Source organism: Pseudomonas sp. LBUM1653, assembly GCF_059716115.1.
Genome location: NZ_CP166803.1, coordinates 3,148,866 through 3,206,536 on the forward strand (window position 1 = coordinate 3,148,866; position 57,671 = coordinate 3,206,536).

Genomic DNA, 57,671 nt, shown 5'->3' on the forward strand with positions numbered 1-57,671 from the left:
GCCGTCTAAGTTCAGGAGTCTATCGCTAACAGGCTGGGACAGGTAAGGTTTATTTTGCACTGCACAAAATAAGCGTTGCTAAAGACATTTGTGCGCTGCAAAATGAGGTCTAGCGCGATGACTGTCGGATCGCTGTCGTGTCCTCAGGCCCCTTCGGGCCTTTCTGTACCAGGAGTTCAAGCATGTTCTTTTTCAACCCGGAAAAACTGCAAAATGTTCAGAAAGCCAACCTCGATCTTTTGCAGCACATCAGCGGCAAAGTCTTCGCCAGCGTTGAGCAACTGAGCCAGCTGCAGTTCAAGGCACTGCGTGAATCTACCGAAGAGCAATTCGAAGGTGTACGCAAACTGCTGGCCGTCCGCGATCCCCAGGGCTTCGCCGATTTGCAGGCTTCTTTCAGCCAGCCAAGCGCACAGACTGAACGCCTGGCCGAGTACAACCGTCAGGTGCAAGCATTGATCGTGGGCACCCAGTCGGACATCGCCCAACTGACGTCGAGTCAGGTCGAGGCGGGCACTCGGCAGGTCCAGGATTTTGTAGAAGAGATCAGCAAGAACGCACCGGCCGGTTCCGAGCCAGTGGTGGCGGCCTTCAAATCGGGCCTGGCGAATGCCGGTACCGTGTTTGAAAACGCGCAAAAAACCGCCAAACAGGCGACAGAGGCCGCTCAGGGTAGCTTTAATGCCACAACCGCCGCCGCAGCGGACGCTGTCGCAAAAGCTGCCCCGCAAGCAAGCGCCAAGGCAACCAACGGTAACAAGTAAGTCAAATCAGTAAAGTTGCACCGATGGCGATGGGTTTATTCCCCATCGCCATTTTTTTTGCCATCGGTATTCGGCTTGACGCCAAACAGGCCGAACAGGTTCTGCGTATTCAGGTAAAGCGCCTTGGACTGGTCGACGTATTGGCGCATCAGGTCCTGCATCACCGGCGCCTGCTGGTGCATGAAGGTGCTCCAGGCTTCGGACGATTGCGCGCCGGTCTGCGACTGGATGTCGATCACGGTCTGAATGCTTTTGTCGAGGTAGCTGCCGAGTACGCCCTGGAAAGGACCGTAGAACTGGATAATCCCCATCAGCATTTCGCTGCTGAAGATCGGCTCACCGCCGCTTTCGGCTTCCAGAATGACTTGCAGCAGGATGCTGCGGGTCAGGTCTTCGCCACTCTTGGCGTCCACCACCTGAAACTCGACTTTATCGACGACCAGCTGGCGTATGTCCGCGAGGGTCAGGTGACTGCTGGTGTGCGTGTCATAGAGTCGGCGATTGGGGTACTTCTTGATCAGGCGGGGGGTGGTATCAGTCATGCGGGGCGTCTCGCGGCGGCCTGGTTTGCAGGCATCTTAACTTACTATGGCGACCGCCAAGGCAGAATCAAAAGATCGCAGCCTGCGGCAGCTCCTACAGGATGAGCGTGTATCTTCAAATGCTCACGTTACCCTGTAGGAGGCGAAGGCGTCCTGACATCCGACCTATTATTTGTTGACGGAGTACATATCCATTGCTGCGGTAACGGCTGCTTATGGTTCCGCTCTTACAGCGGGTCACTTGGAAGAGCCCCAAGTAACCAAGGGCTCTTGCCCCTGGCGTTCGGTGCCTCGCTGTGGCTCGGCATGCCCTCGCTCCGGTCCTGCTCCGTGGGCCCGCCGCCATCGGCCATCCATGGCCGGCGGCGGCTAACCCGGCATCCATGCCGGGTTGCCCACTGCGCAGAACCTCCACTCGGCCTCTCGATGTGGCAAGAAAATCAAAAGCCACAGCAAAAGCGAGGCGGCCTGACAGCCGACCTGATTGCAGGTCTGTCCGCGATCCAATTGTCGGAGCGAGCCTGCTCGCGATGAACGTCCAGACAACGCGATCCTTCAGACAGGACGCGTTATCGTTGCCGTCCATCGCGAGCAAGCTCGCTCCCACAGGGGGTCAGGTACAGCCGTAAAAGTCAGGTCGGCTGTCAGGCCGCCTCGCTTTGGCTTTAGATTTGGGCGCCCCGTTAAACCACGATGGCCGAACGCAGGTATTGCGCAGTGGGTAAACCGGCAGGACGCCGGTTTAGCCGCGCTGGGCCAGGGATGGCCCATCGCGGCGACCCACGGAGCAATGCCTTCGTTACGGCATGCCGAGCCCAGGCGAGGCACCGAGTGGTGGGGCAAAGCCTTTTGGTTCCTTTTTGCTGGGCCGGCACTCCGGCGTTTGAAAAAGGGACTCGCCGTAAGGGCGAAACCATAGGTGGCCGTTACTGCAGCAATGGATATCCCCCCAATCCAGTTCTTAACAGCCCCATGCTTAAGTGAGCAGCATTACCCTCTGGCGGGGGGATTTACCAGAGCGCCAAGGTATAGCTGAGGATCAGGCGGTTTTCATCCAGGTCGCTGCCGAAGTGGGTCGAGCGAACCGTCGCGTTACGCCATTTCACGCCGACGTTTTTCAACGCACCGCTTTGGACGACATAGCCAATGTCGGTATCGTGCTCCCATTCCTTGCCCTCGGGACGGTTGCTGCCCAGGTCAATGTTGTCGCCGCGGATGTAGCGGGTCATGAAGGTCAGGCCTGGCACGCCGATGGCCGCGAAGTTGTAGTCGTAGCGTGCCTGCCAGGATTTTTCGTCCTTGCTGGCGAAGTCGCCGATCTGCACGAAGTTCACCAGGAACGCATCGCTGCCGTTGACGTAGGCAAAACCGGTGTCGCCGCTCATGCCTTGGTAACCCAGGCCGAATGCATGCCCGCCGAGGTTGTAAGTGAACATCGCGCCGATCGCGTTGTTGTCGACATTGCTGCCGCCATCGTCCGTGGAGCGAGCGAAGCGCAGATCCGACTTCAACGACTGCCCCGTGGTCACCGGCAACACGTAGGTCAGGTTGACCAGGTGTTGGCTATAGAAGTTGTCGAGATGGCCGTAGCTGTAGCCTGTGGCGAGATTGCCGGTCCATTTGTAGTTCAGGCTGGCGAAATCGAAGCTGTCGCTGGCGACATGGCGGGACGTGATGCCCTTGGCGCCGGTTCGGGTGATACCCATGTCCTCGTAGTCCGAGGAGTCACGCTGGTTGACCTGCGTCAGTCGCCCGGCATCCACGGTCAAGCCGTCGATTTCCAGCGACGTCAACTGGCCGCCCTTGAATGTTTGCGGCAACAACCGTGAATCGTTGGCCAGCAACGTCGGTACTTTCGGCAATAGCGTGCCGAGTTTCAGCGTGCTTTTCGACGCGCGCAGCTTGGCGGTCAAGCCCAGTTCGCCGTACTCATCCTGTGCGCCTTTACGGGTGTCGCTGTGGCGTTTGAGCAGGCCGGAACCGGCGCGATCGGGGCTGGAATCGAGTTTGACGCCGAGCAGGCCGATGGCGTCAAAACCGACGCCAATCGAACCTTCGGTAAAGCCGGATTCATAGCGCAGCAGGAAACCCTGAGCCCATTCCTCCTGTTTCGATTGCGCGGCGTTGGCCTGGCGAAAGTCACGGTTGAAGTAGAAGTTGCGCAGTTCCAGGCTGGCCTTGCTGTCCTTGATAAAGTCAGCAGAAGCGGGCGCAGAGAGGCTGATGACGCCGCCGGCCAATAGTAGACGGGAAGCGAGAATGCGAGTGCTGCGGTCCATGGTTAAGCCCCTTTGATTATTATTTTTGAAATAACGGGCACAGCAGCGCCTGCCGAGGTGGCAAGGCTCAGGAAATAAAAACCGCGAACGCCAAAAGTGAGAAGCTGACGCCGCGGTGGTTCAATCGTTAGAACTGTTCGTCGGACATGCCATACAGCGAGGCGCTGCCAGCACGAATGGATTGCTCCAGGCTCAAGATGCGTGGCAACAGGCGGTGGATGTAGAAGTCGGCGGTGGCGATTTTCGCGCCGTAGAAACTTTCGTCTTCGCTACGTTTTTGCAAGGCAACCTGCGCCATGCGCGCCCAGAGCCAGGCGTAGGCGACGTAACCGAACAGGTGCAAATACTCCACCGAGGCGGCGCCGACTTCGTTGCGGTTGGTGGCGGCCCGATCCTGCAGCCAGTCGCTCAGTTCCTCCAGGCGCTCCACGGCATCGAGCAGCTGCGTGGCGTAAGGGGCGGCGGGCTGCGCGGCGAAGCGGCGGATCTCGCCGGTAAACTGCCGAAGGGCGACACCTTTGTCGGCGAGCACTTTGCGGCCGAGCAGGTCCAGCGCCTGGATGCCGTTAGTGCCTTCGTAGATCTGCGCGATGCGCACATCGCGGACCAATTGTTCTTGGCCCCATTCGCGAATGTAGCCATGACCGCCGAACACTTGCTGGCCGTGAATGCAGCTTTCCAGGCCGGTGTCGGTGAAAAACGCCTTGGCCACGGGGGTCAGCAGCGCGACCAGGTCCTGTGCGCTTTCCCGTTCCCAGGTATCGTCGGAAAATTTCGCCAGGTCCAGTTGTTGCCCGACATAACTGGCGAACGCCCGACCACCTTCGGTCATGGCCTTCATGCTCAGCAGCATGCGCCGCACGTCGGGGTGAACGATGATCGGGTCGGCCACTTTGCCTGGAGCCATGGCGCCTGTCGGCGAGCGGCTCTGAAGGCGTTCGCGGGCGTAAGCCACGGCGCTCTGATAGGACGCTTCGGCGCAGCCGATACCCTGGATGCCGATGGACAGGCGTTCGTAATTCATCATGGTGAACATCGCCGCCAGGCCCTTGTTTTGCTCCCCGACCAGCCAGCCGCTGGCACCGTCGAAGTTCATCACGCACGTAGCCGAGGCCTTGATCCCCATTTTGTGTTCGATCGAGCCGCAACTCACGGCGTTGGCGGTGCCCAGGGAGCCGTCGACATTGACCAGCACTTTCGGCACGACAAACAGCGAAATGCCTTTCGGGCCGGCAGGCGCATCCGGCAGTTTCGCCAGCACCAGATGCACGATGTTCTCGGTCAGGTCCTGATCGCCGCCAGTGATGAAAATCTTGCTGCCGGTGATGCTGTAGCTGCCGTCGGCCTGGGGTTCGGCGCGGGTGCGGATAAGCCCCAGGTCGGTGCCGGCATGGGCTTCGGTCAGGCACATGGAACCGGCCCAGCGGCCTTCATACATCGGCGGCAGATAGAGGTTTTTCAGGGGCTCGCTGGCATGGGCATCCAGCGCCAGGCAGGCGCCGGAACTCAACGCCGAATACAGCGCAAAGCTTGAGTTGGCGCCGTAGAGCATCTCTTCGAACTGCACGGCCAGCATCTTCGGCATGCCCATGCCGCCGAACTCGGCGTTGCCGGACAGCCCGACCCAACCGCCTTCGATGTAGGTGGTGTAGGCCTGTTTGAAACCGCTGGGCGTGGTGACACGACCTTCATGCCACTGCGCGCCTTCTTCGTCACCGCTGCGATTCAATGGCGCAATCAGATGCGAGGTGACTTTCGCCGCCTCCTCAAGAATGGCGTCCGCGGTATCGGCGTCGACGCTGTCGGCCAGGGCCGGCAGGCGCGCCCACAGGGCCGGGGCGTCAAATACTTCATGCAGCACAAAGCGCATGTCGCGCAGCGGGGCTTTGAATTCGGGCATAACGTGAACCTCAAAGGGACGGTTGTGCGGTGGGCACGGCATCGCACAGGCGAGTCGTGCCCTTTCAGTCAATGGCTGGAAGCGCTGGCGGCACCGAGGCCCGTCTGGGCGCGAACGAACTGGTCGGCGTAAGCGTCACGTTCCTTCTCGGCGCGCACGCTGCGGTCGAGTCTGGACACCACGACAATCACCAGGAACGCCAGCGGCATGGAGAACAGCGCCGGGTGGTCGTACGGGAAGATTGCGTGAGTATTGCCAAGCACGGTGACCCAGACTGCCGGCGACAGGATCACCAGCACCAGTGCGCAGACAAGGCCGGCGAAGCCGCCGATAATCGCGCCCTTGGTAGTCAGGCCTTTCCAGTACATGGCCATGATCAGCACCGGGAAGTTGGTCGATGCGGCAATGCCGAATGTCAGGCCCACCAGGAACGCGACGTTCATCTTCTCGAACAGAATGCCCAGCAGAATCGCAATGATGCCCAGCCCCACGGTAGCCATGCGCGTGACGCGCATTTCCTGTTTCTCGCTGGCCTTGCCTTTCTTGAACACGGTGGCGTAGAGATCGTGGGAAATCGCCGATGCACCGGCCAGCGCCAATCCGGACACCACCGCCAGGATGGTGGCGAACGCGACAGCAGCGAGGAAACCGAAAAACAGGTTGCCGCCGACCGCCTTGGCCAGGTGCATGGCAACCATGTTGCCGCCGCCGATCAAGGCACCGCCGACTTCACCGTTGACGTAATACTGCGGATCGGTACCGATGATCACCATCGCGGCAAAGCCGAGCGTGCAGACCACGAGGAAGAAGAAGCCGATGAAGCCGGTGGCATAGAACACCGACTTGCGTGCTTCCTTGGCATTCGGCACGGTGAAAAAACGCATCAGAATGTGCGGCAGACCGGCGATGCCGAACACCAGGCCCAGTGACATCGACGCGGTGTTGATCGGGTCGGCGAGCATCGAGCCCGGGCCCATGATGTTCCAGCCACTGGCGTGGGCCTGGACGGCCTTGTCGGCCAGGGTCTCGTAGCTGAAACCGAACTGCGACATCGCCATTACCGCCAGGGTGGTGCCGCCGGCCAGCAACAGCACGGCCTTGATGATCTGCACCCAGGTGGTCGCGATCATGCCGCCGAAGATCACGTACACCAGCATCAACGCACCGACGATCACCACCGCTACCGGGTAGTCGAGGCCGAACAGCAGCTTGATCAACTGACCCGCGCCAACCATTTGCACGATCAAGTAGCAGCACACCACGGTCAACGAGCCGAAGGCAGCGAAGATCCGCACTTTGTTCTGATCCAGTCGATAGGAAACGATGTCAGCGAAGGTATAGCGTCCCAGGTTGCGCAGACGTTCGGCCATCAGGAAGGTGATGATCGGCCATCCGACAAAGAAACCGATGGTATAGATGAAGCCATCGTATCCCTTGGCAAACACCAGGCTGGAAAGCCCCAGCAGGGTAGCCGCGGACATGTAGTCTCCGGCAATCGCCAGGCCGTTCTGAAACCCGGTAATACCACCGCCTGCCGTGTAGAAGTCCGAGGTGGATTTGGTTTGGCGCGCAGCCCACCAGGTGATGGCCAGCGTGCCAAGCACGAATACGAAGAACATGCCGATCGCATTCAGGTTGAGCGGTTGTTTTTCCACCGTGCCCAGCGCTGGCGCGGCAATGACGACGCAAGCAGGCAACAGGCCGGCAGCGGCGAGGGTAAGCGTTCGGAACAGGTTCATCACTTGCTCTCCTCAAGAATGGCGGCGCCCAGTGCGTCGAAGCGCGTGTTGGCGCTGTACACATACCAGCCGGTCAATAACCAGGAAAACAGGATGATCGCCGCGCCAACCGGCATCCCCAGCGTCAACATCCGATGTTCCCCAAGCGGCGCATGCAGCCACTGCGGGGCAAATGCCACAATCAGCATGAACAGGTAATAAATGCCCAGCACGGCGGCGCTCAACGACCAGGCCAGGCGCGACCGGCTGCTCACCAGTTGCAGGAATTTCGGATTGCTGCGAATGCGTTCGCAGCGCTTGGTATCAGTTGAATGGATGTCGGTTGAATGGATATCGGTCATCGCTAGCTCCACTTTGTTTTTGTTATCAGTCTGTGGGGGCCGGCAGCCGAATTCGGCGTGCACGAGCCCGAAGCGGCAGGTCAATCACCTGCCGCCTGAGGGGTACAACGTTGTTTCGGGTTAGAGCGCTTTGGCCCGGTCGCGCAGCAAGTACTTCTGGACCTTGCCGGTGGAAGTCTTCGGCAACAGGGTGAAGATCACGGTGCGCGGTACTTTGAATCCGGCCAGGTGTTCACGACAGAAACTGATGATGTCGGCTTCGCGAACATCCTGGTGATCGGCCTTCAAGGTCACGAAGGCGCAGGGCGTTTCGCCCCATTTCTCATCGGGTCGGGCGACCACGGCCGCTTCCATGACGCCCGGGTGGCGGTAGAGCACGCCTTCGAGTTCTATGGTGGAGATGTTCTCGCCGCCGGAGATGATGATGTCCTTGAGCCGGTCCTTGATCTCGACGTAACCATCGGGATGACAGACCGCCAGATCGCCGGTGTGGAACCAGCCGCCTTCGAACGCTTCGGCGGTGGCGGTCGGGTTCTTCAGGTAGCCCTTCATCACGGTATTGCCGCGCATGAAGATCTCACCGATGGTCTGGCCGTCACGCGGGGTTGGCTCCAGTGTCGTGGAGTCACCGACCATCACGCCTTCGAGCGTCGGGTAGCGCACGCCCTGACGGGACTTGATTTGTGCCCGTTCGTCCAGAGGCAATTCGTCCCATTCGGCATGCCAGGCGCACAGCGTCACCGGGCCATAGGTTTCGGTCAGGCCATAAACGTGAGTGACCTGGATGCCCATCTCTTCCACGGCACCGATCACTTTGGCCGGCGGCGCAGCGCCTGCAACCATGGCGTTGACCGGGTGGTCGATGGCCGCTTTCGCCGATTCCGGCATGTTCACCAAGGCATTGAGCACAATTGGCGCGCCGCACAGGTGAGTGACCTGATGCTCGCGGATCAGCGTGAGGATTTTCTGTGGGTCGACCCGGCGCAAGAACACGTGCACACCGGCCAATGCGGTGACGGTCCAGGGGTAACACCAGCCGTTGCAATGGAACATCGGCAGGGTCCAGAGATACACCGGATGATTACCCATGGCCCAGGTCATCTGGTTGCCCAATGCGTTCAGGTACGCGCCGCGGTGGTGGTAAACCACGCCTTTAGGGTTGCCGGTGGTGCCGGAGGTGTAGTTGAGCGAAATGGCTTGCCATTCATTGACCGGCCATTTCCAGTCGAATGCAGGATCACCTTCGGCCAGCAACGCTTCGTAGTCCAGATCGCTGACGGCCTGGCCTTCGCCGTATTCCGGGTCATTGACGTCGATTACCAGTGGCGGGTGATCCAGCATGCCAATGGCCGCATGAATCACGCCGTGGAATTCCCGGTCGGTAATCAACACCTTGGCTTCGCCATGCGCAAGCATGAAGGCGATGGCCTCGGCATCCAGGCGCACGTTGAGCGGATTGAGCACGGCGCCGATCATCGGCACGCCGAAGTGCACTTCAAGCATTTCGGGAATGTTGGGCAGCATCACCGCCACTGTGTCGTCCTTGCCGATACCGCGACCGGCCAAAGCCGAGGCCAGGCGACGGCAACGAGTGTAGGTCTGCGCCCAGGTGCGACGAATCGAGCCGTGGATGACGGCGGGATAGTCCGGGTAAACGTTGGCGGTGCGCTCGATGAAGCTCAGTGGAGACAAGGCAATGTGGTTGACAGCCGAAGGGCCTAGCCCTTGTTCATAGATCGACATATACGGTTCTCGGTGGCTGATTGTTAGCTCTATCGGAGACCTTTGAGCGTAGTCGCTGAGGTCGCCTTTTATGTCCGGTCTACCTTATATAACATTCATCCATTGATATGGAAGTACAACCTACGCAGTATAGTAAATGTACTATATTCAGTTCTTCTTGTACCAAATCAAATGCCCCCGGATTTCCATAGCCGGTATATGCTTGGTTTTATTGACGAAGTGGACCCGCAATGACCCTGACTCCCGTTCGATTACACAGCTGGTTGCGCCTGCAACGCGAAGGTGTGTCTCTGGCCGCCCGGGCCGATGCGCTGTGTCATGCGTTGCAGGATTGCCCGGAAGTACAGCGGGCGGTTTATCTGAGTTGGCAGCCCAATGCGCGGATCTACAGCCATGAGGGTGCGGCCCAGCATTTCCCGCCGGGCCTGGGCGATCCGGCGCTGGCCAGCGATCAGTTATTGTTTGAGCAGCTGATCGAGGCCGGGCGCCTGGATCTGGCGCAAGTCCGTCAGTTGGACTGCTGGCTGGCCGGCCGCCTGCGCCGAGCCGCCATCAGTCATGGTCAGGTGTTCGATCTGGCCTTGACGCCTGGGCAGGCGGGATTGCTGCTGGTGGAAGTGTGCGAGGGTGTCAGTCTTGACTGGCTTGGCTGGGTGCGGGATTTGTTGACGACGCTGTTGAGCAGCGTCAACGGCATGCTGCGCGGCTCGCCGCTGCTGGGCCACGATCCACAACCGAGCCTGTTGCTCGATGCACAGGGCCGACCGCTGGAGTTCAATGCGGCGCTGTTGGCACTGCTGGCCGAGAAGCCATTGACGGATGTGTCGGGTTTTTTGCCGGTCAATCATCGGGTGTTGGTTCGCGCCTGTCTGGATCAGCAACGCGCCATTGAAGACGTCGAGGCTCAGTTCGAAGCGCAGATCCTGATCTGGACATTCATTCCCGACCCGCAGGACAACCGCGTGCTCGCCCGTTGCCGCGATGCCACGACCCAAGTCCTGGCAGAGCGTGAAGCGACCACCGCACGTCGTCTATACCGGCTGATCATCGAAAACACCACCGACCTGATTTCCCGCCACACACCGGACGGGCGCTTCCTCGATGCGTCGCCTGCGTCCTGGACATTGCTCGGCTACTGGCCCGAAGAGTTGCGCGGACAAATGGCTCAGGGCCTGTTTCATGGCCAGGGCCTCGCCGGCCTGGTGCAGCGTGCCCGGGATGCACTGGAGCAGGATGGATATCACACGATGACCTATCGCATCCGCCATCGCGACGGGCATTACCTGTGGTTCGAAACTGCCAGCCGGGCCATTCGCGAAACCTACACGGGAGCGGTGGTCGAAGTGGTCAGCGTATCCCGGGACATCACGGCCCGGGTGCACGCCGAGGAGAACAAACGACGCCTGGCCGAAGTGGTCGAAGCCAACACCGACCCGGTGCTGTTCATCGACCCTGAGGGACAAGTCACTTACCTCAACCCCGCGGCGCGACGCATCCTCGGGATTGATGAGCAACAGCCGATGCCGGCCCTGGCCGATGTGTTCGCCAGCGGCGATCTTGCGCGGCTGCAACGGGATGGATGGAGCAGCGCAGAGCGTGACGGTGTCTGGAGCACCGATGCACGCTTGCAGCCACCGGGAGGCGGTACATCCGTGCCGGTGTCGCTGGTGTTGCTGGCCCACCGTTCTGCTGGCGGCGAGCGCTATTACTCGCTGGTCGCCCGGGACATGACCGAACGAGAACTGCGCGAAGCGCAACAGCGGCGCCATCAGGACGAACTGGCACACACCGCGCGGTTGGTAACCCTGGGTGAACTGGCCTCGGGTATCGCCCACGAAATCAACCAGCCGCTGGCTGCCGTAGTGAATTATGCCAACGCGAGCCAACGCTATTTACAGACACTGGGTTCCAATCCGCAGGCCGCCGTGAGGGTGGCGCAAGGCCTGGAACGCATCACCCATCACGCCACCCATGCCTCGCAAGTGATCCGGCGGTTGCGCGCTTTCCTGCGCAAGGGACAGCGCCGCATGCAGGCGCTGAACCTGACCGACATTGCCCGCGAAGCCGTGCGTTTATGTGCGTGGGAGGCCAGTAATTGCCAAGTGACAATCGAGGATCGACTGCCGGATAATCTGCCGCCCGTTTATGCCGACCGTATATTGCTGGAACAAGTGCTGCTCAATCTGTTGCGCAATGCCATCGACGCCAACCGTGACCGGCATCCTGACCAGCCTTCGCTGATCGTGATGGCGGTGGAGCAGGGCAGTGGCGCCACCGTGGAAATCAGTGTGCAAGACCAGGGGCCGGGCGTCAGCGAGCCCGAGCTGGAGCAGATATTTACCCCGTTCTATACCAGCAAGCCCGATGGCCTGGGGCTCGGGTTGTCCATGAGCCGCAGCATCATCGAAGGTTTCGGTGGCGAACTGAATGCCCGACGCCAGCCTGTCGGGCTGCTGATGTGTTGCCGATTGCCGCTTGCCGGCCCAACAAAACAACAACAGGAATAACGTAATGGCAGGTGTGGCGGAGCACGTGGTTTATGTGGTCGACGATGACCAGGGAATGCTCGATTCAACGGTCTGGTTATTGGAGTCGGTCGGCCTTACGGCCCTGCCGTTTACCAGTGGCGTGGAGTTTCTCGATGCCTGCGATGCCAGTCTTGATGCCTGCGTGCTGCTCGACGTTCGCATGCCTGGCATGGGCGGGTTAAACGTGCAGGAAGAAATGCGCGTACGCCAGCTGAATCTGCCGATCATCTTTGTCAGCGGGCACGCCGATGTGCCAATCGTTGTCCGCGCGTTCAAGGCCGGTGCTCATGATTTCATCGAGAAGCCATATAACGAGCAGTTGCTGCTGGACAGCGTGCAACAAGCGCTTGGCAATTGCGCAGCTCATCGCTCTGGCAATCAGGGCCAAGAGGCGTTGCAGGCCCGTTTGCTCACACTGACGCCCAGAGAGCGCGACGTCATGTTGCCATTGGTCCAGGGGTACACCACCCGCGAAATCGCCGAGCAACTGGGCGTCAGTGCCAAAACCGTCGATCTGTACCGCTCTCGCGTCATGAAACGCATGCAGGCCAGTACTTTGCCGGACCTGGTGGGCATGGCTATCGCGGCGAACATGGTTGATCCACTGAAGCTGCGTTGATCCTTCATGTTGTGAATTGAGCGTCTATGCTGGGCTAACTAGATTCCCTACCTTCGCAGTGAACTGCCAGGAGACATCATGGTGCCCACATCGCTCTCAATGAAAGCGTTGTCCCGCGGACTGCTTGATGTGCTGATTCGCGCTGGACTGATTGTCGTTCTGGTGCTGTTCTGCTTCGAGATCTTCCGCCCGTTTCGCGACTTGATGCTGTGGTCGATCATCCTGGCGATCACCCTTTACCCCTTGCAAGAACGGCTCCGGGGCCCGCTCGGGCAAAAAGAAGGGCGCATCGCCACGCTGATCGTGCTGGTGGCCATCGCCATCCTCATGGTCCCGATCTACCTGATGGGCACCTCGATTGCCGACTCGGTCGAAAACGCCATGACCGTGGTCAAGGACGAAGGCATCCGCATTCCGCCACCGGCCGATTCCGTCGCCGCATGGCCCCTGGTGGGTAAGCAGGTGTCGGCGCTGTGGCTGCAGGCGGCCACCGACCTTCCCGGCCTGACGGCGAAGTACATACCGCAGATCAAGGACGTCAGCCTGTCGTTGCTGGGCAAGCTGGCCGGCGTCGGCATGGGTTTTCTGATGTTCATTGTCGCGCTGATCATTGCCGGGATCTTCATGGCCTATGGCGAAGCGGGTAGCCGCGCCTCGGTGCAGATCGCCTCGCGGATCAACGGACCGGTCAAAGGCCCCCAGGTGGCCACCTTGTGTACCGCAACCATCCGCGCCGTGGCGCTCGGGGTGGTCGGCATCGCGTTCATCCAGATGCTGCTGGTGGGGCTCGGGTTCGTGTTCAAGGGCGTTCCCGGTGCCGGTCTGCTGGCATTAGCGGTGCTGTTGCTGGGCATCATGCAGTTGCCGGCAACCTTGGTGACGGTACCGGTCATTGCCTATGTCATCGCTACTGAAGGGGCCAGCACCGCGACCATCGTCTTCTCCATCTACGTCTTCGTCGCGGGCCTGGTGGACAATGTTCTCAAGCCATTGTTGCTGGGGCGCGGCGTCGACGTGCCGATGCCGGTGATATTGATCGGAGCCCTGGGCGGGATGGTCACCAGCGGCATCCTGGGCTTGTTCATCGGCCCGGTGGTGCTGGCGGTCGGTTATCAGTTGTTCTGGCAGTGGGTGCAGGATCCGCCGCCGGTGGTGGAGGAAAGGCAGTAGCGCCTCATCCAGGGATCGGCCTGCAGTTGGCGGGTTCCTGGTTCAGAACCCGAGGTAGCCGCAGTAGACCAGGGCCAACGCTGCGGCGATCCCGAAGGCTCCCAGCGCCTTGATGGTCGAGGGGTGCGCTGACAGGGGGCTGGTCATGCGCTGTAGTCGGGGGTCCGGATACGCAACCGGTTGATAGTGTTCGCGCATGATTGCCAGATAGGTGTAGCGAAAACCGATCAACAGGAACAGGCTCGCCAGGCTGAGGATCAGGGCTGCAAAGGTTGTCAGTTCAGCCACCGGTGCCGGGTGCTCTATATCGCAGGCAGCGCTATCGACTTGCACGACAGTGATTTGCCCATGATCCGTCGAAGTCCGTGTTCCTTCATTGAGCAGCCTGGCCTGTTGCACCAGGTCCAGGGTCTGGTATTGCCAGAGTGTCGAAGAGCCTTCCCGGCAGTAGGTGAACGTTCCAGGGCTTGGGGCGGCGACGATGCACGCGTCGTCGATGCCGCGCTTTTTAAGGGTTTCAATGGCTGTTCTGGTGAAATCCAGATCGAGGACAGGAGCAATCCCTGTGGCTGCAAACGCGCCCGAGACCAGCAGACTCCCCACAACGCCGATAGTTGAAGTTTTCAAGGCTGGATTTCCTGGTTTTTATTGGCTTTATGTCAGGGACGCGGAGCTTGAATGAACCTGCCAGTAGTGGAGTCTAGAACGCGTTAGTCACTTTGATAAGCATGCGCATTTAAAAAAATAAATTGGCCTGACTATTCACAGTCATCGGCAACGGCCTTCTCGGCACGTTGGATTTCCTGTTTTATATCGGTGGTGATTTTCTGTTCCTTGCGTTCCTGACCGAGGAACTTTTGTTCGCCCCGAGACTTGACCTCCGCATCTTCAGCATGGATCTGCGCTTCGATGGCAGCAGAGTGCTGATCGATCACGGCATCGACCTCGGCTTCGTTCTTTGCAGTATCCAGCGCCGAAACCAGTTTGCCGGCCTCGGCCTTTTCGGCTTCGGCATAGGCCTCGACCGACAACCCGGCGGCCAGGGCCCGCGCCTGTACTTCCAGATCCTTGAGGTGCTGGCGCGCTAACGTACATACCGCTTCCTGGCGCTGAGTCTGGAGGTCTTTCCAGGTGTTCAATCCATAGACAGCGGTACCGATGATGACGATCGTTGCAGCGACCCCCAGGAATTGGCCTTTCACATTCCATCCCCTCAAGTGGCCAGCGAAACAGCCTTTGGCAATGATTGCCCGAATCCATTCGGGGAATGAAAAGCGTAGCAGACTGGGTGGCACTCAAGGTCCGTCCAGTTCGATAGAAAGGATTTGCAGGAGAAAGCTCGCGCTTACAGTGGATGACTTTCACTTGTCTCGTTGGCGCAGCACCAGCGATTTCGTCCTTGTTGTTTCGCTGCATAGAGCAGGGCGTCAGCGGCTTTGATCAAGGTGGCCGGCGTCACGTCCTCGAAGCTCGGGCGGCTTGTGGTGATGCCCGCACTGGCCGTGACCCTGCCCAAGGGATGTGTGCAATGTTCGATGTCCAGTGATCGAATGGCTTGCAGTATCTCTTCGGCGACCTGTGCTGCGCCCGGGCCATCAGTGTTGGGAAGCAGCACTGTAAACTCCTCTCCACCGTACCTGACGGCCAGATCCCCTGGTCGTTTGACCGCCCGCTGGATCGCTGCCCCTACCGCGCCCAGGCAATCATCGCCGGCAGCGTGCCCATAGCTGTCGTTGTAACGTTTGAAGTAATCGACATCGAGCATGATCAGTGACAGCGTGGATCCCTGACGCGCAGCCAGGCGAATTTCCTCCAGCAGCGCAGTATCCAGGCGTCGACGATTGCCCAGGCCGGTCAGGCTGTCGGTCAACGCCATGTCGCGCATGGCCTGGTGTGCGTGACGCAACTTTCTTTCCGTCACCATTCTCTGGCGCAACTGACTCAAGACGATGAGGCCGAACACCGCGAGCACCCCGATCAGAACCACCAGCACCCACCCTGTTTTCAGTAGATCACGGCGCCAGGGTGCGGTGATGGATTCACGGGAAAGTCCGGCTTCCACCACCAGAGGGTAGGTGGTCAAAGCCCGGTAGCCGTACAGGCGTTCGGTGTCGTCCACGATGGCTTTGACTTCGGCGACGCCTTGGCTGGCGTTGGGTAGATAGCGCTTGAAAATCTCGCTGTCCGCCAGGCTTTTACCCACCACGGATGCAATGAAGGGACGCCGTACCAGTATGGTTCCGTTGCGCATGGCCAGCACCAGGGCGCCCTTGTCATCGATCTTGAAGTCGCCGTAGTAGTCGACGAAGTAGCTGACCTTGATCGTCCCAAGGAGAACGCCTGCGAAGGTTCCATCCAGATTGTTCAAGCGGCGGGAGATGGGGATGATCAGATCGTTGGTGGATCTGCTCTTGACCACCGCGCCGATGCGCACGTTTTTATCGTCGTGCGTGCGGTGATACTGGAAGTAATCGCGGTCGGCGTTGTTGGCGGGCTCCGGCGTGACCTCCTTGTCGGTCACGATCCATTGCCCGTCGGGGCCGTAGATGAACAGGCCATGCAGCTGCGGCATGATTTTCGATTGCTGAACCAACAGTTTGTGAATGCGCGGGACGTTGATGTTCTGCAATCCGTCGCCTTCCACCCGTTCACCGAGCGCGGCGGTCAGTACATCCACTTGCCGAATGGCATCATCGGCGTGCTGCGCCGTGGCTCGCGCCAGGTTCGTCACGGAGTCGCGGGCAGAGGCGAAGGCTGACCGATAATCACGCCACGTCCGCCAACCCTCAACCGCGAGAAACGCCAGGATCACCACCAGCATGAAGCTCACCGTGAGTCGGAAGATAGCTCCAGCTCGCACGGTTTTTGCAGAGAAAGGTTCAACGTCGCCATCAACCATGGGCGGTGGCTGCTTGCGTCCGGGCATCAACATCTCCTTTTGCGAGCGATGTGCACATGCCGCTCGCCATCTTCAGCTGCCCAGGCTCGCCGAAGGGCAGCCTGGACTAGACAAGACCGACAAATGACAGAATCACCAGGACGATCACTACGGCACCAACGATGTAGATAATATTGTTCATGAAGTCCACCTCTGTATCTCAAGGGGTTGCGACACCGGGGTGTCTAGTACAAATGACACCTTGGCTCGCACTTGCGTTCCGCAATCCGCTCGCAAATATGGTCGACGGAGTACATATCCATTGCTGCGGTAACGGCCACTTAGGGTTTCGCCCTTTCCCTGTAGGAGCGAGCATGCTCCGGGCGGCGTTCCGACGATGGAGGTCAACGATGATGCGGGAAGCCTGACACCCCGCGGTGCTCTCAGGTTTTTCGCGAGCATGCTCGCTCCTACAGGGGGGCTTTGCGATTACAGACCGGGCAGCACATCAGGAGGCACGATCGCGCCGCCTTTCATCACCACGGGGAGGGTCTCAAGAATCGAAATATCAGCAAGCGGATCCCCGTCGACCGCGATCATGTCGGCGAAGCGACCCGCACTGACGGCACCTACATCCTGCTGCCAGTTGAGCAAGTCTGCGGCGACCACAGTGGCGGACTGGATCGCCTGCATCGGCGTCATTCCGAACTTCACCATGTAGGCGAATTGCTTGGCATTCGTGCCGATCGGATAGACCCCCGCGTCGGTGCCATAGGCAATCTTCACCCCAGCCTTGACCGCTTTGCGAAATGCCTGGCGCTGTACGTCAGTGGTTTCGGTGTTCTTGCGCAAGTAACTTTCCGGCCAGTTTTCCTTGCGGCCGACTTCATCGATGTAGTCACCGTTATAGATATCCATCACCAGGTAAGTGCCGTTGTCTTTCGCCAACTTGATGCCTTCGTCATCCAGCAGCGAAGCATGTTCGACAGACCTGACGCCTGCGCGGATAGCGGCCTTGATCCCTTCTGCACCGTGGGCATGCACGGTGGCATAACTTTTGTGGACCTTGGCTTCCTGTACCACTGCGTGCATTTCTTCTTCGGTCATTTCCATTTGGCCCGGTTCAGTCCCCTCGGCCAGCACGGAGCCAGTGCCCATCATCTTGATGGTGTCTACGCCATGCTGGAACAGGTAACGGGTCTTCAATTTCGCATCGTTGGCATCCCGATAAACCCCAGCTCGCATATCCGCCGGGATCTCCACGCCGGGCGCAAATCCCGTCACTTCACCACCACCGCCAGCAACGGTGATGTACGCGCCCACCACGTTCATTCTTGGCCCAAGTACCCGATTGGCATTGATCGCATCGCGCAGTGCAACATCGGTGAAAGCGCGGTAGGTGCCAAGGTCATGCACGGTTGTGAAACCTGCGCGCAATGTCTGATAGGCGTGTTTGGCGCCCATCAGCGCGACATCCTGAGGTGAATGCAGGAGCGGCTCTGCCACGTTGTTGGTCATGTCCCAATCGGCAATGTGCGTGTGCATGTCAATCAGGCCGGGGAGGACGGTCTTGGCTGACCAATCGATAACCTTGCTATCGACCGGTGGAGCACTCCACGGCTCCACGGCCACGATGCGTTCATCTTCGATCTTGATGCGTTGATCGGTCAGCACCTTACCTTTTTCGACATCCACTAAACGACCGGCATGCACATACAGCGTTTCTGCGTGGGCGGACAACGCCATCGAGGCGAGTGTCACAGCCAGGGCGATACATTTGACCGGAATGTTTTTCATGTGAATCTTCCTGTTTATATGGGCTCGGACATGCACATCAAAAAAGATCGAACGGGTATTCGGTGATCACTCGGAGTTGCTTCACGCTGTCGCCGGTAAATGAATGCTCGGCATAGCGCACGCGTACTGACAGGTCTTTCAAGGCGCCACTTTCTACAACGGTCTTCAGGTCAAGATCTCGCTCGATTTGCTTGTCCGAATGGGCGAAGTAGGCGTACAGGCCATCCGGATCGACTTGCTCATTATCGATATCGAACCCGTAGACATAACGAAGACTGAGGGTTGTCCGCAGATAGCCGTTGCTACCAAAGTCATACCCATAACCGAGGCCTATCGACTTTTCACCGGGGCCGTTGAAGTCCCCGTACTGCGAAGAGTTGGCCAAATAGATGGAGTCCATGTAAGTACCATCGGACGCCATCAAATAGTCGAACGGTTCGCTGCCATGTATTTTCTGAAGGGACAACGTAAATGTGTGTGAGCCGACGCCGTAAGCGGTCGCCAACGACCAGGCAGTTACGTTTATGGCGCCGGCTCGGGCCTGTCCTTCATCAAGTGAGCGATAGAGATTGAAGTCGAAACTCAATGTTTGTTCTGTTGCCAAGGGCAGGGTGTAATTGGCATTGACGTAGAACTGGCGCCATAGCTCCTCGGCGCGAGACACATAAAAGCCAACGCCACCTTGTTCGACTGGCTGATAGGTAAAGCCGGCGTAATCCACGTCGCCGGCGTCCACCCCGGCGTACCCGGCCATGAACCCACCGTCGTGGTTTGTGCTCGTATAACCACGGGAGGAATAAAAATGGCCGATATCGATACTGACCTTGTCGATGTCATCACTTAAAAGTTGAAGACCCCGAGTGGTCATCGGCATCAATCTTAAGTCGGGCGTTGCGAATACCGGGTTGTAAGGGCGTAGATCGCCATACTTGATAACCGTATTCGACCATTTCATCTTGATCGAGGAGTTGAGTGTCGATGACTCTGTTCTTTCGCTGTCACCCTCAGCGGGGAACATTCCCGTGCCGGCCGTGCCGCGCCCACCATCCAGCTTGTAGGCCGTGTAGGCACTTGCATCGACACCGAATCCGATATCACCTTGGGTGAAACCGGATTGATAGTCCATCAGGAAGCCCTGACCCCACCCGCGTGCATCAGGGTAGTTGGACAATGAATTGCGATTGAAATACATATTGCGTGCGAGCAATTTGGCGGATCCGCCATCGATAAAACCTTCTGCAGTTTCGTCAGCGTGCGCTTGCAGAGAACTAGCGGACATCGAAAATACAAACAGACCCAGCAGTGGGCGCTTCTTCATCGGAGGCCTCTGGACTTTGATTATTATTGTTTTATGGGAACGCCTGTGCAGCTCGTTGGTAATGGACTCCAGCCATCAAACGGTGCCGAAATATATTGAGTGGGTGTTGTTTATAAATTGAGTAAGAGAGCGGCGATGGATTGGAAAAATGGACGGATGAGGCCGGCCCGAGCAAGGCTGGCCTCGGAACGACTCAAACCGGGTTGAAGCAATAGGCAGCCAGTTTGTTGCCGTCGAGATCACGGGCATACGCGGCGTAGGCATTCGGTGCCCAGCCACGTGGGCCAGGGAGACCTTCACAGGTACCGCCAGCGGCCAATGCAGCGGCATGAAAGGCGTCGATTGCGGCGCGCGTCGGGGCCTGGAAACTGACGGTTACACCATTGCCGACGCTGGCGGGTGCGCCGTCAGCCGGTTTTAGAACGAAGAAGGAGGGTGCATCCTCGCCCCAGATAGAACCATTGTCTGCGAGATCGGCGATACGTTTATGGCCAAGTTTGCCCAGTACGTTGTCGTAGAAACCGCGGGCTTTGTCCAGGTCATTGGTGCCGACTGTAACGTGAGTAAAGACACTCATTTTTTAGCTCTCTTGGGTAGACAGGAGGTAAGTTTGCGTTGCAGTTACGCCTTTGCGACGGCTAAGAATGTGCGCCGATCGGCGGGAATTACAGTGATGTATCTGCATTAATTCCATGCGGGGAGCGCATAGAAAACATCGGCCGCCAAATGCCTCCATTGATCTGGCGTGACTCGCGAGTTCGTCAACCTGTCCTACCTGAAACGGCAATCGACAATGCCCTGAAAAACCTCGCGTCTGCAGCTCAAACCGACGCGGACCGGTTTTTCGGGTGGGGCATCAATCGCAAGCGCCAAAAACAACTCCAACATGGCCCCCACAACATGCATCCGTTACGACAAAGCCTGCACAACGAACTGCACGCGCGCCCGTCACTGTATTTCGATGAGCCGGCCCATGTGTTTCACCTGGCCTTCCTCGGCAGCGAACAGGTGTGCAATACATTTCTTCGAGACTGCTGCCTTGCCTCCCTCGATCTGAATGCCGCCCAGGGCATTACCCAGCTCGATGGCCACGCGCTGAAATGGGAGCGCCATGCCGAGTTTTTCACCCTGACCCTGGTGGTCACTTCCTCCTGCGATGAGTTGTCCTGGACGGCGCTGCCCGAAGTACTGGCGCGCAAAATCCAGGCGCATTTGCCGACGCTGATCAATTCGGTGCAGATCGTAGTGCGTGGTGAAGCGCAACTGGATCTCTCCCGCTACGGTTTCAAGGACCCGTGCGGTTCCTGCGTGGGGGGTGGCGATGCAGTGGTCTGGAGCGATTTTCGTATCAGCGAAGATGGCAACAACCACATCTTGTTCGTCAACCGGCGCCTGAATGCGTACCGCCAGGGTCGGATGATACGCCGCCTTCTGGAAATCGAGACCTACCGGATGATGGCCTCGTTATCCTTGACCATGGCCAAAGAGTTAAGCGCGCAGCTCGATGTTTTTGACAAGACCCTGGTCACCCTCTCCGAACGCAACGCCGACCCCGCCGGCAGTCATGCAAAAGCCCTGCTGGCGGATATCTCCAACCTGTCTGCCCAGGTGGTCAGCAGTACCGCGAAAACCCGCCACCGCTTCAGTGCCACCCAGGCCTATGCGCAATTGGTGTACGAGCGCCTGGGTGAATTGCGAGAAAGTCACGTAGGTGATTGCCAGCGCCTTGGCGTGTTTATCGAACGCCGCTTCAAACCCACCGTCAGGTACTGCACTGCAACCGAGCAGCGACTGGAGCATCTGGCCGAAAGCGTGGCCAACCTGGGCGACCTGTTGCAGGCACGGGTCCAGGTAGAAATGGAAGAGCAGAACTCGGAAATTCTCAAGAGCCTGAACGCCCGCGCCGATGCTCAGATCAAGATCCAGCGCGCAGTGGAAGGCCTGTCGATCATTGCCATTAGCTACTACCTGCTCAGTCTGCTCAAGCTGGGTTACTCGGGGCTGCACCTGCTCGGCGTGGCGCTGACCCCGCGCGAGGCCATGTTGGCCATGGCGCCCCTCGCGGTCGGCATTCTTGCGTTGATCGTGCTTCGTATCAAGAAAGTCAAAGAGCATTGAGACGACGAAATCATTGCTCACTCCCTGGGATTCGTCCTCACGCTCAGCTCTGACGCAAGAAAGCACACCCTTGGCGGCAGAGAGTCAGAGAGACTTAGCCGACAACGGTATTCGCTGCTAATGTTAACTTGCCGATTGTTGTGCTCGGGCATGCCTGGTGCGATGGAGTGCATACCCATCTGGACGCCGTTCGCCGCCTCGCCGTTATTTCCATCATTACTGCACTGCGGTTTTTTGAAGGGAGCTGACAATGACGGTTCCACGTATTCGCACCCCACCATTACACGGCGCCAGGCTTTCATCGGTACTCGGTGTGATGGGCGTGGCGAGCCTGCTGGGCGTCACTGGCCAAGCCTGGGCTGGCGGAATTTTTCTGTATGAGGCAGGCCACGAGGGCAGCAGCTTGGCCAATGCGGGGGCGGCGGTCCTGGCTACCGACCCCAGCGTGTTGATGAGCAACCCGGCCGGGATCAGCCAACTCAAAGGCACACAGATCAATGCCAACGCCCAGTTCATAGTGGGTGGCATCAGCTTTTCCCGCGATGGCGACAACACTTTTGACGGCGGTAATGGCGGCAACCCCTTGCCCTATTTGCCGGGCAGCAGCTTTTTCATCAGTCATGAAGTCAATGACAAGGCCAGTATCGGCTTTGGCATGTATGGCAATTTTGGCCTGGCAGTGGATTACGACGATGATTGGGCCGGGCGTTATTTCACCCAGGAATCAGCCATTATTGGCGTGTCGTTCCAGCCGACCTATGCCTACAAGATCAGCGATGACCTTTCCATCGGCTTCGGCCCACGCTTGATGTACACCTACTTTCGCACCGAGGTGGGCATCAACAACAATGTCCTGGGTCAATTCAATACTGCCGATGGGCAATTGCGCTACAAGGACACCGACTGGGGCGCCGGCTTCAATATCGGACTGCTCTATAACTTCAATGAGCGGACCAGGCTGGGCCTGGCCTATACGAGCAAGATCAAACTCGAATTCGAAGACCGGGCCGAGCTCAAGAATGTTTCCAATCCAGTGCTGAATCTGGGATTGAACCGGCTCGATGCGCAAGGCTTGAGCCTGGATATGACTGTGCCGCAAACGGTGCTTGCCAGCATGTCCTACCAGCTCGATCCGCAATGGACATTACTGAGCAGCATAGGCTGGCAGGACTGGAGCGAGTTCGGCAAGATCGGGGTGGAGGTAGACACCGATGCACTGGGCACCGTCTCCACGACCGCCGACAGGCAGTACAAGGATACCTGGCACCTGTCGCTTGGGGCGCAGAACCAGATCAACAAGCAATGGCGCTGGAGCGTCGGGGTCGGCTACGACTCCTCTGCCGTCGATGATGAAGACCGCACCGTTGATAACCCGATGGGCGAGAACTGGCGCCTGGCAACCGGCGTTAACTATGCCCTGGACGCCGACACCGACCTGCACTTTGCCTATACGTTGGTCTGGCTGGGCGATATGCCGGACCAACAGACCAAGAACACCGGGGGCTCGGTCTCTGGAGAATATTCGAACGCAGCCTTGCATATGCTGGGAGGGGGTGTGGTCTGGCGCTTCTGAGTCGACGGCTGATTGAACACGAACCCGCTCAATAGTCGTTTTTGACACGCAACTGCGGGTTCTCGAATCACGGAGACCACGACTATGGCACGCGATCAGACCGCAAACGTCCTCACTCGGCGCGACGTGCTGCGCATCACAGGTATAGGGGCAGTGGCGGTGGGCCTTGGCGTGAGTCCTGCTGGAAGCAGCGAGGCTTCCACCTTGAGCGCTCCCACCCAAGCTGTCAGCGACAAGGCGCGAGCGCCTGGTCCTTATAACATCCTGTTCATCCTGACTGATCAAGAGCGATTTTTTCGTCCGGGTGAATTACCCGCTGGCTACAGCTTGCCCGCGCATGAACGGTTGATGAAACAGGGCACCACCTTCGTCAACCACCGCATCGGTTCCTGTGTATGCACGCCATCGCGTTCGGTGCTCTACACCGGCCAACACATCCAGCATACGAGGATGTTCGATAACACCAACTTCCCATGGATCGAAAGCATGTCGACCGAGATCCCGACCCTCGGGGACATGTTGCGTGGGGCGGGTTACTACACCGCGTACAAAGGCAAATGGCATCTGACCAAGGAGTTCGAGACAGCCAACCAGATCGACACGCCGACCAGGATTTTCACCAAGGAAATGGAGGCCTACGGCTTCTCCGACTACTTCGGCATCGGCGACATCATCGCCCACACCCAGGGCGGATACCTCCACGACGGCATCATCACCGCCATGGGCAGTAGCTGGCTGCGCGGCAAGGGACGCGAATTGGCAGCACAAGGCAAACCCTGGTTCCTCGCGGTCAACCTGGTGAACCCCCATGATGTGATGTACTACGATACCGATGGCCCGGGCACGGTGACCCAGGCCAAGCGCGGCATCATGCACGTGGCGCGCGATCCGGTCGATCCACTGTATGACCAGCAGTGGGACTTCAAGCTTCCACCCAATCATGTACAGCCACTTGACGCACCCGGTCGTCCACCCGCGCACCGCGATTTTCTGCGCTCCCATGACGCCCTTGTAGGTTCCATTCCGAGCGAAGAGGCGCGCTGGCGTCGGCGGCACAACTACTACTTGAATTGCCTGCGCGACGTCGACCGCAATATCGCTGCGCTACTTGCTGAACTTGACGCTTCGGGGCTGAGCGAGCGGACGATCATTGTCCTCACCGCTGACCACGGCGATATGGATGGCGCCCATCAGCTCCACGCCAAAGGCGCGGTGGCGTACCGAGAACAAAATAACGTTCCACTGCTCATCGTCCACCCAGCCTATGCGGGCGGCGGGGAGTGTCGGGCCGTGTCTTCGCACGTTGATATCGCACCGACACTTGTCGGACTGACCGGCACGGCGCCTGACAAGCGGGCGAGCATCGTCAAGGGACTCCCTGGCAAGGATCTATCCGGTTTGCTGGCTGCCCCGCACAAGGCCGAGTTCAATGCCGTCAGGGAGGGCGCGCTGTTCAACTACAACATGTTTGCCTACATGGATGGAGACTTTCTCAACAAGGCCATGGACTACGTCCGACAGGGAGGCAAACAGGACCAGCTCAAGAGTGCAGGCATTGTCCCGGATATGAAGAAGCGGGGGGCAGTGCGCTCGGTCTACGATGGGCGCTACGTGTTCGCCCGTTATTTCTCGCCCAAGGAGCACAACCAGCCGAAAACCCTGGAAGATATTTACCGGTCCAACGACGTAGAGGTGTACGACCTTCAAGTCGATCCATTGGAGATGAACAACCTTGGGATGGGTGACAAGCAGAATCGCGAACTTGTCATGGCCATGAATGAGAAACTCAATCGACTGATCGAAACCGAGGTCGGCGAGGACCGTGGACAGATGCTCCCTGGCGGCATCGATGCGGGTTGGGAGGTGACAGCGCAGACGATGGCGCCTTGAGGTTTTCGATCCTCTGTAGATATCGCAGCGAAGGCGGCCTGTAAGCCGACCTATTGTTTGTTGACTGAGTACATATCCATTGCTGCGGTAACGGCCACCTAGGGTTTCGCTCTTACAGCGAGTCACTTGGAAGAGCCCCAAGTAACCAAGGGCTCTTGCCCCTGGCGTTCGGTGCCTCGCTAATGCTCGGCATGCCCTCGCTCCGGTCCTGCTCCGTGGGCCCGCCGCGATGGGCCATCCTTGGCCAAGCGCGGGTAAACCGGCATCCATGCCGGTTTACCCACTGCGCAGAACCTCCACTCGGCCTCTCGATGTGGCAAGAAAATCAAAAGCAACAGCCAAAGCGAGGCGGCCTGACAGCCGACCTGATTGCAGCTCCGTACGCGATCCAACTGTGGGAGCGAGCTTGCTCGCGATGGACTTCCAGACAACGCGTTCATCCAGACAGGGCTCGTTATCGTTGACGACCATCGCGAGCAGGCTCGCTCCCACAGGGGAGCAGGTACAGCCGTAAAAGTCAGGTCGGCTGTCAGGCCGCCTCGCTTTGGCTTTAGATTTGGGCACCCCGTTAACCACGATGGCCGAACGCAGGCATTGCGCAGTGGGTAAACCGGCAGGACGCCGGTTTAGCCGCGCTGGGCCAGGGATGGCCCATCGCGGCGACCCACGGAGCAATGCCGGAGTGAGGGCATGCCGAGCCCTAGCGAGGCACCGAGTGGTGGGGCAGAGCCTTTTGCTTACTTTTCGGCGTTTGGAAAAGTGAGTCGCCGTAAGGGCGAAACCATAAGCGGCCGTTACCGCAGAAATGGATATGTACTCAAACAACAATCCCCACAGGCTTTGACGCGGCATGGATCAACATTGGTAGAGGCGCCAATGGAGGTAGTCACAGATTGACGGACGGGCTCAGGGCGTGAGGGGGCAAGAAAAATCAAGAGCCAAAGCAGAGCGAGGCGGCCTTAAAGCCGACCTGATTGCAGGTCTGTCCGCGATCCAACTGTGGGAGCGAGCCTGCTCGCGATGAACGTTTAGACAACGCGATCATCCAGACAGGGCTCGTTATCGTTGACGACCATCGCGAGCAGGCTCGCTCCCACAGGGGAGCAGGTGCAGCCGTAAAAGTCAGGTCGGCTGTCAGGCCGCCTCGCTTTGGCTTTAGATTTGGGCGCCCCGTTAACCACGATGGCCGAACGCAGGCATTGCGCAGTGGGTAAACCGGCAGGACGCCGGTTTAGCCGCGCTGGGCCATGGATGGCCCATCGCGGCGACCCACGGAGCAATGCCTTCGTTACGGCATGCCGAGCCTAAGCGAGGCACCGAGTGGTGGGGCAAAGCCTTTTGCTTACTTTTCGCTGGGCCGGCATTCCGGCGTTTGGAAAAGTGAGTCGCCGTAAGGGCGAAACCATAGGTGGCCGTTACCGCAGCAATGGATATCCCCCCGATCAAGTTCGTATATACAACCACATGCTTAAGGTTAGCTCCTACAGGGGAGCGTGTTCTGTGTGCGTTAGCGCCGGCCACTGAACCCAGTCAAGATAGGCCAAGCGCGTTATCTCCTTGCACATTGGGTTTTCAGATAGCTAGGCGCTGGCATCGGCTTCATGCTCATCGGCGAAGGCCATGAGCACGTCCAGGTCGAGCACATCCAGTTTGATCCGCGAGATAAAAGCAGAGAAGGCCAGGTTGGCGGCGAGCAGACGCAGATCCGAGGCCCAGGCCGGCAGATGGACCGGTCCCTGGAGCCAGCCGGACTCGAAGAGCGGGGCCAGGCGTACGGTGTCCCCAAGGCTCAGACGCCCGGCGAACAAGTAGCCGACCAGCTCCGGTCGGTTATCCCGGATCGCGATGCGCAGCAGGGTGTGAACGCCGAGCAAACCGGTCAGGTAGGCCGCATCCTTGGTGAACGCCGAACCGCCGCGCAGATCGGCGCCGCGGAACACCCGTTGGGTCGAACGGAAGGATTCCTCCTGGGTCTGGCCGGCAGCGAGAAAGCCTTCGAACACCTGGATGAAATCGGCCCCATCCAGCGCCTGTTGCACCGCGAGCACGCGCAAGGCGAGGCGACGCAGGCGATTGATGTCCATGCTGCCGGTGAACAGCTCGGCCAGGGTGGCGATACCTTCCTGAGTCTGGGTGGTACGCGGCGCGCCCAGGCCAAGGCTCTTGAGGTTCGATTGCAGCGCGCCGTTCTGCGCCGTGGCGACATGCACGAAAGCCTCGTGCTGCAGCAGTTGGTTTTTGTCCAGTTCGGAAAACAGCGCGCTGGCCCGCAGGCGGATGCGGCTTGCCCCGGCGATGGCCTTGGCGGCCAGGGTCGAATCGAGCACCACGGTGATCCGGCCCGGGCCGAAGAAGCGATCCAGTTCCGGTTGCATCCAGGCGGCGAAGGCCTCGGCCGGGATCTCGGCAGGGCTCGGTGGGATTCGCGCACCGCCCAGAAGGGCGTCGGTGGTGTTGAGGAAGAAGTTGGCCGCGTCCAGCATGCTCAGGTGCAGGTTCGGGTAATAGAAGTCCGGACGCCGGTACAGCGCTGACGAATACTGGGTAAAGGCGGGTGTGCCAATGGCACCGAGCATGCGCCCGGCCGTGGCATAGCTGCGCGCGGTCATGGCCAGGTGGCGCCCGGCCGGATGCCCCTCATCGCAGCGGCCGATAAAGGCTTCGAGTGCGCCAATGTCGGCGCTGTGATCACGCGGGCGCAACTCGACCCTGGGCAATTCGGCTTGTCCGGCGCGCCAACGCGCCAGGAATGCTTCCTCCACCCCTTCCGGCCAGGCCAGGGCATCCAGCACGCGGATCTTGCGCACCAGGTCGGGCAGAGCGGCATCGAGTTCGGACAGGGGAGCGCTGCTCACGGAGACCTCCTTGGGAGATGAGGTTCAATCGTTAAAGCTTAGTCGCTGTCGAGGCGTCGCGGTGCGACGGGTCAAGTTTGAATCGGCAGCGAAAAAAGCTTTTCAAACTACACTGAAATTTTGGTGAAACCGCCCTGTGAAAAAGACCGGTGCCTTGGCCTGTCTCAAAGGGCCTCACGCTGATGCGGTCGTGGCGAGGATGACAGCATGCAAGGCACAGCAGAGCAAAAACGGGCACGCGTACTTGATCCGGTCGATCGTGTGACGGAAGTGATCTTTGGCCTACTCATGGCAATGACCTTCACCGGAACCATCAGCGTGGCAACGTCCGGCCAGGAGGATGAACGCACGATGATGTTCGCCGCGCTGGGGTGCAACCTGGCCTGGGGACTTGCCGACGCGGTGATGTATTTACTGCGCACCCTGATCGAGCGCACGCGCAAACGTACGCTGTTCGCAGCCCTGAGCGGCGAAGCGGATGCGGCGACCGGACAAGCGCTGATTGCCGATGCACTGCCACCGCGCCTCGTCGCGGCGGCCGGCCCCGAAGAGCTGGAGTCATTGCGTCTGCGCTTGATCAAATATGCCAGTACGTCGGTACAGCCGCGTCTCACCTGGGACGACATCAGGGGCGCGATCGGGGTTTTCCTGTTGGTGGTGTCTTCGACATTTCCCCTCGTGGTGCCGTTTCTGTTGCTCGACCAGACAGCGCTTGCAGTACGCCTGTCCAACCTGGTCGGGCTGGTGGTGCTGTTCATTGCCGGTTGGATACTGGCGCGCTATGCCGGCGCAAAACCATGGGTGGGTGGCGTTGGGATGGCGGTCACTGGCGCTGTACTGATCGTCGCGATCATCGCGCTCGGTGGCTGAACAGCCCGCAACGACATTGTTTACCTGTCGACAACTGTATTGCTGAGGTCTTGGTCATGGCAAAGGACAAAAAGAAAGCCGCTAAGGGTTATCCCGCGCAAAGCCTGAAACTGAAGAACAGCGATTACCTTGAGCAACTGCGCCTGCTGCACGTCGAGCTGGTCAAATTGCAGGAATGGGTAAAAGCCAAGGGCATCAAGATCTGCATTGTCTTCGAGGGGCGCGACGGCGCCGGCAAGGGCGGGACGATCAAGGCGCTTACCGAACGCGTGAGCCCGCGGGTGTTTCGCGTGGTGGCGCTACCGGCACCGACCGATCGGGAAAAAAGCCAGATGTATGTCCAGCGCTACCTGCCGCACCTGCCGGCAGCTGGCGAAGTGGTGATCTTTGACCGCAGTTGGTACAACCGCGCAGGCGTGGAGCGGGTGATGGGGTTCTGCAGTAAAGAGCAAGTTGCCGGGTTTCTGAAAACGGTGCCTAACGTGGAGCGGGCGATTGTCGATTCGGGCATTATCCTGCTCAAGTATTGGCTGGAAGTCAGCCCCGAGGAACAGACTCGTCGGCTGGAAGAGCGTATCAAGGATGGACGCAAAATCTGGAAACTGACCCCCATGGACCTCAAGTCATACAGCCGCTGGTACGACTATTCACGGGCGCGTGACGACATGTTCCAGGCGTCCGACACTGAGCACGCCCCGTGGCTGGTGGCCAACTCCAACGACAAGCGGCGAGCACGCCTGAACATCATCTCTGATTTGCTCAGTCGCGTGCCCTATGAGGATGTCGCGCGTGAGAAGGTGGTTTTGCCCAAGCGGCAGAAGCCCGGCGGTTATCGCGAACCGGATTATCCGCTGCGGCGAATTCCCGAAAAATTCTGACGGGCACCTTAAGCAGATCTGCACCGGACACCAAAGGGCCACAGTCCCATGAGCCATTCGGATGCTTCGCCGCCCACCCCGGAACCGGGTCGTATTGCACGTCGCGATACCGGCGGCGATAGCGGCTGGAGCCGTTGGCTGCCCGGGCTTCGAACGCTGCGCGAGTACCGGATGGCCTGGTTGCGCCACGACATCATGGCCGGTCTGGTGCTAACCACGATGCTGGTGCCGGTCGGCATCGCCTACGCCGTGGCATCCGGTGTGCCCGGCATCTATGGCCTGTACGCGACCATCGTTCCGCTACTCGCTTATGCACTGTTCGGACCCAGCCGGATTCTGGTGCTGGGGCCGGATTCCTCGCTGGCCGCGGTAATCCTCGCCGTCGTCCTGCCACTGTCGGGTGGCGACCCCCAACGCGCCGTCGCCCTGGCGGGCATGATGGCGATTGTGTCGGGAACCGTGTGCATCCTGGCCGGGATCGCACGCCTGGGCTTCATCACCGAGCTGCTGTCCAAACCGATCCGCTACGGCTACATGAACGGGATCGCCGTGACGGTATTGATCAGCCAATTGCCGAAAATCTTCGGCTTTTCGATCGAGTCCGACGGTCCGATCAGAAACCTGTGGGCCATTGCCACCGGGGTGATGGAAGGCAGGGCCAACTGGACCACCTTCATGGTAGGCGTAGCCACGCTGGCGGTGATCCTCCTACTCAAAGGCAACAAGCGTATCCCCGGCATCCTGATTGCTGTGGCAGGCGCGACCATCGCCGTGGGTGTGCTGGACCTAGCCACGGGCGCGGGTGTGTCGGTTCTTGGTGCGCTTCCACAAGGTTTGCCGGCGTTCGCAATCCCCTGGATCACCCGCGCCGACATTGTCCCGGTCATCATCGGCGGTTGCGCCGTCGCCCTTGTCTCGTTCGCCGACACCAGCGTGCTCTCGCGGGTCTACGCGGCGCGAACCCGTACCTATGTCAACCCGAACCAGGAGATGGCGGGGCTCGGCTTTGCCAATCTGGCGGCGGGTTTTTTCCAGGGTTTTCCCATCAGCAGCAGTTCTTCACGCACGCCCGTGGCCGAAGCCGCCGGGGCCAAGACCCAATTGACCGGCGTGGTCGGCGCACTGGCGGTGGCCGTGTTGCTGATGGTAGCGCCCAACCTGCTGCAAAATTTGCCCAACAGCGCACTGGCAGCCGTGGTGATTGCATCGGCCATCGGCTTGATTGAAGTCGCCGACCTGCGCCGCATTTATCGTATCCAGCGCTGGGAGTTCTGGCTGTCGATCGCCTGCACCATTGGCGTCGCCGTGTTCGGTGCGATCGAGGGTATCGGCCTGGCCATCGTGATCGCCGTCATCGAATTTCTGTGGGATGGCTGGCGGCCGTATTCCGCAGTGCTGGGGCAAGCCGAGGGGGTCAAGGGCTACCACGATATCCAGCGTTATCCGCACGCGCGCCTGATCCCCGGCCTGGTCCTGTTTCGCTGGGATGCGCCGTTGTTTTTTGCCAACGCCGAATTGTTCAACGAACGCGTGCTGAACGCCGTGGTGGCATCGCCCACGCCGGTGCGCTGGTTGGTCGTGGCTGCAGAACCGGTCACCAGTGTGGACGTGACCTCTGCCGACATGTTGGCAGAGCTGGACGACACCCTGCACGCGGCGGGTATCAAGTTGTGCGTGGCGGAGATGAAGGACCCGGTCAAGGACAAACTCAAGCGCTTCGGGCTTTTCGAGAGGCTTGGCGAATCAGCGTTTTTTCCCACGATAGACGATGCAGTCGGCAGCTATCTGGCGGTTCATTCCGTGGAATAGGTGGCGAATTGGAAGGAGGATTGCGCTTGCTATTTGCTCTTCCAGTATTTCTGCATTTCGAGAAATAGAAACGATGCGGTCCAGCTAATGAGTACCAGACCGGTCAACGCTTGCAGGCCGGTCAGGTACTTGAGGTTGCCCACGGGTGAAATATCGCCGAAACCGATTGTGGTGTAGGTAGTGAAGGAAAAATAGACACAGTCCAGCAGCGAACCATCGAAGTTGCCTGTCAGGCCGCCCCATTCGCCGGTGCGCACCATCAGGTAATAGACCAGCGCGAAGCACCAGACTTCCAACGCGTGGGCCAGCAGGGCGCCGAACACCCCGACGACAATCCGGAAACGGCTCCAGAGTTTGAGCCGCGGCAGCCAATCATTCAGACGTAACAGGCATTCGTAGTGGATCACCACGACGATGATGACCACCAGTGTATTGATCAACGTGACTGCCAGCATGGCGAACCTCAGTGGGGTTTCTTTTTTAATCTTCAAAGCAGGATGCGAGGAAACTCATCACCGCCTGGACGGACGGGGTGTGCCGGATGTCGCTGTGGACGACCAGCCACACTTCGCGCGCGAGACCAGCGCCAACGGGCTCCACCGCTTGCAGGCCGTAGTGGTCGCCAAGGAAGTAGGGCAGTGCGGCGACACCGGCGCCTGCTTGAGCAATGGTGGCCTGGATATTCAGATCATTGCTGCGCAGCAGGATAGGGCGATCACCCGCTTGCTCCTTGAGCCAGGCCTGTTGTGGGGATTGTTCCATGGTCTCGTCGTAAGCGATGAAGGTCAGGTCTGGCGGGGCTGTAGTGGCTAAATATTCTGCCGAGCCATACAGGTAGAACGGCACCGTCGCGACCTTGCGTGCCACCAGGTCCGGTTCCTTGGGGCGGCTCAGGCGCACAGCGATATCGGCTTCGCGTCGCGACAACGAAGCGCTGCCCAGGCTGCCAATCAACTGCAAAGACAGTTGCGGATGTTTCGCCCGCAACGAATGGATTCGCGGCGCTATCAACGCACAGGCCAGCGCTGGCGGGGCACTGACGGTGACTTCGCCGGCGTAGCTTTCCTGTCCGGCCAGCGCTGTGCGCTGCACCGCGAAGGACTCGTTTTCCATGCGTCGCCCTGACTGGGCGACACGTTCTCCGTCGTCGGTGATGACATACGAGCGAGGGCGCCTGTCCACCAACTTAAGATTCAGCGAGCTCTCCAGGGCGCTGATGCGTCGCGCCACGGTGGCATGGTCGACCTTGAGCTTGCGTGCCGCCGCCGATAATGACTGCTCGTGGGCAAAGACGATGAAGTAGCGCAGATCCTCCCAGTCAAACATGGGCGTTTTCTCACATTAAAGGTGAATAAATGGGGAATTCTGCCCCGACGGCAAGCCTGCAAGAATCTTTCAACAACTGCTGAACAGGCTTTAAGCGTTCAACAGCTTGCTGAGTTTTCATCGCAGGACTTGACGAGGAAAAAGCCATGTCAAAATCAATGCCTCTCGCGTATGCCGGCATCGTCGGTGCCACGTTTTTCTGGGGCACAAACTTCAACGCGGGTGCCTATATCATCAAGAGCATGGCACCCATCAGCGCTTCTATCGAGCGCTTTGCCATCTCTACCCTGTTACTCGTACTGATTTTCGGTCTGACCGGCAAGTTGCGTCTGAGCACGCTGAAGAACAACCTGCTGGCCTTTATCGGCCTGGGCCTGCTCGGATTCACTGCGTTCAATCTTGCGACGTTCTTTGGACTGCAAACCACCACGCCGATTAACGGCGCGCTGATCCTGGCGACCACGCCGCTGTGGACCATGATCTTTGCGGTGCTGCTTGAAGGAGAGCGCATCGATCGCGGTCGTGCCATCGGCCTGGTATTGGGCTTGTTGGGTGTTGGCTTGGTGATCACTCGCGGGGATATCCAGGTACTGCTCGGCTTGAAAGTGGCCACCGGCGACGCGATCATTCTGGCCGGCAGTATCGCCTGGGCTGCGAACATGGTCGGCACCCGGCGCTTCGTCAAGGACTCAACGCCGCTGGAAACCACCACCTTCTCCATGTTGTTCGGTGTCATTGGCTTGATCGTGCTGGGCTTCATCTACGAGGATCCGCTGACCCATATCAGTACCGCTTCGCTGTCTGTTCATGGAGCAGTCATCTACCTGGCGGTCTGCGGTTCATTGGTTGCCTACTTGCTGTGGTTCAAGGGTATCCATGCCATTGGTGCAGCGCGGACGTCGATCTTTTTCAACCTGGCCCCGGTATTCACCATGCTGGTTTCCTCGATACTGGGTGTGCTGCCCAATGTCTGGCAATTGCTGGGCGCTGGCGGCGTCATCCTTGGGGTGGTGTTTGCTTCGGGCTTGCTGTTCAGCCCGGCTCAGCCTGTTGTTACCAAGGTTCGCTCAGTTGCTTCTTGAGGTGGCAAGAAAATCAAAAGCCAAAGCAAGAGCGAGGCGGCCTGACAGCCGACCTGATTTTTGCAGCTGTACTCGTACCCCTGTAGGAGCGAGCCTGCTCGCGAAAAACGTCCAGACAACGCGATCATCCAGACAGGGTGCGTTATCGTTGACGTCCATCGCGAGCAAGCATCGCTCCTACAGGGAAGCGTGTTCACTTAAAATCAGGTCGGCTGTCAGGCCGCCTCGCTTTGGCTTTAGATTTGGGCGCCCCGTTAACCACGATGGCCGAACGCAGGCATTGCGCAGTGGCTAAACCGGCAGGACGCCGGTTTAGCCGCGCTGGGCCAGGGATGGCCCATCGCGGCGACCCACGGAGCAATGCCGGAGTGAGGGCATGCCGAGCCTAAGCGAGGCACCGAGTGGTTGGGCAAAGCCTTTTGCTTACTTTTCGGCGTTTGGAAAAGTGAGTCGCCGTAAGGGCGAAACCATTAGTAGCCGTTACCGCAGCAATGGATATGTACTCAGACAACAATCTCCCAGAGGCTTCGACGCGACATGGATCAACTTTGGTAGAGGCGCCGATGGCGGTCGTCACTGGTTGACGGACAGGCTCAGGGCGTGAGGTGGATGCTCCCTGCGAATTCGTCCGACGTTAATACCGTCGGATGAATCCCGTTCTTCAGCCCAAATCAGCAGCCTGATGCCGTTCAGGCACCTGGCTTGCCTCATCCCCCCACGTCCGGTTGACGCGCTGGCCCCGGATGACCGCAGGCCGTTTGGCGATTTCTTCCGCCCAGCGCTGCACATGGGTGTATTGATGTGCCGATAGAAACTCGGCAGCCGAGTACACGTTGTCGCGCACCAACTGGCCGTACCAGGGCCAGACCGCGATATCGGCGATGGTATAGCGGTCACCGGCCAGGTAGGTGCTTTGCGCAAGTCGGCGGTCAAGGACGTCCAATTGACGCTTGGCCTCCATCGCAAAGCGGTTGATCGGGTATTCGAGCTTCTCCGGCGCGTAGGCGTAGAAATGCCCGAAGCCGCCACCCAGGTAGGGTGCTGATCCCATTTGCCAGAACAGCCAGTTCAGGGTTTCCGTGCGGCCGGCGGGATCGGTGGGGAGGAAGGCGCCGAATTTTTCCGCCAGGTAGAGCAGGATCGAACCGGATTCGAAGACGCGGATCGGCGGCTCCACGCTGCGATCCAGCAGCGCCGGGATCTTCGAGTTCGGGTTGATCTCGACAAAGCCGCTGGAGAACTGTTCACCCTCGCTGATGCGGATCAGCCAGGCGTCGTACTCGGCGCCGGTATGTCCAAGCGACAACAGCTCCTCAAGCAGGATGGTCACCTTCACGCCATTGGGCGTGGCCAGCGAATACAGCTGCAACGGATGTTCGCCTGTCGGCAGCGTCTTGTCATGGGTCGGGCCGGCAACAGGGCGGTTGATGCTGGCGAACTGGCCGCCAGACGGCGCATCGTTTTGCCAGACCTTGGGCGGAACATAAGACGCTTTGCTCACGAGATGGACCCCATCGTTTGTTTGTAGTGATGACGTTGACCGCTTGCGATCGAGTTGGGTTAAAACAGTATGTCGCGCGAGCGTTACGAGCAACTGCTGTCGATTTCGCAGAGTCCCGTTCGACTATTGGTCAGGGAGTGCAGTTGGTTTGCAGGTCCCTGAACTGTCACGAGGAACAATCAGGAGAAGCGTATGCGCAAGCTCATCGTTGCCGCTTTCATTAGCCTGGATGGCGTTATTCAAGCGCCCGGCGGGCCTGATGAAGACACCAGCGGCGAATTCCGCTTCGGTGGCTGGATAGTGCCCTACGCCGACGAACGCACCGGCCAGGCCACACGGGATCTGTTCTCGCAGCCGTTCGAGTTGCTGCTGGGACGTCGCACCTACGACATATTCGCGGCGTACTGGCCGCGGATAAACGCCGGGGCGCACAACTACATCGCCGATCTGTTCAACAGGGTGCCCAAGCATGTGGCCACCCATCGACCCGATACGCTTGATTGGCACAACAGTCATTCACTGCAGGGAAACCCCGTCGACGCGATACGCGCGCTCAAGCAACAGGGCGGCGCCCACCTGTTGACGCAAGGCAGCGCCGATCTGGTGCGCCAACTGCTGGCAGCCGGGTTGGTGGACGAGCTTCGGCTGATGACTTTTCCCATCGTCCTGGGCCACGGCAAGCGCTTGTTCGACGAGAACGCACGAGCCTCGGCCTTCTCGCTGGAGCACTCCACCAGCACCGCTGGCGGTGTGTTGATCAGCCGTTACGTGCGCAGCGGCGATGTGCGCACGGGATCGTTTGATGAAGTTGAACAGCAGTAAAAACACAGAAAAACGGCTCGTCAGTTAAAACGAGCCGTCGGTGTGGCCGACATCAGCTGTACTGACTTGCCGAACCAGCAGCAGGTTTAGGCTTTCTGATATTTGTCAGCTGATAGGCAATGGCCAACCAGATAAACCACCCCGGCATGACCATCAAGGCAATACGGGTGTCAGGTCTTAATGCCAGCAAGCAGAGAACGAAGCCCAGGAACGCCAAAGAGAACCAGGCCATCGGCACGCCACCAGGCATCTTGTAGACCGATAGCGCATGCAGGTCGGGCCGGCTTCTGCGATAGGCAATGTACGACGCGAGGATGGTCGACCAAGTGAAAATCACCAGGATCGCCGACACGGTCGAGACGATGGTGAACGCTGTCATGACTTGCGGAACGATGAACAACAACAGTACACCCACCAGCATCAACAGCGTGGTGAATGCCAGGCTTGACAGCGGTACGCTATTGCCCGACAAACGCCGAAAAATCCCCGGCGCATTGTCGTTACTGGCCAGTCCAAACAGCATGCGGCTGGATGAAAATACGCCACTGTTGGCCGATGAGGCGGCAGACGTCAGCACCACAAAGTTGACGATACCTGCTGCTGCGGGAAACCCTGCAACCAGAAACAGTTCGACGAAAGGGCTCTTGTTGGGCGAAACCTGTTGCCAGGACGTCACTGCAATGATGCAGGCCAGTGCCAGCACATAAAACAGGATGATTCTCAGCGGAATCGAGTTGATGGCTTTAGGCAGGGTTTTCTCGGGGGAACGGGTTTCCGCGGCTGCAGTGCCGATCAGCTCGGTGCCGGCAAAGGAGAAGATTGCCATCTGGAAACCGGCAAAGAAACCGAACAGCCCGTTGGGGAAGGCTGCCTGTTTATCCAACAGGTGGTTCAGGGATGCAGTGACGCCGTTGGGTGAGACGAAGGAACTGGCGATCAGCACCATGCTGACGCCAATCAAGGTCACGACGGCAATGATCTTGATGATCGCGAACCAGAACTCCACTTCCCCGAAAAGCCTGACGGTCAGTACGTTCAAGGCGAACAGCGTCATCAGCATTCCGATGGCCGGGATCCAGGCGGGTACATCGGGGAACCAGTACTAGAAGAATCCGCCAACCACCACGGCATCGCCCACCACCGCGACGCTCCAACTCAGCCAGTACGACCAACCGAGGAAGAATGCCGCTCTTGGGCCGAGGTAGGCACCGGCAAAATCTGCGAAGCTTTTGAAGTTCAAGTTGGAGAGCAACAGTTCGCCCATGGCGCGCATGACGAAGTAGACGAACAGACCGATGATCATATAGATGAGGATGATCGACGTGCCGGAGAGGGCAATGATCTTCCCGGAACCCATGAACAGGCCTGTCCCGATGGCACCTCCCATGGCCATTAACTGAATGTGACGATTGCTGAGCGTGCGCTGCAGCGCGGGCTGTTCAGCCAGCCCGGACGGTGTCGATTTCATTACAAAACCTCTTGATTTTATGTTTTTGAGTTTTGGCAGAAAGGTGGATGTCTGGCGTTCTTGTTAGAGATGCAACGGCTATTGACGGTGGTGGTTTGGGTGGCAGGGTTTGTCGTCCATTCAAATGGTGAGTAGCCCCTTGGCACTTTGCTCAGGGGCCACACCCAGGGTGATCAGCTGACTGTGCGCAGGCGCGAAGGGACAATTGCTGGCTGCTGATCAAGCAGTTGGTAGAGATTTTTTATGTTGGAAGGCGTCGGCACCAGATGGATGCGCTCGCCGATGGCATGCTCGCGCGCCAGGTCGTGCACGTAGCGCAGTGACGAAAAGTCTTCGAGGGCAAAACCCACCGAATCGAACACGGTGACCTGTGCGTCGTTCTCGCGCCCCGGGACTTCGCCCAGAACAATCCGGAAGAACTCGACGACGGGAAAGTCGGGCTCCAGTTGTTGAATATCGCCTTCAATCCGGGTTTGAGGTTCAAACTCAACGATGACCCGGGCATTGCGCAGGATCTCGGCGTGCAATTCGGTTTTCCCCGGGCAGTCACCGCCGACGGCGTTGATATGCATGCCGGGCTCGATCATCTCGGGCGTCAGAATCGTTGCATAGGCTTTGTCTGCGGTGACTGTGGTGACGATGTGCGCGCCCTTGACCGCGTCCTGTACCGAGCGGGCCAGAATCACCTCAATATCGGGGAATGCGGCCAGGTTGTGCTTCAACTTGAGTGAAGCATCGCGATCGATATCGAAAATGCGGATTTCCTTGATGGAGAGCATTTCGTGGAAGGCGAGGGCCTGAAACTCGCTCTGGGCGCCATTGCCGATGATTGCCATACTGCTTGCACCTGGGCGCGCCAGGGACTGCGCGACCAGAGCTGAGGTCGCGGCAGTACGCAGGGCAGTGGTCAGCGTCAATTCACTGAGCAAAGTTGGATAGCCACTGTGAACGTCGGCCAGGACGCCGAAGGCCATGACCGTCAACAAGTCCCGTTGACCATTGTCCGGGTGACCGTTCACGTATTTGAACGAATACTGTTGACCATCGTCGGTCGGCATCAACTCGATCACACCGTCGGCCGAATGATTGGCGGTGCGGGGCGACTTATCAAACTGCGCCCATCGCGAGTAGTCAGCTTCGATGTAAGTCGCCATTTCGCGGATTGCCCGGAGGATTCCCACCTTGGCGAACAGGCGTGCGGCATGATCGACATCGATAAAAAGAGTCATGTTTTTATTCTCCGATTCAATAGTTGAAATACTGCGATTGAGGGGATGACTCAGGCGCGTTTGCTCTCGAAACCATGCAGCACGTTGACCGCATTGATCCCGATTTCATCGACCATGTAGCCGCCTTCCATGACGAACAGGGTGGGGCAGCCCACGCCCGCGATCAGCTCGCCGATGCCGATGAAGTCTTCGCTTTCGAGCAGGAAGTGGCTGATGGGGTCGTCCTTGAACGTGTCGACGCCCAGTGAAATCACCAGCACTTCAGGGGCAAATTGCTGGAGCTTCCTGCAGGCATGGAGCAAGGCGTTGCGGTAACTTTCCCAGGTGGTGTGCTTCGGCATCGGATAGTTCAGGTTGTAACCTTCGCCTTGGCCTGCGCCGACTTCGTGGCGGTAGCCCGAGTAATACGGATAGGACACTTCTGGTTCGCCGTGCAGCGAGACAAACATGACGTCACTGCGCCCGTAGAAAATGTTCTGGGTGCCGTTGCCATGATGAAAGTCGACGTCCAGCACCGCGACACGCTTGGCGCCTTGGGTAATGGCCTGCTGTGCGGCAATGGCGGCGTTATTCAGATAGCAGTAGCCGCCCATGTATTCACGCGCCGCGTGATGGCCGGGCGGGCGGCACAGGGCGAAGGCACTGTCGTGGCCTTCATCGATAAGTGCCAGGCCGGTCAGCGCGATATCGGCGCTGGTTTTAACCGCTTGCCATGTGGTGGCGGTAATGGGGGAGCCGGCGTCCATGGCGTAGAAACCCAACTTGCCGTCGATGTAATTCGGCACTTGCTCGTTGGCCAGATCGCGCACTGGCCATACCAGCGGCAAGGCATCGTGGGTGCGTCCGGTTGCGCACCATTCAGACCAGGCGGATTCGAGAAAGGAGACGTAGCGCTCGCTGTGCGCGTTGACATAGCACGAGCGGTCGAATGCTCGCGGTTCGATGATCTGGCCAAGCCCTACCTGCTTGACCCGATGATGGACGGTATCGGCCCGACTGGGCTGTTCAAAGGACGGCTTGAGCACGCCGTCTTTCAATTCTGTGCCGTGATGCAAACGGTGGGAATCACTGAAAACTGTAAACATTGTGCGCATCCATTAATGTGAGCCAGTGCAAATATTTTGTTCTGGTACGGATGCGATTTCTTTGCTTTTTGTTCAGGTTTCGAGAGATATTGCGGGTGTATTTACTCGGGAGAGGCAAAATGCAGAAAAAAATATCCAAACGCATCAGTCTCGACGACACCGACCTGGCGATTCTCGCGCTGTTGCAGGAGGACGCGAGTATTTCCAACGCGCAGCTCAGTGAGCGCCTGGCGTTAAGCCTGACCCCTTGCTGGCGGCGGCGTAAGAGAATGGAAGAGGCGGGCGTGATCAAGGGCTATCAGGCGAACCTTGATCGACGAATGCTGGGGCTGGACATCATGGCGTTCGTGCACATCCGTTTTTCCACCCACGCCGATCACGCTCCCGACGACTTCGAGGCGGTGATTGCGCAGCTGCCCCAAGTGTTGTCCTGTCACAAGATCACCGGGGATGCCGATTACGTGCTGCAAGTGTTGGCAGAGGATCTTGATAGCTACAGTGACTTTATCGAGCAGGTGCTTAGGCGTCAGGTGGGTATTGCCTCCATCCAGTCCAGCCTGGCATTACGCGAGGTCAAGACCAGTAGCCGTATTGCGATACCCAAATCGAGCAGGGACTGAGCGGACAGGGGCTTGAATCACCGCGGACCTAGCGAATCCCGGTCCCCGCCATGGACTCCGGCACCCACTGCGCCGTCGAAAGCGGCTCGATGTAGCGGATGCCGCCATGGGGGCCCACCACGCCATTGATGTTGTAGGTGCCACGCGACAGGTCGTAAGTCATGAAAGGGGTGGCATCCGGGACTTGCTTGTCATAGCTCTGGCTGAAGAATGCGAAGGAACCACGATACAGCTGGCCACTGGTGTCGTACTGATCGGAGGCCACTGCGGCCCAGGTGTCTTCATCCAGGTAAAAACGGCGCTTCTGGTAGATGTGCTTGGCACCGGGCTTGAGATTGCCCTCCACGACGTAGACCCGGTGTTTTTCCCAGCGCACGTAATCCGGGGCAATGAAATTGGGGGTGGTCAGCGATTTTGCTTCACGGGCGTAGGTGAGTTTGTAGGTGTTGTAGGGCACGATCATTTCCCGCTTGCCGACCAGCGTCCAGTCGTACAGCTCGAGTGCACGGGCGGTGCCGGGGTTGGGTGTGTCGTAGGCCAGGATCGAAATCTGTTTGACCCGGCGCTGGGCCGGCATGTACTGCCAGGCACGACCAGGAAACTCTGTGGGATTGGTGGCGTTCTTGAGCATGATCGACTCGCCGGCGCGGCGCGCAGGCCCGGTATAGGACAGTTTCAACTGATAATAAATGTCCGAGCTGTTGAACGGCTTCGACATGTTCTCGTATATCGGGAACGAGACGAATGCCTCGCCGGTCACAGCCAGGCTCGGTACGCCCGCCGTGTCGACGCTCCAGGCGTCGTACTTGGAATGGATGTTGACCCCTTGGTAGCGCAGCAGGAAGTTCCACATCGCTTCGGCGCCTGATTGCGGAATCGGGAACGGCACCCCGGGCATCACATTGTCGATGGCGGTCCCGCCGTTGAGGGCCCTGGCGTTGGTGGCATTCTTGCGGCTATTGTCCAGTACCGCCTGTGGCAGTGAAGCCGTGCGGTGGGTCGGATACACGTCGACGCGAAAGCCGGGGTAGCGCCGGGCCAACTCTACGGTGGTGGCGGTGAGCATCCCTTTATACGAGTCGACATTCTTGCCGTTGATTACCAGCAGCGGTTTTTCGTGAGCAAAGGGATCCGGGCGCATGCTGTCGCCGGTCTTGAAACTGGAGGGGGCAGTGGTCAGGCCGCCGCTGTAGGGCGGAATGGAGCCATCGGCATTGCCGGCCTTTTCAGCACCCACCGACGTCAGGCTGGTGCCCAGCCGGGCGGCTTCCTGATTCGATACATTGGCGTGAGCATCGATGGCCAGCGCCATGAGGGGTATGGCAGCCAGAAGACTTTTCACGAATTGCATATTGTTATTCTCCTGCCGGGCGTACCAGGCAACTCGTGACTCAGAGGCCGCGGCCGGATCCGTCGGCTCAATTGCCAGAGACTTTTTTAGTACCTCCATTAAAGAGCCCGCGATTCGGCGGCGCTTCGCATTTGACGACAGTTGCTTGGCTATTCATGACAGGAAGAGGGCGGATCATGGCAGGGGAATCAGTCGAACAGTGCCACCAGTCGTGGTGGGTTCGACTGGTCTGATCGCGCGCCCCCTGCGATGGACCTCATTTGTCTACGGCGCTGGCGTGCTGTTCGCTGTTCCAGGCTGCAGTGAGCTCGTCTATTCGATCCGTGACATGAGGCTTTTTCGATAGGACCAGGCAGCGAGTGTTGCCGATAAATTCTTCTATCAGATACACAGAGTCGCCTACATCCAGCTCCAATTCCTGCAGCGCTTCGTCCGGAATTCGAATTGCACCGTCCCCATCCCATTCTTCGATGATGATTTTCATAGGTGGCTTTCTCACGTTGGTCTCCTTTGCTTCTGAGTCGGCAATGGTAACGTGATTTTGCGCTCAGACTCATTGCGCAACGAGCAACAGTCTGGATGGCTATTGGGGTAGCGGTATGACCAAGGAAATCCAGGTGTTCCAAAGGTCTTTACCAATGTTGAAGAAGTGCCCGGCCGAGAAACGAAAAACCAGCCACGTCCCATGACCCACCCCACGCGGGTGGGGGGTGAGGACGTGAAGGAGGATTAACCTGCATCCCTCATAAAACCCGCACGTTCTGCAAAGATGGGGCGAATTCAAAGAGGTATCTGTCGTGAACCGTTGTTTATCCACTCTGGCCGGTAGTAGTCGCAAGCTTGATGGTGGAGTGATGTTCGGCAATACGCCGCGGCAGTTGTGGGCTGACTGGATCAAGCCTGACCAGGACAACCTGGTGGACCTTGCCTCGCGAGGCCTGTTGGTGCAGCAAGGGGGCAAGAATATCCTGGTTCTGGCGGGTGCCAGCGCCTTGCTTGCGCCGCTGCGACGGACCTGTAGCTGCCAGAAACATCCATCGGGATTGCTGGACAGCCTGGCGCAACATGGCCTCGCTGAAGGCGACATTAGCGCAGTGGTGCTGACTCACCTGCATGCGCAACTGTCTCCCGAACTGAGTGCAGCGATCGATGACGGCAATACACCGCGCTTGCTGTTTCCTGCTGCGCATTACATTACCGGCGAGCGCCACTGGTCCCGTGCTCTTCACAACCATCCCCATGATCGCGCTTTATTCGTTCGGCAGATCGTGCGCAGGCTGGAAGGCAGCGGTCGCCTGGTGCTGGTCGATGGCGCTCGATGCAATAAGCTTGGCGACGGCTGGCAGTTCCACTTCAGCGATGGTTACACCCCCGGGCAATTGATCCCGGAAATCAGCATGCCGGGCGGACCGGTAGTGTTTGCCGGCGACCTGATTCCCGGTACCCACTGGTTACGCCTGGATGTGACGACGGCTAATGACCGCAATCCGGAAGGTCTGGTTGGCGAGAAAGAACGGCTACTGGACCACCTGGTGGCCAGCGGTGGTCGTCTGGTGTTCTCCAGTGATCCCGAAATTGCGATGATCAAGATCACGCGTGATCGGCATTCGCGTTACCAGCCGTATGATCAGCACGCAGCGTTGAGCCGTTTCGAGTTTTGATCTCCCCCCTGTAGGAGCGAGCCTGCTCGCGATGGTGGTCAACGATGACGCGGGCAACCTGAATGACCTCGGTGTCCTGAAGTTTTTCGCGAGCAGGCTCGCTCCTACAGTTTTGATTTTCGGCGAACGCCAGATCCGCGGCCGATAGAGATCCCTTGTGGGAGCGAGCCTGCTCGCGATGGTGGTCATCGATGATGCGGGCCGCCTGAATGACCTCGGTGTCCTGAAGTTTTTCGCGAGCAGGCTCGCTCCTACAGTTTTGATCTTTAGCGAACGCCAGATCTGCGGCCGATAGAGATCCCTTGTGGGAGCGAGCTTGCTCGCGATGGTGGTCAACGATGACGCGGGCAGCCTGAATGACCTTGGTGTCCTGAAGTTTTTCGCGAGCAGGCTCGCTCCTACAGTTTGATCTTCAGCGAACGCCAGATCTGCGGCCGATGGAGATCCCTTGTGGGAGCGAGCCTGCTCGCGATGGTGGTCAACGATGACGCGGGCAGCCTGAATCACCTCGGTGTCCTGAAGTTTTTCGCGAGCAGGCTCGCTCCTACAGTTTGATCTTCAGCGAACGCCAGATCCGCGGCCGATAGAGATCCCTTGTGGGAGCGAGCCTGCTCGCGATGGTGGTCAACGATGACGCGGGCAACCTGAATGACCTCGGTGTCCTGAAGTTTTTCGCGAGCAGGCTCGCTCCTACAGTTTTGATCTTCGGCGAACGCCAGATCTGCGGCCGCCAGAGATCCCTTGTGGGAGCGAGCTTGCTCGCGATGGTGGTCAACGATGACGCGGGCCGCCTGAATGACCTCGGTGTCCTGAAGTTTTTCGCGAGCAGGCTCGCTCCTACAGTTTGATCTTCAGCGAACGCCAGATCTGCGGCCGATGGAGATCCCTTGTGGGAGCGAGCCTGCTCGCGATGGTGGTCAACGATGACGCGGGCAGCCTGAATCACCTCGGTGTCCTGAAGTTTTTCGCGAGCAAGCTCGCTCCTACAGGCTGCCGACCAGATGGCCGCCGTCCACCGCCAGTACCGCGCCTGTCATGAAGGCACCGGCCTCGCTTGCCAGGAGCAGGAAGGGGCCTTCCAGTTCCTGCAGGCTGCCCAATCGCCGCATCGGCACGGTGTCGCGTATATACGCCTGGCCTTTGTCGCTGTCGAAATAGGCGTCGTTCATTTCGGTCTTGAAGTAACCCGGCGCAATCGCGTTGACGCGGATCTGATAGCGCGCCAGCTCCAGGGCGAGCGATTTGCTCAATTGCACCACGCCGGCCTTCGCCGCGCAGTAGTGGCTGTAGCCGGTGCCCACGCGCAGGCCGAGCATCGAGGCGATGTTGACGATGCTGCCGGGCCGCTGCGCCTTCGCAAGCCGTTGCGCCGCACACTGGGCCACGCGCCAGACGCCATCGAGGTTGGTTGACAGCATCGCGCGCCAATCGGACTCGCTGACCTCCAGGACCCGCTGACCATTGCCGATGCCGGCATTGTTGAGCACCACGTCCACCACACCGAAAGCGGCTTCGGCTGCGTCAAACGCTGCTTCAACGCTGTCCCGATCCGTAACGTCCAAAGCCACGACAAGCGCTTCGCCACCGGTCTGGCGAATATCGTTAGCGAGCTGCTGCAAGCGCTCGACACGCCGCGCGCCCAGCACCACGCGCGCACCCGCAGCGCTGGCCACGCGCGCCAGATGCGCACCGATACCGCTGGAGGCGCCGGTAACCAACACCGTCTTGCCCACCAAAGAAAAACTATTGAAAACGTCCATCACAACACCTCGAACAAGCCGGCTGCACCCATGCCACCGCCGACGCACATGGTCACTACCACGTACTTCACCCCACGGCGTTTACCCTCCAGCAAGGCATGACCGACCATGCGCGAACCGCTCATGCCATACGGGTGGCCGATGGAAATCGCGCCGCCGTTGACGTTGAGCCTAGCGTTGTCGATGCCCAGTTTGTCGCGGCAGTAAAGCACCTGGCAGGCAAAGGCTTCGTTGAGCTCCCAGAGCCCGATGTCATCGACTTTCAGCCCATGCTGCTTCAGCAGTTTCGGCACCGCCAGCACCGGGCCAATGCCCATTTCTTCCGGCGCCAGACCCGCCACCGCGATGCCCCGATACAAACCCAGCGGTTGCAGATTGCGCTGTTCCGCCAGTCGCGCGTCCATCAACACGCAGGCACTGGCGCCATCGGACAGCTGACTGGCGTTGCCGGCGGTGATGCAACCACCTTCGATCACCGGTTTGAGTTTGCTCAGGTCTTGAAGGATCGTCTGTGGGCGGTTGCCTTCATCCAGACTCAGGCTGACCTGTTCGTGGCTGACCGCACCGCTGGCCTTGTCCACCACCTGTTTGGTGACCGTGACCGGCACGATTTCATGGCTGAACAAACCTGCTCGTTGCACAGCGGCCGTGCGCTGTTGCGATTGCAGGCTGTAGAGGTCCTGCGCTTCGCGGCTGATACCGTAACGCTTGGCAACCAGTTCGGCGGTTTGCAGCATCGGCATGTAGGCGAGGGGCACGTTGCGCAGGACGCTTTCGTCGTGCTGGCTACCGACCCATTCCATATGACGGTTCTGCACCAGGCTGATGTGTTCCTGGCCCGCACCGACGGTCACCTGCATGCCGTCGACCATGATCTGTTTGGCAGCAGTGGCGATGGCCATCAGGCCCGAAGCGCACTGGCGGTCCAGGGTCTGGCCGCTGACGCTCAGCGGCAGGCCCGCGGCCAATGCGCTCATGCGCCCCAGGTTCCAGCCAGCCGTGCCGGCGGGCATGCCGGTGCCCATCACCAGGTCCTCGATTTCACCAGCCTCGATACCGGCGCGTTCGACGGCGGCGCGAATCGCGAAGCTGGCCATGGTCGGGGAAGTGGTGACGTTGAAGGCACCACGAAACGCCTTGCCGATCGGCGTGCGGGCAGTGGAAAGGATAACGGCTTCTTTCATCGTGTTGTTCCTGTGAAATGGAGATTCGGCCCCCATAGCGGGGGCCGTATCAAAATCAGATTCGTTCGATGCGGGTCTTGCCGGCAGCGACCAGTCGCTCCAGCAACGGGGCAGGGTGGAACCACATCTCGCCGTATTCGCCGAGGGCCTTGCGGTAATGGCCAATACCGGCCAGCACATTGTCCAGGCCGATCTGCTCGGCATAGTGCATCGGACCGCCGAGCCAGGCCGGGAAGCCGTAGCCGTTGATCCACACCAGGTCGATATCACCCGCGCGTTCGGCGATGCCTTCATCGAGCAACTGGATGCCTTCATTGATCAGCATGAACAGGCAGCGATCATGAATTTCCTCGGTGGTGATCGGCCGGCGCGGGATGTCCAGTTCACCGGCGATGCGTTCAGCCAGCGTGATGACTTCGAAGTCTTCCTTGCGCTCGCGGCCCTCGTAGAGGTACGCGCCACGCTTGGTCTTCTGGCCGAAGCGACCGAGGGCGTTGAGCTCATCGGCGATCCGGCAGTAGCTCGGATCATGGGCAATCGCTTCACGACGGGATTCGCGCACCAGGAAGCTGACGTCTATTCCGGCCAGGTCGTGCATCGCCATCACCCCCATGGCCAGGCCCAGGTCAGTCAGCACCTGGTCAATCTGCGCTGGAGCAGCGCCCTCCAACACCAGGCGATGGGCTTCGCGGGAGTAGGGTTCGAGCATGCGATTGCCGATGAAGCCGAAGCACACGCCGGACACCACCGGAATCTTGCCAATCGTCTTGCCCAGTTTCAGTACGGTCGCCAGCACCTCGGGCGCGGTGAGCTTGCCGCGCACTACTTCCAGCAGACGCATGACATTGGCCGGACTGAAAAAGTGCAGGCCGATGACATCCTGCGGGCGACGCGTGACTGCCGCGATCTGATCGACATCGAGCGAGGAGGTGTTACTGGCCAGAATCGCACCGGGCTTGCACACCTCATCCAGCGTGCGGAATACCTGCTGTTTGATCGACAGGCTTTCAAACACCGCCTCGATCACCAGGTCGCACTCGGCAATGTCGGCATAGTCGAGGGTGCCGGTGAGCAAGGCCATGCGCTGGTCGAGTTCGCCCTGGGTCAGCTTGCCGCGTTGCAGGCTGATCTCGTAGCTGTTGCGGATTTGCCCCAGCCCACGCTCAAGCGCCTCGGGCTTGAGTTCCAGCAGCGTGACGGCAATGCCGACGTTGGCGAAGTTCATGGCGATGCCACCGCCCATGGTCCCGGCGCCGATCACGGCGACTCGGGCCACCGGACGCAAGGCTGTGGAGGCGCTGACACCGGCCACTTTGCCCGCCTCACGCTCGGCGAAAAACACATGGCGCAGGGCCTGGGATTGCTTTGATGCTTCGGCTTCCTTGAACAGGGCGACTTCGCGCTGCAAGCCAGCGTACAGCGGCAGCACGCAGGCCGATTCGACGGCCGCCAGCACCAGTCGCGGTGCCAGGCGATTTTTCCAGCGCGGTTCGTGGCTGGCGCGATAGCGCGTGAAATAGTCATCGGGCAGGGCGGCGGCCGGATTGGCGTGACGTTCTGCGGGACGCGCCGCTGCGCCTTCGCGGATCAACTCTCGGGCGAAGCTGCGTGCGCCATCGAGCAAGTCATCGCCTTCGCCGAGCAGGCGGTCGACCAAGCCGAGGTCGAGGGCGCGGCCGGCGCTGACAGGCTGGCCGGACATCATCATGTCGAGTGCCGGTTCGGCCCCGATCAGTCGCGGCAAACGCTGGGTCCCGCCCGCACCGGGCAACAGGCCCAGGTTGATTTCCGGCAGGCCGAGGCGGCTGTTGGCAGCGCTGATGCGGTAACCGCAAGCCAGCGCCAGTTCCAGCCCGCCACCGAGGGCGAAGCGGTCGATGCTCGCAATCAATGGCTTGTCGATCTCGGTCAGGCGCATTAGCAGGTCGGGCAGAGAAGGGGCGGCGAAAGACCCAGGGAGACCGAATTCGCTGATATCGGCACCGGCGCAGAACAAGCCGTTTGCACCGTGCAGAATAATCGCCGATACCGCCGGATCGCTGGCGGCGCGGACGCAGGCTTCGAGAATGGCGGCGCGCAGGGGTTGTCCGAGTGCGTTGACGGGCTTTGATGCCAGGCCGATCAGTGCGAGATTGTCTTCGACGTGATAGGTGACCAGTGTGCTCATGATGCTTTCCTGAAGTTGTTGAAAGGGCAAACGCAAACCCTGTAGGAGCCGGCTTGCTGGCGATGGACGACGGAACGCCGCGTTGACCCTGAATACACGCGTTATCGTTGACGACCATCGCGAGCAGGCTCGCTCCCACATTTGGGCGAGCGTTAGAACCAGCTGTCCTGCATGTAGTAGGCGACATGGTTGGCATCGGTGAGCAGACGCCCCTGGGATTCCAGCGACGCCAGTTCCCAGGTCATGAAGTAGTGCGCAGCCTGCAACTTGCCTTGATAAAAATCGGCATCGCTTCCGCTGGCGTCCGAACCCAGGGCCCGGCTGGCCAGCAGCGCCTTGCGCAGCCAGATCCAGCCGACCACCACGCGACCAAACAGATCCAGATAAGGCGAGGCATTGGCCATGCCAAGATTGGCATCGGCCGCCACTTGCGCTTGCAGGCTGGCGGTGACTTGCTCGAGTACGCTCAAGGCATCGGCCAGCCGTGCCGCGAGCGGCGCGCAGTGCGTGTCGCTGTTGGCGTCAAGCAGAGTGGCCAGCACTTCGGCGGTGAACAGTCGATAACCGTCACCACCGCGTGGTCCCAGTTTGCGACCTAACAGGTCAATCGCCTGGATGCCTTCGGTGCCTTCATGGATCGGGTTCAGGCGGTTGTCGCGGTAGTACTGTTCCAGCGGGTACTCGCGGGTATAACCGGCGCCGCCAAGGACCTGGACGCCAATCTCGGAGGCGAGCAGGCCGTAGCGCGAAGGGTAGGACTTGACCACTGGCGTCAGCACGTCGAGCAGTTCGGCGGCGTTGTTGCGCGCAAGCGAAGTGGCTGCGGTGTGAGCATCTTCCACCAGGCTGCTGGCGTACAGGCACAGCGCCAGACTGCCCTCGGCATAGACTTTCTGTTGCAACAGCATCCGGCGCACATCGGCATGTTCGACGATGCGCACCTGGGGCACTGCCGGATTCTTGTTCCCGGGAAGGCGACCCTGCGGACGCTCACGGGCGTAGTCCAGGGCGTGAATGTAGCTTTGATAGGCGAGGCTGGCAGCCCCGAGACCGACGCCGATACGGGCCTCGTTCATCATCTGGAACATGTAGCTCAGGCCCTGATGCGCCTCGCCGACCAGGTAACCCACGGCGCCATCGTGCTCGCCGAAACTCAGCACGGTGGAGGTGGTGTTGCGATAACCCATCTTGTGCAGCAGGCCGGCGAGGGCCACGTCGTTGCGCGCCCCGACGCTGCCGTCGGCATTGACCAGGAACTTGGGCACCAGAAACAGCGAAATACCCTTGGTACCGGCCGGCGCGCCTTCGATACGGGCCAGCACCATGTGCACGATGTTATCGGTCAGCTCGTGGTCACCACCGGAGATGAACATCTTCTGACCGAAGATCCGGTAAGTGCCGTTCTCGGCTGGGCGCGCTGCGGTGCGCAGGTCACCCAGCGCCGAACCCTGGCCAGGCTCGGTGAGGGCCATGGTGCCGCTGAACCGGCCGTCGAGCATGGGCGCCAGGAAACGCTCGCGCAGCGCCGGACTGGCAAAGGCCTTTAGCAGATTGGTCGCGCCGATGCTCAGGAAGGAATAGGCAACGGTGGAGATGTTGGCCGCATTGAAATAGGCCATGCAGGCGCGCAAGACCACTTCCGGCAATTGCAGGCCGCCATCGGCAAAGTCGTGGTGAGCGGCCAGGAAGCCGGCCTGGGCAAAGGCATCCCACGCGACCTTGGTCTCGGCAATCATGTGAACCCGCTCGCCATCGAAGGTCGGCTCGTTGGCATCGCCCTTGTGGTTGTGCGGAGCGAACAGCTCGGCGGCGATCTGGCGGGCGGTGGTGAGAGAGGCGTCGAATACGCCGCGATCATGTTCCGCATAGCGCGGGCGTTGCAGCAAAGCCTCGGTATTGAGCAGCTCGTAAAGCTGGAAGCGCAATTCGCGTTCGTTGAGCAGCAGGTCAGTCATGGCATCTCTCGTCAGACAGTGTCGAGTGGGGGCCATGGGAGGATTCGTGGCCCGTTACAAGCGACCACGATAGAGAGGTGTTCCGGGCAATTACCCCCTCCTTTGGGGGAGGCCGGAGCATGTCAAATTCCTGAGGACCTTAGCGCAGGCCGTCCGAACGCAGGGCGGCTGGGGTGAAGTCGTAGTATTTCGCCGCCAGGTCATACGTTGTGGTGCCTGGTTCTTCGTTGCGCATGCCCAGGGCCAGGTAGCGTCCGGATATCAGGTCGTACAGCGTTTCGACCGCCAGATAAGACGTCTGCTGGCTGTAATTGAACAGCGCGTGGCCTTCGGCGACACGCCACAGCTGGCCTCGGCCGTCATAGTGGTCGACCTCGGCGATTTGCCAGGTGTCTTCGTCCACAAACATATGCCGCTTGGAGTACACATGGCGGCTGTCGGCCTTGAGCGTCGCGACCACTTCCCATACCCGGTGCAGCTCATATCGGGTGTGGTCGGGGTTGATGTGCCCGGCTTTGACGATGTCGTCGTACTTGAGCGTCGGCGACTCGAGGGCGTAACTGTTGTAAGGGATATACAGTTCCTTTTTACCAATCAGCTTCCAGTCGTAACGGTCCGGCGCGCCATTGAACATGTCGAGGTTGTCGGCGGTGCGCAAGCCTTCGGCGGCGGTGCCCGGACCGTCATAGGCGATTTGCGGTGCCCGTCGTACCCGGCGCTGGCCAGCGTTGTATACCCATGCCAGGCGCGGCTCGGTGGTCTGATTGAGCGTCTCATGCGCGAGCACGGCAGTACCGGCCAGACGAGCCGGCGCGGTTACCCGCTGCTTGACCATGTACAGAATGCTGCCTTTCTGCTCTGGCGGAAAATCAGCAACTTGCTCCGGATACACCTGCTCCTCCTCGAAGCGTACCGGTGTATAGGCGCCATTCTCTTGCGGTGTGACCTGGATGTAGCTGCGCCAGTAATTGCCCCCTACATATCGGGTGACATGGTTCCAGAGAACCTCGACACCGTTCTTGGGAATCGGGAACGCGTAGTAACCGCTTTTCTCAAAATTGCTCAGGCCATCGCCACCGTTGACCGGTTGCACATACAAAGCACTTTTTTTCGCTGCTTCCATGATGGCCGCAGGAACCGTGGCAGTGCGATGGGTGGGGTAGACAGGCATGCGGTAGGTGCTCGGGTAACGCTTGAACATCGCCATCTGACCATCGGTCAGCTTGTCTCGATACTGTTCGGCATTGGTCGCGGTTATGACGAACAGGGACTTTTCACCGGCAAACGGGTTGGCCAGGAAACCGTTGGGTGCGACTTTTCCGGCGTCTTTAGGCAGCCCCCCGGTCCAGGCGGGAATGCTGCCATTGGCATTGGCTTCTTTTTGCGCGCCGAGCGGTGTCAGGGTGGTGCCGAGGCGGGCGGCTTCGTCAGCCGAGACTGCCGCCATGACATGGCTGGCCAGCAAGCTCAATGCAAGGATGCAGCCTTTCTTGAGGATTGTTTTCATGATCGTGTTCCTGAGGGGTGCTTAGAAGTTCACGCCGAAGCTGAGCGAGACGAAGTCACGGTCGATATCCGTGTTGAAATCACCGCCGAAGTTGTTGGTGTAACTGAGGCTGGCGGTATAGGTGTTGCGGTAGTCGGCATCGAGACCCAGGCCGACGGATTTGGAGCCTTCGTTGAATACCGGTCCGTAACCGTCGACGTCGTGTGACCAGAACAGGTTGGGAACCAGGTTGATCCCGGCGAATACATCGCTGTACTTGAGGTTGGCGAAGGCGCGGTAGCCCCAGGAATTCGCCGTGTAGTAGCCGTGACGACCGCCCTGGGTGATGTCGCCGTATACCGAGTCGCGGCCATAGCGCTGCTTGTCCAGCGACTCAAGGCCACCGATGTGGGTCAGTCCGAATTCAGCCGCAATGCTCAGCGAAGTGGCCCCCAACACCGGATCGAACAGATGCAGGAAGGAGGTTTGGGCCTGGGTGACTTCCTTGCGCTTCCAGCCCTGCAGGACCTGACCTTCCTCGGCCGGCACGGTCGGCTCGATATCCGAGCCGGTGAGGGCACCGAAGGTCGGGTTCAGCGCACCGCCGAACAGGTCGGCGGTGTTGATGCTGACTGGCGCGTTGGGCCGGTAGCTGATCTCGCCGCTCCATGCCGTCCCGGTGGGCAGTTCGGTGGCGAAGCTGGCGCCATACAGGTGGATGTCTTCCGGGTAGTCGAGAAAGTAGTGGGTGTTGCCGGCACCGGTCGCCAGACCGAGTGCGAATTGCTGGTCGGGGTCAAGGGCCGCGAAACCCGGATCGTTGTTGATGAAGTTGGTCACGCCACTGGCGGTGCGCAGACTGAATTTCGGCGCGCGCGAGTGGTAGTTCATGTAGTAAGCGCCGTACTCCACGCCATCGCCCAGCCAATGCAAGGCCATGCCGTACTGGCCGCTGTCGCGTGGATCGTTGTTCTGTTCGCGGCGGATGATCACGCCTTCCGGGTTACTGATACCGAAGCCCAGTCCCGCCGCGGCGGCGATCGGTTCGAGCGGCGCGACGCCTGCCAGACCGCCGTTGAGGTTGTTATCGCAACCCTTGGCGACCGGATCGGTGCCAAAGAAGGTGCCGCAGTTGTCCAGCGCGTAGGGTTTCCACTGCAGCTGGTAAAAGGCCTCGAGACTCAGGTTTTCGCTGATGCCCTGGGAGATGTAGAACATGTTGACCGGGATCAGCCCCTCCTTGAGCTCGGAGCCGGGCCGGCGCAGGGCGGCGACGTCGAGCGGGTTGATCGAGTTGATCGAGTTGCCGATGAACAGGCTTTCACCCCAGCTCACCACCTGCTTGCCCAGGCGGACATCACCAGGGTGCTCAGCCAGCTCATACCGCTGCGAGACGAAGGCATCGAGGATTTGCGTGCCTGATGAACGTGCCGACATCTCACGGCCATCATCACTGATCGGCTTGAACGGCCGGTTCTCGTCCTTGGTTTCGAAGTCGTACCAATATTTGCCACGAATGAAGGCCCGCGTGTCGCCGTAGCTCAGCTCCAGGTCGTGTACGCCCTTGAAGATCTTCGAGAAGGTTTCACTCTTCTTGAAGTTCAAGCGGCCATCGTCTCCCGATGAGGAAAAACCGCTGCCGCCGTTGGTGGCGTCGATCAGCTTATTGCTGGGGCTCTGGGTGGCCCAGCTGGAGCCGATCGACAACGCCGAATCGAATTGACCCTGAAGCTCACCCATCGTGAAGTTGGAAGCGAGTGCTTCGGCCAACGGGGTGGCTGAAATAGCTGTTGCCAGCAAACAGCGTTGCAAACAAATGTTGCTCAATTGGCGTGTCCTTATTGTTATTTTCACCCGGGCAAGCTCGCTTGCCGTTTCAAAGTGCCGGGGGGCGCGGCCGGTCTAGCTGTGTTGCAGGAAACAGAGCACCGCCTGCCGTTCTTCAACCTTGCGCAGGCCGCCGAAAGCCATGATCGTTTCGGGGAACAGTTGGGCAGGCGCCGTCAGCCAGCGGTCGATCATTTCCGGGGTCCAGTCGCGCTTGGCTCCCGCCAGGTCGCTTGAGTAGGTGAACCCCGGCACCGAGCCGATCGGTCGTCCCACCACGCCTGCGAGGTGCGGCCCGACGCGGTCTGCGTCGAGGGCATGGCAGGCACTGCACTTGGTCTGAAAAACTCGCTGGCCGGCCTGGGTGTCGCACTCGGCGGCCAGGCAGGTGAAGCTCAAAGTCAGAGCGGTGGCTCCGGCCAATGGGCGTAGAAGAGGGTGCATGAACGTTCCTTGGGGCTGCGCTTGAAGGTGGTTCTAAAGTGGCAGCGGGAACGTCTTTTGAATCGCCGTGACACGCCAGTGACTTGTCATGGCGTGCCAATCGTTGGCGAAGGGGTGATTACTTTGGTGGGGTGTATGGGTCAGGCGTACCTGGCTCGATGGGCGGGTACTGTTTGAGGCTGGCTTTGAAGTCGCTCACGATGCGCATCATCGGATGCAGCGCCCAGGAGTTCTGGATGATCACGTTCTGCTCCTCGCGCAGGTCGGTCAGGAGGTTGAACAAGCGGGGAGCCGAGAGTGGCAGCGCAGGGTCGAACATGCTGTCCTGCAGAAAGAAGTGCAGTTTCCAGTTGCGCCATTTGACTGCCGACAGTCGGTCAGTGACATAGGCCGGGAAGCCTTCGCGATTTGAGTTTTGCTGTTTTCCGGTGAGAAAGGCCGATTGATCCACGCCATCTACCGCACGATCCGTAGGTATTTGCGCTCCGCCGACGTGGGCGAGCGTGGTGTACAGGTCGACGATATGGACGATCTCGTTGCTGACTTTGCCGGCCGGCGTCTGCCCCGGCCAACGCAGGATGAATGGCGCACGCAGCGACGCTTCCATGGCGGTGAAGTAGGTGCCGCGCCAAGGTCCATTGGCGCCGGCCCACGGCAGGACAGCCTCGCCGCCGTTGTCACTGGCGAAAATCACCAGGGTGTTATCGGCGACGCCAGCCTGCTTCAGGGTATCGAGCAGCTGTCCGGTGCGAAAGTCCATCTCTGCCAGCGCGTCGGCCCAGGACCCGTTCCCGGTTTTGCCGGCGAAGGCCGGGTTCGGTTGGGTGGGCATGTGCATCAGGGAAAACGAGACGAAGGCGAAGAACGGCTTATCAGCTTCAGCATTGTGCTTGATGAATGTCATTGCCCGATCGGCAATTTCCTCGTCCAGGGTGCGACGGCTGGCGAGGTCGAGTTTCTTGACCTTGCGCGGCGCTTCATTCCGGCGGGCTTCGTAGATGGATTGTGCGGGAACCAGGTTCTCGTCCCAACCTTGCTTGCTGCCCATTGCCGGCGACAGGCTGTTGGTGTCGTCGGCATGACTCCACATGGCTTCATCGTAAGTGCGCGGCACGCCATAGAACTCGTCGAAGCCCTGTTGCGTGGGCAGGCGTGCGTCACTGCTACCCAAGTGCCACTTGCCCCAGATGCCGGTGGCATAGCCGCGCCCGGAGAGCAGTTCGGCCAAGGTGACCTCCCACAGAGTCAGGCCATCCGCTGCGCCGCCACTAGGTACCCGAGCAGTCCCCGAGCGAATCGGAAAGCGACCGGTCATTAGTGCTGAACGTGACGGCGTGCACTGGGGCTCAACGTTGAAGTTGGTCAGGCGCACACCCTCGGCAGCCAGTTGATCGATGCGTGGCGTCTCGGCACCGCGCAAAATCCCGCCACCATAGGATCCCAGTTCGCCATAGCCGAGGTTGTCGACCAGGATCACGACGATATTGGGATTCGCGGACTGGGCCAGACAGGGGAGACTCAGCGACAAGCTCAACAGCAGGCAGGACAATTTGGTTTTCATCGGAGCTCCAAAGCGAGGGCAGAAATACACATCACAGTCACCCAACCATCATTTTCGTACTTGCCAGCCTGTGCCTGTGTTTTGCCATTTGGTGCCATTTGCGGCACAGCCCGGACGCGGGCTGCAAGTCCAGTGCAATCTGTGTCGTACCGTGGCATTGTCGCTAACGACCCGCATCCGGCCACGAAATAATAGTGAGCAGCCCGAGGAGAGTAGTGAAGATGCCCCGCTTGAACTACACCGTTTACGCCGAAGCCTTGCTGCTGCATCACGCTGACGTGTTCCGGCCGTTCCTCGATTTGGTGGGGCTGCCTTCGGAAGTGCTCGAGCGTCCTGACGCGATGATTCCGCTGAGTCAGTACATCGCCTTGCTTGAGATCACTGCGGCGCAATCGGACACCAATCTCGGCTTGCGCCTGGGTCTTGGCCTGTTCGAAGGGACACCTGAAAGTAGCCTGCTGGGGGGATTCGGGCATGCGGCACGCAGTTCACCGACCGTGCGCGCCATGCTGGATTTCGGCAGTCGTTTTATGGTGGTCCACGCCCAGGCCAATGAGCTGACGTGGCGGCTGCATGGCAACCTTCTGGAGATATGCTATCGCCTTACCGACCCCAGCATTACCGAACGCCGACAGGATGCGGAATACGCACTGGCCGTGCTGTGTACACGGTTGAAAGAGTTCACGGCGGGCCGGTTTTCGCCGGTGCGGGTCGACTTTGTACATCCGCAACCGGCAGACATCACTTTGCACCGGCAGGCCTTCCAGTGTCCGGTCCGCTTTGACCAGCCTGTCAACGCGCTGGTCTGGCCGGCAGCGATGCTGGACGAGCCATTGGTGACGTCCGACCCCAGGTTATTTCAGGCACTGCTGCCGGGACTGGAGGAGGAGCGCAAGCGACGACTTGCCGACAGCGATCTGGCCATGCGTATCAGCCTGGCGATCGAAGCCGATCTCAAAGGAGGCAAGGTCGGGCTCGATGAGGTGGCCTCGCAGCTGTGCATGAGCAAACGTACTCTTCAGCGGCGCCTCAGCGAACTGAACGTGGAGTTCAACGAACTGGTAGAGGAAATCCGTCAGGCGCGGGCGATTGATCTTGTCCGCCACTCTTCGTTGAGCCTGACCGACATTGCGATGCGTCTGGGTTACAACGAGGCCAGTTCTTTTACCCGGGCTTTTCGACGTTGGACCGGCCTGACGCCGCGTGAGTATCGACAGCTGAACCAGCAGTAGCCGATGGCCGTTTGCGCGGCCACCGGCAGTGAACGTCAGCCGAGCAACTTCTGGGTGCGTTTGGCGGCCTGGCTGCCTGCACCGATGGCCCCATCGATGAACCCGCGCCAGCCTTCGCCATGGTCGCCCTGGCCAAATACCACTCTGCCACGGTCCTTCTGAAAGTGATCGTAATACTTGCCCAGCCAGTTCGGCTTGTAGCTGCAGTAGGTGCCTTTGGAGTAGGGGTCCAGCGTCCATTCATACCCGTAGCATTGTTCCACTTCCATGCCCGGGAAGAACTCACTCACCACTTTCTG

At 59.5% G+C, this 57,671-nt stretch carries 45 protein-coding genes and 2 pseudogenes (1 of these 47 only partly in view); 17 read left to right on the forward strand and 30 right to left on the reverse strand.

Going from position 1 to position 57,671, the window contains the following annotated elements:
* Nucleotides 1-182 precede the first annotated feature (182 nt).
* Nucleotides 183-764: a TIGR01841 family phasin gene (gene phaP / locus ACA054_RS14195; RefSeq protein ID WP_497689951.1), complete on the forward strand. Its 582-nt coding sequence runs from the start codon at nucleotides 183-185 to the stop codon at nucleotides 762-764.
* A gap of 35 nt (nucleotides 765-799) precedes the next feature.
* On the opposite strand, the gene phaR is transcribed toward phaP, so the two are convergent.
* The 6 genes from phaR to ACA054_RS14225 form a co-directional block, all read right to left on the reverse strand.
* Nucleotides 800-1,306, reverse strand: coding sequence for a polyhydroxyalkanoate synthesis repressor PhaR (gene phaR, locus ACA054_RS14200; RefSeq protein ID WP_497689952.1), 507 nt, complete (start codon nucleotides 1,304-1,306; stop codon nucleotides 800-802).
* A 1,010-nt stretch (nucleotides 1,307-2,316) separates the two neighbouring features.
* Nucleotides 2,317-3,585 (reverse strand): OprD family porin, encoded by a 1,269-nt coding sequence (locus ACA054_RS14205; protein WP_497689953.1) that lies wholly within the window; start codon nucleotides 3,583-3,585, stop codon nucleotides 2,317-2,319.
* 127 nt (nucleotides 3,586-3,712) lie between these two features.
* Nucleotides 3,713-5,485, reverse strand: a complete 1,773-nt coding sequence (locus ACA054_RS14210) for an acyl-CoA dehydrogenase C-terminal domain-containing protein (RefSeq protein ID WP_497689954.1) — start codon at nucleotides 5,483-5,485, stop codon at nucleotides 3,713-3,715.
* A 68-nt stretch (nucleotides 5,486-5,553) separates the two neighbouring features.
* The gene (locus ACA054_RS14215; protein WP_497689955.1) at nucleotides 5,554-7,224 is read right to left on the reverse strand and encodes a cation acetate symporter; all 1,671 of its coding nucleotides are present in this window, start codon (nucleotides 7,222-7,224) and stop codon (nucleotides 5,554-5,556) included.
* On the reverse strand, nucleotides 7,224-7,565 hold the full coding sequence (locus ACA054_RS14220; RefSeq protein ID WP_497690296.1) for a DUF485 domain-containing protein: 342 nt from the start codon (nucleotides 7,563-7,565) through the stop codon (nucleotides 7,224-7,226). Before ACA054_RS14220 ends, ACA054_RS14215 begins: the two co-directional genes overlap by 1 nt.
* 120 nt (nucleotides 7,566-7,685) lie before the next feature.
* Nucleotides 7,686-9,308, reverse strand: coding sequence for an acyl-CoA synthetase (locus ACA054_RS14225; protein ID WP_497689956.1), 1,623 nt, complete (start codon nucleotides 9,306-9,308; stop codon nucleotides 7,686-7,688).
* Between the two features lie 230 nt (nucleotides 9,309-9,538).
* Between ACA054_RS14225 and ACA054_RS14230 the strand changes: the two genes are divergently transcribed.
* The 3 genes from ACA054_RS14230 to ACA054_RS14240 all read left to right on the forward strand — a co-directional run bounded on the left by ACA054_RS14230 (nucleotide 9,539) and on the right by ACA054_RS14240 (nucleotide 13,625).
* Nucleotides 9,539-11,815, forward strand: coding sequence for a PAS domain-containing sensor histidine kinase (locus ACA054_RS14230; RefSeq protein ID WP_497689957.1), 2,277 nt, complete (start codon nucleotides 9,539-9,541; stop codon nucleotides 11,813-11,815).
* Nucleotides 11,816-11,819: 4 nt separating this feature from the next.
* Nucleotides 11,820-12,455, forward strand: a complete 636-nt coding sequence (locus ACA054_RS14235) for a response regulator transcription factor (RefSeq protein ID WP_497689958.1) — start codon at nucleotides 11,820-11,822, stop codon at nucleotides 12,453-12,455.
* 78 nt (nucleotides 12,456-12,533) lie between these two features.
* Nucleotides 12,534-13,625, forward strand: a complete 1,092-nt coding sequence (locus ACA054_RS14240; protein WP_497689959.1) for an AI-2E family transporter — start codon at nucleotides 12,534-12,536, stop codon at nucleotides 13,623-13,625.
* Nucleotides 13,626-13,667: 42 nt separating this feature from the next.
* On the opposite strand, the gene ACA054_RS14245 is transcribed toward ACA054_RS14240, so the two are convergent.
* From ACA054_RS14245 to ACA054_RS14270, 6 genes are all read right to left on the reverse strand, one after another.
* Complete coding sequence (locus tag ACA054_RS14245; RefSeq protein WP_497689960.1) at nucleotides 13,668-14,252, reverse strand: hypothetical protein; 585 nt, start codon at nucleotides 14,250-14,252, stop codon at nucleotides 13,668-13,670.
* 131 nt (nucleotides 14,253-14,383) lie between these two features.
* Entirely contained in the window at nucleotides 14,384-14,827 is a 444-nt protein-coding gene (locus tag ACA054_RS14250; RefSeq protein ID WP_497689961.1) for a hypothetical protein, read from the reverse strand.
* 143 nt (nucleotides 14,828-14,970) lie between these two features.
* Nucleotides 14,971-16,551 carry a sensor domain-containing diguanylate cyclase gene (locus ACA054_RS14255; RefSeq protein ID WP_497689962.1) on the reverse strand — a complete coding sequence of 527 codons (1,581 nt, stop codon included), beginning with the start codon at nucleotides 16,549-16,551 and terminating at the stop codon, nucleotides 14,971-14,973.
* Between the two features lie 441 nt (nucleotides 16,552-16,992).
* Nucleotides 16,993-18,300, reverse strand: a complete 1,308-nt coding sequence (locus tag ACA054_RS14260) for a Xaa-Pro dipeptidase (protein ID WP_497689963.1) — start codon at nucleotides 18,298-18,300, stop codon at nucleotides 16,993-16,995.
* Nucleotides 18,301-18,337: 37 nt separating this feature from the next.
* A complete protein-coding gene (locus ACA054_RS14265) occupies nucleotides 18,338-19,618 on the reverse strand; it encodes an OprD family outer membrane porin (protein ID WP_497689964.1) in 1,281 nt (426 codons plus the stop codon).
* A 193-nt stretch (nucleotides 19,619-19,811) separates the two neighbouring features.
* Nucleotides 19,812-20,195: a VOC family protein gene (locus ACA054_RS14270; RefSeq protein WP_497689965.1), complete on the reverse strand. Its 384-nt coding sequence runs from the start codon at nucleotides 20,193-20,195 to the stop codon at nucleotides 19,812-19,814.
* A gap of 323 nt (nucleotides 20,196-20,518) precedes the next feature.
* Between ACA054_RS14270 and ACA054_RS14275 the strand changes: the two genes are divergently transcribed.
* The 3 genes from ACA054_RS14275 to ACA054_RS14285 all read left to right on the forward strand — a co-directional run bounded on the left by ACA054_RS14275 (nucleotide 20,519) and on the right by ACA054_RS14285 (nucleotide 25,199).
* Nucleotides 20,519-21,736, forward strand: coding sequence for a DUF3422 domain-containing protein (locus tag ACA054_RS14275; protein WP_497689966.1), 1,218 nt, complete (start codon nucleotides 20,519-20,521; stop codon nucleotides 21,734-21,736).
* Nucleotides 21,737-21,986: 250 nt separating this feature from the next.
* Nucleotides 21,987-23,309 (forward strand): OmpP1/FadL family transporter, encoded by a 1,323-nt coding sequence (locus ACA054_RS14280; RefSeq protein WP_497689967.1) that lies wholly within the window; start codon nucleotides 21,987-21,989, stop codon nucleotides 23,307-23,309.
* A gap of 84 nt (nucleotides 23,310-23,393) precedes the next feature.
* A complete protein-coding gene (locus ACA054_RS14285) occupies nucleotides 23,394-25,199 on the forward strand; it encodes a sulfatase family protein (RefSeq protein ID WP_497689968.1) in 1,806 nt (601 codons plus the stop codon).
* Nucleotides 25,200-26,779: 1,580 nt separating this feature from the next.
* Here ACA054_RS14285 and ACA054_RS14290 read toward each other — a convergent pair.
* Complete coding sequence (locus tag ACA054_RS14290) at nucleotides 26,780-28,054, reverse strand: peptidase MATCAP family protein (protein WP_497689969.1); 1,275 nt, start codon at nucleotides 28,052-28,054, stop codon at nucleotides 26,780-26,782.
* Between the two features lie 207 nt (nucleotides 28,055-28,261).
* Between ACA054_RS14290 and ACA054_RS14295 the strand changes: the two genes are divergently transcribed.
* The 3 genes from ACA054_RS14295 to ACA054_RS14305 are packed head-to-tail and all read left to right on the forward strand — an operon-like array spanning nucleotide 28,262 to nucleotide 31,611.
* Nucleotides 28,262-28,924 (forward strand): hypothetical protein, encoded by a 663-nt coding sequence (locus ACA054_RS14295; RefSeq protein WP_497689970.1) that lies wholly within the window; start codon nucleotides 28,262-28,264, stop codon nucleotides 28,922-28,924.
* Nucleotides 28,925-28,980: 56 nt separating this feature from the next.
* Nucleotides 28,981-29,802, forward strand: coding sequence for a polyphosphate kinase 2 (gene ppk2 / locus ACA054_RS14300; RefSeq protein WP_497689971.1), 822 nt, complete (start codon nucleotides 28,981-28,983; stop codon nucleotides 29,800-29,802).
* A gap of 48 nt (nucleotides 29,803-29,850) precedes the next feature.
* A complete protein-coding gene (locus ACA054_RS14305; protein ID WP_497689972.1) occupies nucleotides 29,851-31,611 on the forward strand; it encodes a SulP family inorganic anion transporter in 1,761 nt (586 codons plus the stop codon).
* Between the two features lie 29 nt (nucleotides 31,612-31,640).
* On the opposite strand, the gene ACA054_RS14310 is transcribed toward ACA054_RS14305, so the two are convergent.
* Both ACA054_RS14310 and ACA054_RS14315 read right to left on the reverse strand, forming a co-directional pair.
* Nucleotides 31,641-32,066, reverse strand: coding sequence for a potassium channel family protein (locus tag ACA054_RS14310; RefSeq protein ID WP_497689973.1), 426 nt, complete (start codon nucleotides 32,064-32,066; stop codon nucleotides 31,641-31,643).
* 25 nt (nucleotides 32,067-32,091) lie between these two features.
* Nucleotides 32,092-32,937, reverse strand: a complete 846-nt coding sequence (locus tag ACA054_RS14315; RefSeq protein WP_497689974.1) for a LysR family transcriptional regulator — start codon at nucleotides 32,935-32,937, stop codon at nucleotides 32,092-32,094.
* Nucleotides 32,938-33,083: 146 nt separating this feature from the next.
* Here ACA054_RS14315 and ACA054_RS14320 point away from each other — a divergent pair, with 146 nt between their 5' ends.
* Nucleotides 33,084-34,019, forward strand: a complete 936-nt coding sequence (locus ACA054_RS14320) for a DMT family transporter (RefSeq protein WP_497689975.1) — start codon at nucleotides 33,084-33,086, stop codon at nucleotides 34,017-34,019.
* Nucleotides 34,020-34,680: 661 nt separating this feature from the next.
* Here the strand turns inward: ACA054_RS14320 and yghU are convergent.
* The gene (gene yghU, locus ACA054_RS14325; protein WP_497689976.1) at nucleotides 34,681-35,520 is read right to left on the reverse strand and encodes a glutathione-dependent disulfide-bond oxidoreductase; all 840 of its coding nucleotides are present in this window, start codon (nucleotides 35,518-35,520) and stop codon (nucleotides 34,681-34,683) included.
* Between the two features lie 192 nt (nucleotides 35,521-35,712).
* Here yghU and ACA054_RS14330 point away from each other — a divergent pair, with 192 nt between their 5' ends.
* Nucleotides 35,713-36,342, forward strand: coding sequence for a dihydrofolate reductase family protein (locus ACA054_RS14330; RefSeq protein ID WP_497689977.1), 630 nt, complete (start codon nucleotides 35,713-35,715; stop codon nucleotides 36,340-36,342).
* Between the two features lie 52 nt (nucleotides 36,343-36,394).
* Here the strand turns inward: ACA054_RS14330 and ACA054_RS14335 are convergent.
* The 3 genes and pseudogenes from ACA054_RS14335 to ACA054_RS14345 all read right to left on the reverse strand — a co-directional run bounded on the left by ACA054_RS14335 (nucleotide 36,395) and on the right by ACA054_RS14345 (nucleotide 40,124).
* Nucleotides 36,395-37,810 (reverse strand): annotated as a pseudogene (locus tag ACA054_RS14335) (amino acid permease).
* Nucleotides 37,811-37,983: 173 nt separating this feature from the next.
* A complete protein-coding gene (ocd, locus tag ACA054_RS14340) occupies nucleotides 37,984-39,039 on the reverse strand; it encodes an ornithine cyclodeaminase (RefSeq protein ID WP_497689978.1) in 1,056 nt (351 codons plus the stop codon).
* A 50-nt stretch (nucleotides 39,040-39,089) separates the two neighbouring features.
* Nucleotides 39,090-40,124: a histone deacetylase family protein gene (locus ACA054_RS14345; RefSeq protein ID WP_497689979.1), complete on the reverse strand. Its 1,035-nt coding sequence runs from the start codon at nucleotides 40,122-40,124 to the stop codon at nucleotides 39,090-39,092.
* 119 nt (nucleotides 40,125-40,243) lie between these two features.
* Between ACA054_RS14345 and ACA054_RS14350 the strand changes: the two genes are divergently transcribed.
* The gene (locus tag ACA054_RS14350) at nucleotides 40,244-40,744 is read left to right on the forward strand and encodes an Lrp/AsnC family transcriptional regulator (protein WP_497689980.1); all 501 of its coding nucleotides are present in this window, start codon (nucleotides 40,244-40,246) and stop codon (nucleotides 40,742-40,744) included.
* Nucleotides 40,745-40,772: 28 nt separating this feature from the next.
* Here ACA054_RS14350 and ACA054_RS14355 read toward each other — a convergent pair whose 3' ends face one another.
* Together ACA054_RS14355 and ACA054_RS14360 are read right to left on the reverse strand one after the other, a co-directional pair.
* Entirely contained in the window at nucleotides 40,773-42,095 is a 1,323-nt protein-coding gene (locus ACA054_RS14355; RefSeq protein ID WP_497689981.1) for a DUF1329 domain-containing protein, read from the reverse strand.
* A 256-nt stretch (nucleotides 42,096-42,351) separates the two neighbouring features.
* Nucleotides 42,352-42,579: an AbrB/MazE/SpoVT family DNA-binding domain-containing protein gene (locus ACA054_RS14360; RefSeq protein ID WP_497689982.1), complete on the reverse strand. Its 228-nt coding sequence runs from the start codon at nucleotides 42,577-42,579 to the stop codon at nucleotides 42,352-42,354.
* 313 nt (nucleotides 42,580-42,892) lie between these two features.
* Here ACA054_RS14360 and ACA054_RS14365 point away from each other — a divergent pair, with 313 nt between their 5' ends.
* From ACA054_RS14365 to ACA054_RS14375, 3 genes and pseudogenes are all read left to right on the forward strand, one after another.
* On the forward strand, nucleotides 42,893-43,756 hold the full coding sequence (locus tag ACA054_RS14365; protein ID WP_497689983.1) for an MBL fold metallo-hydrolase: 864 nt from the start codon (nucleotides 42,893-42,895) through the stop codon (nucleotides 43,754-43,756).
* 31 nt (nucleotides 43,757-43,787) lie between these two features.
* Nucleotides 43,788-43,868: pseudogene (locus tag ACA054_RS14370) on the forward strand (outer membrane lipoprotein carrier protein LolA); the annotation flags it as partial.
* 484 nt (nucleotides 43,869-44,352) lie between these two features.
* On the forward strand, nucleotides 44,353-44,604 hold the full coding sequence (locus tag ACA054_RS14375; protein WP_497689984.1) for a hypothetical protein: 252 nt from the start codon (nucleotides 44,353-44,355) through the stop codon (nucleotides 44,602-44,604).
* Between the two features lie 135 nt (nucleotides 44,605-44,739).
* Here ACA054_RS14375 and ACA054_RS14380 read toward each other — a convergent pair whose 3' ends face one another.
* From ACA054_RS14380 to ACA054_RS14415, 8 genes are all read right to left on the reverse strand, one after another.
* Nucleotides 44,740-45,516 carry an SDR family NAD(P)-dependent oxidoreductase gene (locus ACA054_RS14380; protein WP_497689985.1) on the reverse strand — a complete coding sequence of 259 codons (777 nt, stop codon included), beginning with the start codon at nucleotides 45,514-45,516 and terminating at the stop codon, nucleotides 44,740-44,742.
* The gene (locus tag ACA054_RS14385; RefSeq protein WP_497689986.1) at nucleotides 45,516-46,700 is read right to left on the reverse strand and encodes an acetyl-CoA C-acyltransferase; all 1,185 of its coding nucleotides are present in this window, start codon (nucleotides 46,698-46,700) and stop codon (nucleotides 45,516-45,518) included. Before ACA054_RS14385 ends, ACA054_RS14380 begins: the two co-directional genes overlap by 1 nt.
* A gap of 55 nt (nucleotides 46,701-46,755) precedes the next feature.
* Nucleotides 46,756-48,867, reverse strand: coding sequence for a 3-hydroxyacyl-CoA dehydrogenase NAD-binding domain-containing protein (locus tag ACA054_RS14390; RefSeq protein WP_497689987.1), 2,112 nt, complete (start codon nucleotides 48,865-48,867; stop codon nucleotides 46,756-46,758).
* Nucleotides 48,868-49,019: 152 nt separating this feature from the next.
* Complete coding sequence (locus ACA054_RS14395) at nucleotides 49,020-50,822, reverse strand: acyl-CoA dehydrogenase (protein ID WP_497689988.1); 1,803 nt, start codon at nucleotides 50,820-50,822, stop codon at nucleotides 49,020-49,022.
* A gap of 139 nt (nucleotides 50,823-50,961) precedes the next feature.
* Nucleotides 50,962-52,329, reverse strand: coding sequence for a DUF1329 domain-containing protein (locus tag ACA054_RS14400; RefSeq protein WP_497689989.1), 1,368 nt, complete (start codon nucleotides 52,327-52,329; stop codon nucleotides 50,962-50,964).
* A 21-nt stretch (nucleotides 52,330-52,350) separates the two neighbouring features.
* A complete protein-coding gene (locus tag ACA054_RS14405) occupies nucleotides 52,351-54,135 on the reverse strand; it encodes a DUF1302 domain-containing protein (protein WP_497689990.1) in 1,785 nt (594 codons plus the stop codon).
* A gap of 75 nt (nucleotides 54,136-54,210) precedes the next feature.
* Nucleotides 54,211-54,579, reverse strand: a complete 369-nt coding sequence (locus ACA054_RS14410) for a c-type cytochrome (protein WP_497689991.1) — start codon at nucleotides 54,577-54,579, stop codon at nucleotides 54,211-54,213.
* A 118-nt stretch (nucleotides 54,580-54,697) separates the two neighbouring features.
* Nucleotides 54,698-56,140, reverse strand: a complete 1,443-nt coding sequence (locus tag ACA054_RS14415; RefSeq protein ID WP_497689992.1) for an arylsulfatase — start codon at nucleotides 56,138-56,140, stop codon at nucleotides 54,698-54,700.
* A gap of 221 nt (nucleotides 56,141-56,361) precedes the next feature.
* Here ACA054_RS14415 and qhpR point away from each other — a divergent pair, with 221 nt between their 5' ends.
* Nucleotides 56,362-57,372, forward strand: a complete 1,011-nt coding sequence (qhpR, locus tag ACA054_RS14420; RefSeq protein ID WP_497689993.1) for an AraC-like transcriptional regulator QhpR — start codon at nucleotides 56,362-56,364, stop codon at nucleotides 57,370-57,372.
* A 35-nt stretch (nucleotides 57,373-57,407) separates the two neighbouring features.
* On the opposite strand, the gene ACA054_RS14425 is transcribed toward qhpR, so the two are convergent.
* Nucleotides 57,408-57,671, reverse strand: the 3' portion of a protein-coding gene (locus tag ACA054_RS14425) for a flavin monoamine oxidase family protein (protein WP_497689994.1). Its footprint extends 1,200 nt past the window's final position; only the last 264 of its 1,464 coding nucleotides appear in the window; its start codon lies beyond the right edge, outside the window; it ends in the stop codon at nucleotides 57,408-57,410.

Bases quoted from the DNA above. Each gene is read 5' to 3' on its own strand.
- ocd (WP_497689978.1), bottom strand. From the start codon at position 39,039: ATGACTCTTTTTATCGATGTCGATCATGCCGCACGCCTGTTCGCCAAG.
- ACA054_RS14240 (WP_497689959.1), top strand. From the start codon at position 12,534: ATGGTGCCCACATCGCTCTCAATGAAAGCGTTGTCCCGCGGACTGCTT.
- ACA054_RS14210 (WP_497689954.1), bottom strand. From the start codon at position 5,485: ATGCCCGAATTCAAAGCCCCGCTGCGCGACATGCGCTTTGTGCTGCAT.
- qhpR (WP_497689993.1), top strand. From the start codon at position 56,362: ATGCCCCGCTTGAACTACACCGTTTACGCCGAAGCCTTGCTGCTGCAT.
- ACA054_RS14345 (WP_497689979.1), bottom strand. From the start codon at position 40,124: ATGTTTACAGTTTTCAGTGATTCCCACCGTTTGCATCACGGCACAGAA.
- ppk2 (WP_497689971.1), top strand. From the start codon at position 28,981: ATGGCAAAGGACAAAAAGAAAGCCGCTAAGGGTTATCCCGCGCAAAGC.
- ACA054_RS14215 (WP_497689955.1), bottom strand. From the start codon at position 7,224: ATGAACCTGTTCCGAACGCTTACCCTCGCCGCTGCCGGCCTGTTGCCT.
- ACA054_RS14410 (WP_497689991.1), bottom strand. From the start codon at position 54,579: ATGCACCCTCTTCTACGCCCATTGGCCGGAGCCACCGCTCTGACTTTG.
- phaR (WP_497689952.1), bottom strand. From the start codon at position 1,306: ATGACTGATACCACCCCCCGCCTGATCAAGAAGTACCCCAATCGCCGA.
- ACA054_RS14280 (WP_497689967.1), top strand. From the start codon at position 21,987: ATGACGGTTCCACGTATTCGCACCCCACCATTACACGGCGCCAGGCTT.
- ACA054_RS14205 (WP_497689953.1), bottom strand. From the start codon at position 3,585: ATGGACCGCAGCACTCGCATTCTCGCTTCCCGTCTACTATTGGCCGGC.
- ACA054_RS14260 (WP_497689963.1), bottom strand. From the start codon at position 18,300: ATGAAAAACATTCCGGTCAAATGTATCGCCCTGGCTGTGACACTCGCC.
- ACA054_RS14390 (WP_497689987.1), bottom strand. From the start codon at position 48,867: ATGAGCACACTGGTCACCTATCACGTCGAAGACAATCTCGCACTGATC.
- ACA054_RS14235 (WP_497689958.1), top strand. From the start codon at position 11,820: ATGGCAGGTGTGGCGGAGCACGTGGTTTATGTGGTCGACGATGACCAG.
- ACA054_RS14395 (WP_497689988.1), bottom strand. From the start codon at position 50,822: ATGACTGACCTGCTGCTCAACGAACGCGAATTGCGCTTCCAGCTTTAC.
- ACA054_RS14225 (WP_497689956.1), bottom strand. From the start codon at position 9,308: ATGTCGATCTATGAACAAGGGCTAGGCCCTTCGGCTGTCAACCACATT.
- ACA054_RS14415 (WP_497689992.1), bottom strand. From the start codon at position 56,140: ATGAAAACCAAATTGTCCTGCCTGCTGTTGAGCTTGTCGCTGAGTCTC.
- ACA054_RS14310 (WP_497689973.1), bottom strand. From the start codon at position 32,066: ATGCTGGCAGTCACGTTGATCAATACACTGGTGGTCATCATCGTCGTG.
- ACA054_RS14385 (WP_497689986.1), bottom strand. From the start codon at position 46,700: ATGAAAGAAGCCGTTATCCTTTCCACTGCCCGCACGCCGATCGGCAAG.
- ACA054_RS14360 (WP_497689982.1), bottom strand. From the start codon at position 42,579: ATGAAAATCATCATCGAAGAATGGGATGGGGACGGTGCAATTCGAATT.
- phaP (WP_497689951.1), top strand. From the start codon at position 183: ATGTTCTTTTTCAACCCGGAAAAACTGCAAAATGTTCAGAAAGCCAAC.
- ACA054_RS14275 (WP_497689966.1), top strand. From the start codon at position 20,519: ATGCATCCGTTACGACAAAGCCTGCACAACGAACTGCACGCGCGCCCG.
- ACA054_RS14270 (WP_497689965.1), bottom strand. From the start codon at position 20,195: ATGAGTGTCTTTACTCACGTTACAGTCGGCACCAATGACCTGGACAAA.
- ACA054_RS14315 (WP_497689974.1), bottom strand. From the start codon at position 32,937: ATGTTTGACTGGGAGGATCTGCGCTACTTCATCGTCTTTGCCCACGAG.
- ACA054_RS14230 (WP_497689957.1), top strand. From the start codon at position 9,539: ATGACCCTGACTCCCGTTCGATTACACAGCTGGTTGCGCCTGCAACGC.
- ACA054_RS14355 (WP_497689981.1), bottom strand. From the start codon at position 42,095: ATGCAATTCGTGAAAAGTCTTCTGGCTGCCATACCCCTCATGGCGCTG.
- ACA054_RS14330 (WP_497689977.1), top strand. From the start codon at position 35,713: ATGCGCAAGCTCATCGTTGCCGCTTTCATTAGCCTGGATGGCGTTATT.
- ACA054_RS14255 (WP_497689962.1), bottom strand. From the start codon at position 16,551: ATGCCCGGACGCAAGCAGCCACCGCCCATGGTTGATGGCGACGTTGAA.
- ACA054_RS14220 (WP_497690296.1), bottom strand. From the start codon at position 7,565: ATGACCGATATCCATTCAACCGACATCCATTCAACTGATACCAAGCGC.
- ACA054_RS14305 (WP_497689972.1), top strand. From the start codon at position 29,851: ATGAGCCATTCGGATGCTTCGCCGCCCACCCCGGAACCGGGTCGTATT.
- ACA054_RS14285 (WP_497689968.1), top strand. From the start codon at position 23,394: ATGGCACGCGATCAGACCGCAAACGTCCTCACTCGGCGCGACGTGCTG.
- ACA054_RS14295 (WP_497689970.1), top strand. From the start codon at position 28,262: ATGCAAGGCACAGCAGAGCAAAAACGGGCACGCGTACTTGATCCGGTC.
- ACA054_RS14350 (WP_497689980.1), top strand. From the start codon at position 40,244: ATGCAGAAAAAAATATCCAAACGCATCAGTCTCGACGACACCGACCTG.
- ACA054_RS14380 (WP_497689985.1), bottom strand. From the start codon at position 45,516: ATGGACGTTTTCAATAGTTTTTCTTTGGTGGGCAAGACGGTGTTGGTT.
- ACA054_RS14265 (WP_497689964.1), bottom strand. From the start codon at position 19,618: ATGAAGAAGCGCCCACTGCTGGGTCTGTTTGTATTTTCGATGTCCGCT.
- ACA054_RS14320 (WP_497689975.1), top strand. From the start codon at position 33,084: ATGTCAAAATCAATGCCTCTCGCGTATGCCGGCATCGTCGGTGCCACG.
- ACA054_RS14400 (WP_497689989.1), bottom strand. From the start codon at position 52,329: ATGAAAACAATCCTCAAGAAAGGCTGCATCCTTGCATTGAGCTTGCTG.